Source organism: Agromyces bracchium (assembly GCF_009709675.1).
Lineage (GTDB): Bacteria > Actinomycetota > Actinomycetes > Actinomycetales > Microbacteriaceae > Agromyces > Agromyces bracchium.
The window spans coordinates 1-54914 of sequence record NZ_WMLB01000013.1 but is presented as its reverse complement, the minus strand read 5'-3'; the positions used below and the strand labels follow the sequence as shown (position 1 = coordinate 54914).

Sequence of the window (54914 nt, the reverse complement as noted above, 5' to 3'; positions counted from 1 at the left end):
GACGACGCCCGCGAGGATGCCGTCCATGGTGCCGGGCCGGTACAGGTGGAGGTAGTCCACGTAGAGGTAGAGGAACATGAAGCTCGTCCACGCGGCGGCGAGCTTGGCCTGCACCGGGATGGGCGGGGTGTCGAGCGGGTTCGGGGTGTTCGTTCGGTCGGTCATCGGTGCGTCCTTTCGAGATGAGCGGTCCGTCCGCCGGAGCGGCGGCGGGCCGGGCGTGCGAGCGAACGGGCCGCATGACTCCCGCTGGTTCGTACACCGTACGTCGTACGCTGTACTATCGCTCGTACGCTGTACGATTGTCAAGCCGTTCGAGCGAGGAGAGCCGTGTCTGCGAGGGAACATCGCCAGGTCGCCTCAGGCGCGGCCCTGAGCAAGCAGCTGGTGGTGATCGAGGCGATCCGGCTGGCCGACCGCGAGGGCGCCGAGGGGATGAGCATGCGCCAGCTCGCTCGCACGCTCGGCGCGGGGGCGATGTCGCTCTACCACTACGTGGCGAACAAGGAGGAGTTGCTGGACGCGATGGTCGACGTCGTGTTCGACGAGATCGAGCTCCCCCGCGAAGGGTCCGACTGGCAGTCGGAGATGCGACGCCGGGCGGCATCCGCTCGACAGGTGCTCGCACGCCATCCGTGGGCGATCGGCCTGATGGAGTCGCGGACCTCACCTGGACCCGCGAACCTCCGCCATCACGAAGCGGTCCTCGCCTGCCTGCGAACGGCCGGCTTCACGGTCTCGATGGCGACGCACGCCAACTGGTTGCTCGACAGCTACGTCTACGGTTTCGCCCTGCAGGAAGCCAGCCTGCCGTTCGACACCGTGGATGAGTTCGCGGACATCACTGAGGACGTCTACCTGCCCCAGCTCCCGCCTGAGGAGTTCCCCCACCTCAAGGAATCCGCCGGAGCGCTCGTCACGGCCGGCTTCGACCCGGCGGACGAGTTCATCTTCGGTCTCGACCTCATACTCGCCGCCCTCGAACCCCTCCGAGCCGCCGCGTAACGACGCGCACAGCGCGGGCCTCACGATGCGACGGCCCCGGTTCGGCTAAAGGCCTCGCCCGGCGAAGACGCGACCGGCAGCACCAGCTAGCGGCGCACCTCGATCGCGGTCACACCGCCGAAGTCGATCCACGCCCGCTCGCCCGTGTCGACGAGCACCGCGAGCACGTGGTCGCACGTCGAGCACCGCACGACCGTGCCCGCGCCGCTGATGTAGACCATCGCCCGGGCGAGCTCCGCGACCGTGCCGCATGCGCGACAACGGCCGGTCGCCATCGTGACATCGAACGAGAAGAAGTCGGCGAGCGGTCCGGCGATCGCGTTGCCGTCGACGTGGCCGGTCATCAGGTGCCTCCGAATCGCTCGGTGCGGATGTCTCGGGGGTCGTGCCCGAGCTCGATGAGCCATGAGGCGACCCGCTCGACGAAGCCCGTCGAGCCGCAGACGAACACGACGGGTCGATCGGCGGCCGGGATCACCGCCGCCTCGAGCTGCTCGCGCGTGATCCGGCCGGGTGGTGCCGACCAGCCGTCGGGCGCACGCCGGGAGTAGACGAAATCGAGCCGGAAGGGTGCCTGCGCCGCCGAGAGCGCCGCCAGTTCGTCGGCGAAGTACACGTCATCGGGCGTGCGCACCGCGTACAGCATCCGGAACGGCGTCGGATCGTCGGCATTCGCATGCGCCTGCGCCATCGCGAACAACGGCACGATGCCCGACCCGCCCGCGATGAGCTGCACCGGGCGCGCAGCGCCGCCGTTCGCCTCCGGCCGCCACACGAAGAACGCGCCGAGCGGCCCGTGCACCTCGAGCATGTCCCCGGCGCGCACCGCCTCGACGAGGAACGGCGACACCTCCCCGTCGGGCAGTTCGTCGACCGCGAGCACGACCCGCGAGCCGTCGCCCGACGACGCGATCGAGTACGACCGCGTCGCCGTGTAACCGTCCTCGGCGGTCAGCCGCACGTCGAGGTGCTGCCCGGCCGCGTTGCCGGGCCATCCGTCGACGTCGAGTTCGAGCCGGGCGGCGCTCGGCGTCTCGCGCCTGGTGCGAGAGACGGTCGCGACGTGCCAGCCCGCGCGCGGCACGGTCGGCGCCGTCGGCACGGCCGACGCCGTCGGCACGGTGGGCGAATCGCTCACCAGTACCGCTCCTCCTTCCACGGGTCGCCCCGCAGGTGGTACCCGTTCTGCTCCCAGAAGCCGGGCTCGTCGTCCTCCATCATCACGAGGCCGCGTACCCACTTCGCGCTCTTCCAGAAGTAGAGGTGCGGCACGAGCAGCCTGGCCGGGCCGCCGTGCTCGGGGTCGAGCGGTTCGCCGTCGAACTCGAACGCGATCCACGCCTTGCCGTCGAGCAGGTCGTCGAGCGGCACATTCGTCGTGTAGCCGCCGTAGCTGTGCGCCATCGTGTACGCGTAGTCGGTGTCGACGCCCTCGAACAGCGTGTCGAGGGCGACCCCGCGCCATCCGGTGCCCAGCTTCGACCAGTGCGTGACGCAGTGGATGTCGGTCGTGACGTCTTCGATCGGCAGGGCCATCAACTGGTCCCAGTTCCACGAGTGCTGCGCGCCCGACTCGGTGCGGATCGTGAACTCCCAGTCGGCGGTGTCGATGTCGGGTGTCGGGCCCGCCGACAGCACCGGGAAGTCGCCGACGAGCGTCTGTCCTGGCGGTAGTCGGTCGTCCCGTTCACGCCCGCGACCGGTGAATCCCCTGGTGATGAACGACATGGCGCCCCCTCCCCGACGGTCTCACGATAGTGAGGCGAGGGGCGGATGTCACCGGGTAGGCGGGTTCGTCACCTTCACGAAACGTCCCACCGGCCCCGCCCGCCGATCCGGTGCGTAGGGTTGGTGCATGGCTGCCATCGCGCTCGGCATCCCGGCCGTCCGCCGGGGCGGCGGCGTGCCGTCGATCGAGGGCAGGCCGGATGTCCCGGGGCTCGTCGACCGCTTCGGCCGGGTGGCGCACGACCTCCGCATCTCGATCACCTCGGCGTGCTCGCTGCGCTGCACGTACTGCATGCCGGCCGAGGGCCTGCCCGTCATCCCGCGCGACGAACTCCTCTCCGCCGACGAAATCGGCCGGCTCGTCGGCATCGCGGTGCGCGACCTCGGCGTCCGCGAGGTGCGCTTCACCGGCGGCGAGCCCCTCACGCGGGGCGACCTCGTCGAGATCATCCGCCGCAGTGCCGAGGCCGCACCCGGCACGCCGCTCGCGCTCACGACGAACGGCATCGGCCTCGACAAGCGCGCAGAGGCGCTCCGCGACGCGGGGCTCACGCGCGTCAACGTCTCGCTCGACACGCTCGACCGCGAGCACTTCGCCCGGCTGACCAGGCGCGACCGCCTCCCCGCCGTGCTGGCCGGGATCGCGGGCGCGCACCGCGCCGGCCTCGGGCCGCTGAAGGTCAACGCCGTGCTCATGCAGCAGACCCTGCATGATGCGCCCGAGCTGCTCGCCTGGGCGATCGAGCACGGGTGCCGACTTCGCTTCATCGAGCAGATGCCGCTCGACGCCGACGAGGCGTGGCGCCGCGAGAACATGGTCGACGCCGACGAACTGCTCGGCGTGCTCGGTGCGCGCTTCGCGCTGACGCCCGTCGGCCGCGAGGACCCGGCGGCGCCGGCCGAGGAGTGGCTCGTCGACGGCGGCCCGGCGACCGTCGGCATCATCGCGTCGGTGACGCGCCCGTTCTGCGGGGCGTGCGACCGGACCCGGCTCACAGCGGAGGGGTCCGTGCGCTCGTGCCTGTTCGGCGACGACGAGACCGACCTGCGCGGCCTGCTCCGCGGGGGCGCGGGCGACGACGAGATCGCCGACGTGTGGCGGGCGGCGATGTGGGCGAAGAAGGCCGGGCACGGGATCGACGACGTCGACTTCGTCCGCCCGCTCCGGACGATGGGAGGCATCGGTGGCTGAGACGGCGACGACGGCGACGACCGGCACGACGAGCACGACGACCGTGCTCGTGCGCTACTTCGCCGCGGCCGCCGAGGCCGCGGGGGCCGAGGAGGAGCGCCTGGAGCTGAACAGCGACGCGGCGACGGTCGGCACGCTCCGCGACCTGCTCGTCGACCGGTACGGCGCCCTGATGGCCCGCGTGGTCGCGAACGGCTCGTTCCTCGTCGACGGCGTCGTGCGTCGCGACCCCGAGACGCGCATCGGCGCGCAGGTCGACGTGCTCCCGCCGTTCGCCGGCGGCTGAGCCGCGACATCCGCCGCGGTCGCGCTCAGTGGACGTGCGAGAAGCGCGCCGACGTTCGTGCGTCGTCTCGCAGCCGGGCCGCCTCGAGCCGAAGCGCATGGAGTTCGGCCGCCGACGGTTGCGCGGCGCGGCGACGCTCGCGTCGCGCCGCAACCGCGGCGACCAGTCGGCGCAGGGTTCCGGCGAGCCCGGTGTGGATGGCCGGCGTAGCGCCGATCGCCGTGTTCATGGTGTCCCCCTCGGATCGGTTCCCGACGCTGCGGGAAGCTGATCCCAGTCCACCGCCCACCGCCGGCCCGGTCATCGGCGACGACTACCGATATCGGGACCGGTCGCTACCGATACCGAGGTCGGCTCGCACACCGATGCCGGCTCGCGCACCGATGCCGGCTCGCGCACCGGCGCCGGCTCGCGCCCGGCGTCACCGAGCCGAGTCGCCCGCTTCGACGTCGAGGATGCCGCGTTCCTCCGCCACCCGCGCTGCTTCCTGCCTCGTGGCCACGCCGAGCTTGCCGAGCACCGCCGCCACGTGACTGTCGACCGTGCGCACCGAGACGACGAGTCGCCCGGCGATCTCGGCGTTGGTCAGCCCCTCGACGAGGAGGCGCAGCACGTCGACCTGGCGATCGGTCAGGCCCTCCGGGTTGCTCCGCGTGCCGACGGATGGCCCGCGCGGGATGCTCCGCACGCCGCGCGCGCGCAGGTCGGCCCGGACCTGCCGGGCGAGCGGCTCGGCGCCGATCCGATCCAGGATCGTGAGCGACTCGAGGAGGTCCGACTCGTCCGGGCTCTCGGCGAGCGCACGGGCCTCGTGGTACGGGCAGCCCAACTCGCGCCAGAGGGCCGCGGACGCCCGGGGATCGCCGCGCGCCTGCAGGGCGAACGGATGCCGGTCCGCGGCGGGCACCGCGACCGGCCGCCCGGCGCGTCCGAGCAGGTACGCCAGCTCCATGTCGAGCCCGTGCGCCCGCCGCTCGATCGCCTCCGCGTACAGCTCCGAGGCGAGCGATCCGGCCGTGTCGAGGTCGCCTCGGAGGAGCGCCTGCTCGACCCGGGCGATCCCGACCGGGCCGCGCCGCTGGAACTCCCCGATGCGGTCGGCGATCGCCTGCGCCTCGGCGAGCGCCTCATCAGCTCCGTCGTCGCCACGACGCAGGTGCACGAGCCCGGCGACCGTCATCGCGGCGCAGCGCGCGTGCGGCAGGTCCACCGAGACGTCGACGGTCGCGAGGGCGGCGTCCCAGTGCGCCCTCGCGAGCTCGAGCCGCGACTGCTCGACCCGGTGATAGGCCGCGATCGCGATGAACTCCGAGCGCTCGGCGGCCTCGAGCGCGATCGGGAGCAACTCCTTGGCGCGGTCCAGCCGGTACTCGTCGAGGCTCACCCAGATGAGGTTCACGTAGGCCCGTGAGGCGTTCTCGACGTCGTCGACGGCCATCGCGATCTCCGCCGCCTCGGCGAGCTCCGCGAGTCCCGCGTCGTCGCCGAGTTGGGCGATCGCGGTGCCGTGGTTGTTCAGCGCATGCGAGAGCACGCCCGCGTCGCCGGTCTCGCGTGCGATGGCGATGGCCTTCGCGGAGAGGTCGCGTGCGCGATCCAGGTCGTGGACGAGCAGCGCGAGCTGCGCCTCGTTGCTCAGCGCGAACGCGAGCATCGTGCGGTCGCCCGCCTCGGCGAGCACCGCGGACGCCTCGGCGGCGGCGGCCTCGGCGCCCGCCCGGCGCCCGGTCAGCCAGTCGAACCGGGACTGCCAGCGCAGGCTCGCGCCCAGGGCGACCGGGTCGCCGAGTCGCCGCCGAAGCGCGATGGTCTCGACCTGGCGATCGGATGCCTCGGTGGTCGCGCCGATCGTGTACGACTCGATCGCGTACCGCTCCACGATCTCGACCAATCGGTCCGGCGGGAAGCGATCGGCGTGCTCGAGCGCCGAGCGCAGGTGCGCGACCGCCTGGCGATGCGCGCCGGATGCCACGGCCTCGGCCGCCGCCCGTGGCGCCCACTCCACGATCGCGTCGACGTCTCCGGCCTCGACCGCGTGGTGCGCGATCCGGGCGGCGTCGTCGACGCCCGCGTCGAGCAGCGCGGCCAGGGCGCGGGCCTCCAATTCGATCCGGCGCGATGCCGGGAGGCCGTCGACGATCGCCCGCCGAGTGAGCTCGTGGCGGAACTGGGCCCCCTCCGGCCTGACGCTGAGCAGGCCGGCTTCCTCCGCCGCGCGGAGGGCGCCGGGGCCGCCCGGGACGAGAGCCGTGAGCAGCGCGCCGTCCACGGCCGATGGGACGATCGCGAGCTGCTCGAGGTCGTCCTGGACGCGAGCGTCCAGCCGCCGCAGCCGGCCGAGGACCGCATCGACCACCGTCGGCGGGACCGACTCGGCGTCGGCCGAGGCGATGATCTCGCTCACGAAGTACGGATTGCCCCGGGTGAGCTCGAAGACCCGGTCGACCGGGATGTGCCGGCCGTCGGTCAGCGTCTCGACCGCGCCGACCGAGAGCCGTTCGAGCGCCAGTCGCTCGACGCGCTCGCCGTGCCCGAGGTCGCCGAGGAGCGTGCCGAGCGGATGACCCCGATCGAGTTCGTCGCGGTAGGTGAGCACCAGTGCGGCGGGCACGCGATCGATCCGGCGGCCGAGGAACCGGATGACGTCGAGCGTGGCCTCGTCGGCCCAGTGCACGTCCTCGAGCACGACCACGGTGCCCGGATGCGCGTCGAGCTCGTCCTGCAGGGCACCGAGCACCTCCTCGCGGTCGCCGCCCCGCAAGGCGGTCCGCAGCGCGTCTCCCACATCCGGCGCGAGGTCGCGCAGTGGGCCCAGCGTGCGCGGCGTGCTCATCGCATCGCACGCCCCGACGAGCACTCGGCTCCCCGCGGGCGGGTCCGCTCGCAGCGCCTCGACGAGGCTCGACTTGCCGATGCCGGCCTCGCCGTGCACGAGCACGATCCGGCCCCGACCCTCGCGCGCGTCGCGCGCGGCGGCGCGGAGACCTGCCATCTCCGGAGCGCGCTCGAGCAGGCCCGTCGCCATGCCCCGATCGTGCCCCGAGGCCGTCAGTGACGCAAGCGTCGGCCGCGAGGCGTCAGAGGTTCACCCATTCGCTCGTGCCCTCGGCGAGGTGCTGCCGCTTCCAGATCGGGGTGCGCTCCTTGATGCGGTCGACGAGCAGCGCGCACGCGGCGAACGCCTCGGCGCGGTGGGGGGCGGCGACGGATGCCACGAGGGCGACGTCGCCGATCGCGAGCGCGCCGACGCGGTGTGCCGCGGCGACCGCGAGGCCGGTCTCGCGGGCGACCTCGATGCACGTCTCGCGCAGGAACCGTTCCGCGTCGGGGTGAGCGGAGTAGTCGAGGGCCGAGACGGTCTCACCGTGGTCGTGGTCGCGGATCACGCCCTCGAAGGTGACCAGCGCGCCGTCTCGTCGCGAGAGCACGAAGGCCTCGACGGCAGCGCGATCGAGGGGCGCGTCGGTGACCATGGCGTAGACGTCCGGGTCCGCACCGCGGGCGACCCTTCCGGGATCAGGCATGCGGCGCTCCCCCGTGCTCCATGCGCTCCGACTCGCCGACGGGTTCGTCGCCGACGGCGCCGACCATCGGGCGCCCGGTGTGGTCGCCGCCGGCGACCTGGTCGACGAGGTGCGGCAGCAGTTCGTCGAGCACGGCGAGCCCGTCGGCGACGCCGCCGCGTGAGCCGGGCAGGTTGACCACGATCGTCCGGCCCGCCACCCCGGCGAGCGCCCGGCTGAGCGCCGCCGTCGGGGTCGCCGCGCGCCCGGCCGCACGGATCGCCTCGGCGACGCCGGGCAGCTCGCGATCCAGGACCGCGAGGGTCGCCTCCGGCGTCCGGTCGGTCGGGCTGACGCCCGTGCCGCCCGTGGTGAAGACCACGGCCGGCTGCTCGTCGACGGCGGCGCGGAGCGCCTCGGCGATGTCGGCGTCGGCGACCACGCGCGGCGCGGCCGCGTCGAATCCGCGCGAGCCGAGCCATCCGGCGATCACCGGACCGGTCGTGTCGTCGGCGGTCCCGGCGGCGGCGCGGGTCGAGGCGACGAGCACGATCGCGCGGCGCGCGCCCGCGGCATCCGTCGCCGACTGCTCGGTCTCGGGGCCCGCGGCCGATGCCTCGCCGCCGGCGCCATCCGCCCGCCACACGCCGCGCTTGCCACCGCGCTTCTCGACGAGACGGATGCCGCCGAGCACCGCCGCCGGGTCGACGGCCTTGACCATGTCGTGCAGCGTGAGCCCGGCGACGGCGACGGCCGTGAGGGCCTCCATCTCGACGCCCGTGCGGCCGGTGGTCGACGCCGTCGCGCGGATCGTGACGGCGGCCTCCTCGAAGCCGAAGTCGATCGAGACCGCGTCGAGCGGGACGATGTGGGCCAGCGGGATCAGCTCGCTCGTACGCTTGGCCGCCGAGATCCCGGCGATGCGCGCCGTCGGCAGCACGTCGGCCTTCTTCAGCCCGTCGGACTGGACGAGCCCGACGACCTGGGCGGTCGTGTCGAGCCGGCCCTCGGCGATCGCGACCCGACGCGTCACGGGCTTGCCGCCGACGTCGACCATCCGCGCGCGGCCGTCGTCGTCGAGGTGCGTGAGCTCGCTCATAGGACCACGGTATCGACCTCGTCGCCGGCCGCCAGCGCCGCGACGTCCTCGGGGATCACGATGAGCAGCTCGGATGCCGCGAGCGCGGCGACCAGGTGCGAGCCCGGCCCGCCGACGGGCAGGGCCCGGCCGGCGTCGGTCGCTCGGCCGCGCAGGAACTGCCGCTTCCCGGGAACGGACGAGATGCCCTCGGCGAGCGGCATCCGCTCGGTTCGCGCGGGCGGCAGGCCCGCGATCGCGCGGAGCGACGGCGCGACGAACAGAGCGAACGAGAGTTGGGCGCTGACCGGATTGCCGGGGAACCCGATGAGCGGCACGCCGCGGTAGACGCCCGTCGCCTGCGGCCCGCCGGGCTGCATCGCCACCGAGCCGACCCACGCGCCGAGCGGCTCGATGAACTCGCGGACGACCTCGTAGGCGCCCTTCGAGATGCCCCCGCTCGTGAGGATGAGCTCGGCGCCCGCGTCGACGGCCGCATCGAGTTCGGCGCGGAGCGCCGCCACGTCGTCGCGCACGCGCCCGCTGTGCACGACGGCGGCGCCGCACGCGTCGACGCCCGCACGCAGCGCGACCCCGTTCGCATCGGGCAACTCGCCGGGCCCGAGCGGCGTGCCCGGCTCGACGAGCTCGCTGCCCGTGCTCACCACGGCGACGCGCACGCGCTCGCGGACGAGCAGCTCGGTGAGTCCCGAGGCCGCGGCCGCGGCGAGGTGGCGCGGCGCGAGGCGGATGCCGGGCGGAAGCACGTCGTCGCCGGCCGCGAGGTCGGACCCGGCCTCGCGCACGAACTCGCCCGCGGCCCGCGCCCGGAGGACGCGGACCGACCCGCCGCCGTCGACCGGCTCCGTGTCCTCGACCGGAACGACCGCGTCGGCGCCGTCGGGCACCGGCGCGCCGGTCATGATCCGGACGACGGTGCCCGCGGCGAGCGGCGCGGGCGCACCGGGCGCCGCGGCGGACTCGCCGACGACGGGCAGCTCGACTGGAGCGGCCGCGACATCCGCCGCCCGCACCGCCAGCCCGTCCATCTGCGAGTTCCGGAACGGCGGCAGCGCGATCGGCGACTCGACCGGCGAGGCCGTGATGCGGCCGAGCGCCTCGCCCACCGCGACGCGCTCGGTCGGCCGGGCGCCGAGCGGGGCGAGCAGGGATCGCGCGAACCGGACGTGCTCGTCGAACGGGATCCGCGTCATCAGTACCTCGTCAGGTCGGGGTCCACGGCGACCGACCACGCGTCGATGCCGCCGATGAGGTTGCGCACGTCGGCGAACCCTGCGGCCGCGAGGTGCTCGGCCGCCAATCGCGACCGCACGCCGAGGTGGCAGTACACGACGACGGATACCGCGGGGTCGAGCTCGCCCGTCCGGGCGCCGAGCTCGTGCAACGGGATCAGCGTCGAACCCGCGATCCCGACCAGGTCGGCCTCCCACGGTTCGCGCACGTCGAGCAGGAGCGGCGGTCGGTCGGAGGCGAGTTCCGCCGCGAGCGCGACGGCGTCGACCTCGCCGACGACGGCGGATGCCGCGCGGCCGGGATGCGCCGACGCGGGAGCCGACACCGCAGCCGTCGCCGGCGCCGCAACCGGGGCCGATGCGGCGGACACCCGCGGTTCGGCCCGGACGGGCGCGCCCTCCGCCCGCGCGTACACGATCTCGCGCGTGCGCCCGGTGAGCGCGTCGTAGACGGCCGCGCGCCCGAGCATCGGTTCGCCGATGCCGGTGAGCAGCTTCAGCGCCTCGCCGGCCATGAGCCCGCCGGTCACGGTGCACACGGTGGGCAGGATGCCGTCGACCTCGCAACTGAGGCCCGCGTCGGCCGGGGGCTCTGGGAAGAGGTCGCGGTACGAGACGCCGCGCGCCTCCCACGACACCCCGACCTGGCCGGAGAACCGCGCCGCCGAGCCCCAGACGAGCGGGATCCCGGCGCGCGCGGCCGCGTCGTCGGCGACGTACCGGGTGAGGATGTCGTCGGTGCCGTCGACCACGAGGTCGGCGTCGGCGAGCAGGTCGTCGGCGTCGCCGGCGTCGAACCGCGCGCGCACCCCGTGCACGGTCGCGTCAGGTGCGAGGAGCAGGGCGGCATCCGTCGCGGAAGCGACCTTCGCCCGGCCCACGTCGGCGTCGTGGTGGAGCGTCTGGCGGTGCAGGTTCGTGGGTTCGATCACGTCGTCGTCGACGATCGTGAGGCGCCCGACGCCCGCTGCGGCGAGCGCCGGGATCACGGCGCTGCCGAGGCCACCCGCGCCGAGCACGACGACGTGGGCCTGGGCGAGTCGCCGCTGGCCGGCCGCGCCCATGCCGGGGAGCACGCGCTGTCGCGCGAACCGCGGCGAATAGGGATCGATGGGCATGGGTCGATTCTCGCAGCCGGGGTAGGCCATCGGGGCGGCACAGGCAATCCCTGTCGTCCTCACAGGATCGCCGCCTACCGTCGTATCCCGACCGTGCCGGCGGGGTGCCGCGGTCCCCCCCGTCGGCAGCCGACCCGATTCGGTCTTGCGCGGCGAGGACGAATGCGGGAGCGTGATGAGGGGGCCTCGATGAGCCGCACGACAGGAGCACCGCCCGGTGCCGGGCGAGACGGGTCGACCGACGTGGTGCGCCTGCTCCGAGACCTCGTCCCGCAGCGGCCGCGGTTCCTGCGCGGGCCGCGGATCCCGGACGGCGTGCGCTCACCCGTCATCGTCACCGAACGCCTCCGGCTGCGCCCGCATCGGTTGGCCGACGCCGACGCCTGGTACGAGCTGCAGTCCGACCCGGCCGTGGTCGAGCATCTCTCGTGGCCGCTGCGCACCCGCGCCGAGTCGTTCGTGCACCTCTTCCATCGCACGCACCACACCCGGCTCGAGCAGCGCGACGACTTCCTCGCCCTGGCCGTCCTGCTGGACGACCAGCTCATCGGCGACGCGTCGCTGCACCTGCGCACGCTCGAACCGGGCGCCCGACGGCTCGAGGTCGGCTGGGTCATCGGCCCGCGCTGGCAGGGCAAGGGGTATGCCGGCGAGGCGGGCCTGGCGATGCTCGGGTTGGCCTTCGACGACCTCAAGGGGTCGGTGGCCGAGGCGCACATGACGGTCGGCAACACCGCCTCGAAGGCGCTCGCCGAGCGGCTCGGCTTCGAGGAGACCCGCAACGACGGCACCACGCGCGTGATGGCCATCGATGCGGAGCGGTACCGGGCGCTGCACGGCCACTGAGTCGCGGCCGGGCGGAGTCGCGACGCCGACGGCGGCACTGGCTGGATCGCCTCCGCATCCGCGGGTATCCTCGCCATATGGCGACGCATCTGCGGGTGACACCATGAACTCGTTCCGCATCAGCGAGGCCGCCGCCCTGCTCGGCGTGAGCGACGACACGGTCCGGCGCTGGGCCGATGCCGGCCGCCTCGAACTCGAACGCGGTCCGAACGGCATGCGCATGGTCGCCGGCACCGAGCTCGTGCGGCTCCTCGGCGAGGAATCGGGCGGCGGCGCGCTCGCGCAGGCGTTCCCCCTCGCGCGGGCATCGACGCGCAACCGTTTCGTCGGCCTCGTCACCGCCGTGGAACGCGACGGCGTGATGGCCCAGGTCGAGCTGCGGGCGGGCCCCTTCCGCATCGTGTCGCTCATGAGCCGCGAGGCCGCGGACGAACTCGGGCTCGAGCCCGGCGTGCTCGCCGCGGCGAGCGCGAAGGCGACCGTCGTCTCGATCGAGCTGCCGAGCGGCGGCGACGCGTGAGCCGAGGCACCAGACGGGCCGGGCGGCGGATGCTCCGCCCGCGCGTCGCACAGGTCGCCGGCGTCGCACGGTTCGCGCTCGCCGTCGCGGGGATCGGCGTGCTCGCGGCGTGCGCGAGCGGCCAGGGCGGCGGCGCCGGTGGCGGCCCCGCTGACCCCGAAGCCGGCGGCACGGGTGCGCCGAGCGCCGACTCCCTCGAGTCCGGCACGGTCACGGTGTTCGCGGCCGCGTCGCTCACCGAGGCCTTCGAGGAGCTCGCCGGCCGATTCGAGGCCCGGCACCCCGAGGTCGACGTCGTGCTCAACTTGGGCGGCAGTGCCGCGCTCGCCGAGCAGGTCGTCGCCGGCGCCCCGGCCGACGTGTTCGCCGCCGCGGCCGAGGCACCGATGGCCACCGTCGTCGACGCCGGGCTCGCCGATGCCACCACGGTCTTCGCGACGAACACCCTCGAGCTCGTCGTCCCCGCCGGCAATCCCGCCGGGATCAGCGGGCTCGACGACCTGGCGCGCCCGGAACTCCGGATCGCCCTGTGCGACCCGACCGTGCCCTGCGGCGCCGCCGCCGCGACGCTGCTCGATGAGGCGGGGATCGAGGCCGCGCCCGACACGCTCGAATCCGACGTGAAGGCCGTGCTCACGAAGGTCTCGCTCGACGAGGTCGACGCGGGCCTCGTGTACCGGACCGACGTGCGATCGGCCGGCGACGCGGTCGAGGGCATCGAGGTGCCCGCCGCGGCATCCGTCGTCAACCGGTACCCGATCGCCGCGCTCGCGGACGCGCCGCACCCGCACGCGGCCGCCGCGTTCGCGGCGTTCGTCACGGGTGCGGAGGGGCGCCAGGTGCTCGACGGGCACGGGTTCGGCGCGCCGTGACCACGCGGCCGGCGTCGCCGAGCGCGCCCCGTCGCGGGCTCGGGCGCTCGCACGGCGGACTCGCGTGGCCGGTCGCCGTGCTCGCCGTCATCGCACTCGCGGTGCTCGTGCTGCCGCTCGTCGCGCTCGTCGTGCGCGCGCCGTGGGGCGAACTCGGCGACCTGCTCACGCGCCGGTCCGTGCTGGAGGCGCTCGTGCTCTCGCTCGGCACGGCGATCGTCGCCACGGGCGTGTGCCTCGTGCTCGGCGTGCCGCTCGCCGCCCTCCTCGCGCGCGCGGCCGCGTGGCCGAGCCCCGCGCGGCGGCTGCTCCGGGCGGCCGTGACCGTGCCGCTCGTGCTGCCGCCCGTCGTCGGCGGGATCGCGCTGCTGCTCCTGCTCGGCCGGCGCGGGCTCCTCGGCGGGCTGCTGGAGGACCTGTTCGGCATCACCGTGCCGTTCACGACCGGCGCCGTCGTCATCGCGCAGGTGTTCGTCGCGCTGCCGTTCCTCGTCTTCGCGGTCGAGGGCGCGCTGCGCTCGACCGACCGGCGCACCGAACTCGCGGCCGCGACCCTCGGCGCGTCGCGCTGGCAGGTGTTCCGTCACGTCACGCTCCCGCTCGTCGCGCCCGGCGTCGCCGCGGGGGCCGTGCTCTGCTTCACGCGCGCGCTCGGCGAGTTCGGCGCGACGATCACGTTCGCGGGCTCGCTGCCGGGCGTCACGCGGACGCTCCCGATCGCGAGCTACCTCGCGATGCAGACGGACCCCGACGAGGCGATCGCCCTCGCCCTGCTGCTGCTCGCGGTGTCCGTCGGGGTGCTGCTGCTCCTGCGGGACCGGTGGCTGCCGGGGGTGCGCGGATGACGCGCGCCGACCGGCCGTCGTCGGCAGAGCCACCCCCGGGAGCCCCGCAGCCCGAGCGGCGCGGGCGGCGCGAGCCCGCCGCGGACCGGCCCGCGCTGCACGCCGACGTGACGATCACGCGCGGCACGCACCGCGTCGAGGCGGCGTTCGACGCGGTGCCGGGGCATCCGCTCGCCGTCATCGGGCCGAACGGCGCCGGCAAGTCGACGCTGCTCGCCGCGATCGCCGGGCTCGTGCCGATCGACTCGGGCTCCGTGCGCATCGGCGACCGCGACGTCGACCGCCTCCCGCCCGAGCGGCGACGGATCGGGGTGCTGTTCCAGGACTACGTGCTCTTCCCGCACCTCACGGTCCGCGACAACGTCGCGTTCGCCGCGCGCATGCGCGGGTCTCGGCACGCGGCCCGCGCGGCCGCCGAACCGTGGCTCGAGCGCTACGGCCTCGTACCGCTCGCCGACCGGCTGCCCGCCGAGCTCTCGGGCGGGCAGGCGCAGCGCGTCGCGCTCGCCCGGGCGCTCGCCGCCGAGCCGGAGGTGCTCCTCCTCGACGAGCCGATGTCGGCGCTCGACGTCGAACTCCGGCACGAGATGCGTGCTGAGCTGGCCCGGCACGTGCGCGAGTTCGGGGGCGCGACGGTCGTGGTCACCCACAGCAGGGCGGATGCCGCGGCGCTCGCCGACCGCGTGCTCGTGCTCGAGGACGGCCGGGTGACGCAACGGGGCACGCTCGCCGAGCTCGGCGCGGCGCCCGCGACGGCGTACGTGCGGCGGATGCTCGCGACCCCGGACGACGACGAGCGCTGAGCGCTCGGGCCCCACCCGATCGCCGCGCGACAGGATCAGTGCGGCGTGTCGAGGTGCACCGCGACCGCGTCGGCGTCGGCGAGCTCCGACCACGACCACACCGCGAACCGGAACTCCGCGACGGCGCACGTCGGCATGTGCTCGATCTCGCCGGACAGGCGGTACGCGAGGTCGGACATGCCCGGATCGTGCGCCACGACCATGACGGTGCCGGCCTCCTCGCCGAGCTCGGCGACGACGTCGAGGATCGTGTCGGGTCCGGCGCCGTAGAGCCGCTCGTCGAGGAGCAGCGCCTCCGCGGGAAGGTCGAGCTCGGCCGCCATCGCCTCCGCCGTAGTCCGAGCGCGCACGGCCGTACTGGCCCGGATCGCGTCGGGTACGACCCCTCGCTCGCGGAGCCGCCTCGCCATCTCGGGGGCATCGCGCCGGCCGCGGTCGTTCAGCGGCCGGTCGTGGTCGGCGAGCGTCGGATCGCCCCACGCCGACTTCGCGTGGCGCACGAGCACGAGGGTCTTCATGGGGCCGAGTCTGCCACCGCGAGCGGGGCGCGGCGAGGGGGGCGCGGTCGCTCCTGTGGCGGCCGAGCGCGGTCGCAGCGCGAGGCGGGCCCGGCTACTCCGCGTCGACCACCACCGGCTCCGCGGGGCCGGGCACGAGTCGCGTCGCCACGCCCGCGGCGAACTCGAGCACGCAGAGCGCGGCGAGGCGCACGGTGCGTCCGTCGGCGGCGTCGGCGGTCGCGTCGATCTCGACGAGGTCGGCGCTGCGAACGCGGGGGTCGGATGCCGCGGCGCGGACGAGCGCGCGGAGCTCCCACGCCGCGAGTCCCCCGGGCACCGACGCGGGGCACGCGGGCACGACCGAGCGGTCGCACGCGTCGACGTCGACGTCGAGGTGGACGGGTCCGCCGGCGGCGCCCGCGATCTCGAGCGCCTCGGCCATGGCCAGGTGCGGGAGGCGGTGGTGCAACTCGTTCCGGTGGATCACGGTGATCCCGAGGTCGGCGGCGCGGCGCGCGTAGGCGGCCGAGTTCGCGAAGTCCTGGATGCCGATCTGCACGATGCGGCTCGGGTCGAGCCCGGCCTCGATGAGGCGGCGCACGGGCGAGCCGTTCGAGACGCCGTCGCGCAGGTCGTAGTGCGCGTCGATCGTGACGAGCCCGGCGGTCGCGAGGTCGGTGCCCCAGGCCCCGAGCGCGGTGGCGAACGTGACCGAGTTGTCGCCGCCGAGCGCGACGAGGGCCTCGGACGCGGCGAGCACCTCGCCGACGCGGGCACGCGTGCGCGCCTCGCCGGCCTCGCCGTCGGGCTCCTCGACGTCGCCCGCGTCGACGAGCGTCAGCTCGCCGAGATCCGTCCCACCCGCGAGCGGGAAGTTCAGCGGGTCCCGCGAGCGGTCGGGCACGAGTGCCGGGCTGTAGCGCCGCAGCGCGGCGCGGATCGCGGCGGGCGTCGCGTGCGCCGCCGTGGGAGACAGCGACGTGCGCCACGCGGGCACGCCGACGATCGCGAGCGCGGCGCGCGCGCCATCCGCCATCGTCTCGAACGCGGGCCAGTCGCCGGCTCGCGGCCAGAGCGGATCGTGCGAGAGTGCGGCTGCCTCGGTCATGCTGCAGACGATAGCGACGACGGATGCCGCCGGCCCACGGTTCAGCGTCGGCGGGTGTCTGCGATCCCGGACGCACGCGCCCCGGCGCTCGCGTCCGCCGACCCGGCACCGGAGTCGCGCGCCGCACGCCGACGCGCGACCGCGCGGATGCCGAGCTTGCGCAGTTCCTCCACCCACAGCACCGACGACGCCATCGCCACGCACACCGCCCAGTGCGCGGCATCGAGCGGTGCCGTGCCGAACGCGACCTGCAGCGGCGCCCACGACACGACCGCGACCTGGAGCACCACGGCGAGTGCGACCGCGCCCCACAGCCAGCGGTTCGCGAAGACCGCCCGGAACGCGCTCGAGGTCGCCGACCGAGCGTTGAACGCGGTGAAGAGCCCCGCGAACACGAGGGTCGTGAACCCGGCCGTGCGCGCGGTCTCGAACGTGTCGGTGCCGCCGGGGATCAGCCCGCCGGGCAGGAAGGCGTCCATCGTGAGCAGGGTCGCGATCGCGATCACGACGCCCGTCGTCGCGATGCCGACCCACATGCCGAGGTCGATCGCGCGGTCGTGCAGGCCGCGCGGCGGCCGCGCCATCACGTCGTCGACCTCGGGGTCGACGCCCATCGCGAGTGCGGGCCCCGAATCGGTGACGAGGTTGATCCAGAGGATCTGGGTCGCGAGGAGCGGCAGCACGACGGCCTCATCGGAGGCCCCGGCGAAGCCGAGCGCCCCCGCGAACACGACGCCGAGGAACACCGTGAGCACCTCGCCCATGTTCGAGTAGAGGAGGTAGCGCAGGAACTTCCGAATGTTGTCGAAGATCACCCGGCCCTCGCGGACGGCGTGCACGATGGTCGCGAAGTCGTCGTCGGCGAGCACCATCTTCGCCGCCTCCTTCGTGACCTCGGTGCCCGTGATGCCCATCGCGATGCCGATGTCGGCCGACTTCAGGGCGGGCGCGTCGTTCACGCCGTCGCCCGTCATCGCGACGATGAGCCCCTCGGCCTGCAACGCGTCGACGATGCGGAGCTTGTGCTCGGGCGCGACGCGCGCGAACACCGACACCGTCCGCACCGCGTCGCGGAGCTGCCGCTCGTCCATGCCGTCGAGGCGCGCGCCCGGGAGCGCGATGCCGTCCTCGCCGATGATCCCGAGGTCGCGCGCGATCCGTGCGGCCGTCGCCGGGTGGTCGCCGGTGATCATGACGACGCGGATGCCGGCGGCGCGCGCCTCGGCGATCGCGGGTCGCACCTCGGGGCGCGGCGGGTCGATGATGCCCACGACCCCCGCGTAGACGAGGTCCTCCTCGGCGATCTCGTCGGGCCCCGCGGCATCCGTCGGCACCGTGCCGGCCGGGAGCCCGACCGCGAGCTCGGGCGCCGGGCGATAGGCGACCGCGAGCGTGCGGAAGGCCTCCTCCGAGAGCGCCTCGATCTCGGCGAGCGCATGGGCGCGACGCACCGGGTCGAGCGGCACGATCCGGTCGCCGACCTGCAGGCGTGTGCAGTGCTGCAGGAGCACGTCGGGCGCGCCCTTGCTGAGCACGACGACGTCGCCGCCCTCGTGGCGGTGCGCGGTCGACATCATCTTGCGCTCCGAGCTGAACGGCACCTCGCCCACGCGGCCGTAGCGGGCCGCCTCCTCGGCCGTGCCCTCGACCTTCCGTGCGGCGACGAGGAACGCCGCCTCGGTCGGGTCGCCCTCGATCTCCCACACCCCGTCGTGCTCGGCGAGCTGGGCGTCGTTGACGAGCGACCCTGCGCCGAGCACGAGCTGCGCCTCGGTGCGGAGCGGCCCGTCGCCGAGCTCCCGCCCCTTCGAGGTCGCGGCGCCCACCGGGGCGTAGCCGACGCCCGCGAGGTCGACGACGCCCGAAGCCGTCACGACGCGCTGGATCGTCATCTGGTTCGTCGTCAGCGTGCCGGTCTTGTCGGTGCAGATGACGGATGCCGACCCGAGGGTCTCCACGCTCGAGAGCTGCTTGACCACGGCGTTGCGGCGCGCCATCCGCTGCACGCCGAGCGCGAGCACGAGCGACATGATCGCCGGGAGGCCCTCTGGCACGGCCGCCACCGCGAGCGAGACGCCGAGCAGCAGCACGGTCACGAACCCGGCGGCCGTGTCGACGCCCTGCACGATCGTCACCGTCAGCATCACGACGATCGCGATCGCGACGACGATGCGACCGAGCATGCGGCCGAGGTGCGCGACCTCGACCTGCAGCGGCGTGGGTTCCTCGACCGTCTCGTCGAGCATGGTCGCGATCGCGCCCATCTCGGTCGCCATGCCCGTCTCGGTCACGATCGCGCGCCCGGTGCCGCGGCTGACCGCGGTGCCCGCGAACACCATGTCGCGCCGGTCGCCGAGCGGCACGCGCTGCCCGAGCGTCGCCGGGTCCTTCTCGACGGGCACGCTCTCGCCCGTGAGGGATGCCTCGGCCACACGCAGCGCGTTCGCCCGCACGAGCCTCGCGTCGGCGCCGACCCGGTCGCCCTCGGCGAGCGCGAGCACGTCGCCGGGCACCAGGGCGTCGCTCGTCACGGTCCGGAGCTCGCCGTCGCGCAGCACCGTCGAATGGGCGCGCGTCATCACGGCGAGCGCCGCGACGGCCTTCTCGGCCCGCGACTCCTGCACCAGCCCGAGCACGGCGTTCAGCACGATGATCGCGACGATCACGAGCGCGTCGATCGGCCAGCCGTGCGCCCCCTCGACGATCCACGCGACGACCGACACGACGACCGCGGCGAGGAGGAGCAGGATGAGCGGGTCCGCGAGCTGCGCGACCGCCCGGCGCCACAGCGGCACCCGCCTGGCGGGCCTGAGCTCGTTGGGCCCATGGGTGCGGAGCCGCTCATCCGCCTCGGCCGCGTCGAGCCCGGTGTCGGGGTCGACGCTCAGCCGTCCCGCGACCTCGACCGGATCCTCGCAGGCCGGATCGAAGTCGCGGGGGGTCGCCATGGGTCCATCGTGCGCAGGCGCGCGGACGGGGCGCAACGGTCGAACGACCCGTGGGCCCGTCGACCCGTCGACCCGTCCGCCGGTCGCGCCGTCGCCCCGGCTGCCGCGATGCGAACCGGCTGCGCGGCCGACGGCGTAGGCTCGCGGCATGGAAGACGAGTCCATCGCCGTGCTCGTGACCGGAGCCGAACGCCGACTGCTCGAGCCCGAGACCCGGCGCGACCCCACGGCGCTGGAAGACCTGCTCCACGAGTCCTTTCGCGAGATCGGCCGCAGCGGGCGGCTGTGGACTCGGGACGAGCTCATCGACGTGATGACCGGGCCCGACGCGGTCGACGTGCAGTCGGCCGTCGTCACCGGCGAGCACGTCGAGCTGGTCGCACCCGATCTCGCACTGCTGACCTACACGCTCGACGCCGACGGCATGCGGAGCCGGCGCAGCTCGCTCTGGCGGATCGCCGGGGACCGGCCGCGGATGCTGTTCCACCAGGGCACGCCGCTCGGCCCCCACGTGGGCTAGGAGGACAGCCCGGGCTCAGCGCGCGGGGGCCGCAGGCACCGCGAGCGCGACGAGGTCGTTCACGTCGGAGAGGATCGCGTCGTGGTGCACCGACGCAAGCTCCGGCCGCCGCGCCGCACCGCTCAGGACCCCGACGACCCACCCGGCCCCGGCCGCCCGGCCCGCCTCGAGCATCGCGATCGAGTCGCCGGCCACGAGCACCTGCCGCACGTCGAGCGTGCCGGCGAGCTCCATCGCGTGATGCACGGCGAAGGGCGCGGGCGGGGCGGATGCCACGTCGTCGACGGCCACGACGGCGTCGACGGCGCGCGGCGCGCGCAGGTCGTCGGACACCGACCAGCCGAGGCCAGCGAGCCTGTCGACCGCGGTGCGGTGCGGCCCCTCGCACACGAGCACGACGCGCACGCCCCGGCGGCGCAGCTCGGCGAGCGTCGACTCGACACCCTTGACGAGCTGCGGCGGCGCCGCGGCATCCGTCGACCGCCGGACCACCGCACCCTCGAACGCCAGCACGGCCAGGGTGATCATCGCACCGCCTCGGTCGGGTGCGACCGGGTGAGCGGCGTGCGGCGGTCGACCTCGTTCTCGATGGTGAAGGTCGCGAGCTCGGGCCGATAGCGATCGTCGGCGTATGCGAGCGGACGGCGGGCCGAGTCGAACGTGATCCGACGCTCGCGGAGGAGCGGGCTGCCGGCGTCGACCTCGAGCACCTCGGAATCGAGCGGGTTGGCGGCGACTGCGTCGATCGTGTGCCGCGCTCGCCGCAGGTCGACCCCGCGCGCCACGAGGTGCGCGTGCAGCGACCCGCGATCGCCGTCGAGGTCGTCGAGCAGCGCGCCGATCTCGGGCGGGAACGAGCTGCGTTCGACCATCGTCGGCACGCCGTCGAGCAGGCGCACGCGCACGACCTGGGTGACCGTGGCGCCCTCGTCGAGCCCGAGGAACCCGGCGACGGTCGACGGCGCGGGTCGCGTGCCCGCCTCGAGCGTGCGCTGTCCGGGCTGCCGGCCGATCGCGCGCGCCCACTCGGTGAACGAGGTGAAGGTCGAGAACGGCTGCGTCGGCACGACGCGTCCGACGAGCGGCGGCCGGCCACGACCGCCGACGACGTAGCCCTCCTCGCGCAGTACGGCGAGCGCGCGGCGCACCGGACCGCGGCTCGTGCCGAACTCGCGGCACAGCGCCGCTTCGCTCGGCAGCCGCATGCCCGCGGACCAGTCGCCGCGGCCGATGCGCTCGCGCAGGGTGTCGTGCACCCGCTCGTGGAGCGGCACCTCGGTGGACATGCAACGACCGTACGGAGTCGGCCCATGCCTCGGGGTGGGCACGATGCGACGGGAGGGTGAAGCTTCGGTGAACCGCGGGCGAACCGCTCAGGCGACGGCTCGCGCTGCCGACCGCCACGCGTCTCAGCGCACGTCGGGCGTCAATTCCCGCGCCCTCCGGAGCACCCGGACGAACGCCTCGAGGTCGAGTCGATCGAGGCTCGGAACCCCGATCGCGGCGGACCCGACCTTCACCCGCCCGAGTTCGGACGCGTGACGCTGGACCAGGTAGGCGCCCTCCTCTGCGGCGTTCACGTAGATGCTCAGGTGCTTCGCCTGGTCGGCGAGCCCGACGAGGAACCAGTCGACCGCGCCGCCCTTCGGGCGAGGCTGGGTGATCGCGCCGTAGCCGATGATGGACTGCTCGGTGCCGCCCCAGAACACGCCCCGCCACAGCACGCGCTCGAGCCCGGCGAGTTCGGCGGAGATGACGCGGTCGAGCTCGCGCATCGCGTCGGCCCGGTCGCCCCCGAGTGCCGCCAGGAAGTCGTCGACGTCTCGATCGGTGCGTTCCATGCCCCGATCCTGCCACCCGCCGCCGACGCGCGGCCGAGCCGCCCGCTGCGGGGCGTGGCCGACCTCTGGTTCCGGTCCCGGGGATGTCGACCGCGGCAGCTGATCGCGCCGGCTCAATCCCGGTAGACGTTGTCCGAAGCACGATGGCATCCGGTAGACGCGATGAGGGATCGACTCCTGAAGGTGGGAGAAAGGTGGTCCCGTTCTCCTTTTCTCCCTCGTGCGTTGAGGGTTCGTGTGCCGGAACCACGGCCCCACGATGACGGTGCGAGATATCCGGTGACGACTCGGGCACCCAGGCGACGGGCGGACCATCCGTTGGAGGGTCGGCCCGGTCGTCACCCCGACCAGGGCAGGGGCAGCGCTTCGACGGATGCGCCCTCCGCGACGCCGCCCGGGGGGACGACGAGCACGACGTCGGCCATTGCCAGGCCGCGGAGCATCCCCGAGCCGAGGTGCGCGACCGGGGTCGCCGCCGCGCCGGCGACCGTCGCCGGCACGAGGCCGGTGGAGTGCGCGCGGCCGGGCAGGGCGCGAGCCGCGGCGACCGTGCGCGAGGCGGCCTCCGTCCCGGTCCACGCGGCGAGGAGCGGCGCGCCGAGCGCGACGAGGCCGAGCATCGCGGCGAGGGGGTTGCCCGGCAGGCCGAGCACGAGGCGACCGCCGGCGTCGGGAAGGCGCGCGAGCAGCGTCGGCCCACCGGGCCGCGTCGCGAGGCCGGGCACCACGAGGTCGGCGCCGTCTGCGGCGAGCGCGGTGCGGACGTGGTCGGCGCTCGAGCGGCCCGTGCCGCCGGTGGTCACGACGAGGTCGACGTCGTCGGCCACGAGGGCGACGCGGGTCGTGGGCTCGTCGTCGCCGACGCGGTGCACGGCCACGACCTCGGCCCCGAGCGCGTGCAGGGCGGCCGGGATGGCCACGCGGAAGCTGTCGCGCACCTGCCCCGACTCCGGCACTCCAGACTCGACGACCTCGTCGCCCGTGAGGATGAGCGCCACGCGCGGCCGGCGCCGCACGGCGAGGTCGTCGGCGCCGGTCCCAGCCGCGAGCGCGATGCGCGGTGGCGTCAGGACCGCGCCGGCCTCGAGCAGGCGATCGCCGATCGCCGCCTCGGCACCGGCCGGCCGGATGTGCCGCCGACCGTCGACGTCGTGCCGTCCGGTCTCGCCGACGGGTTCGAGGATGCCCTCGACGACCCGCCCGGCCTCGACGCGGAGCACGGCGTCGGCGCCCGGCGGCACCGGGGCGCCCGTCACGATCTCGACGGCCTCGCCGGCCTCGAGCCCCGCCGGCGACGCGGCGGCCGGGACGCCGGCGGCTGCCGGACCGGCGGCATCGTCACCGGTGTCCGCACGCAACCGCCACGGCGGCGGACCGCACACGGCCCAGCCGTCCATCGCGGCCGACGCGAAGTGCGGCAGTGGGATGGCGGTGACGAGCGGTTCGGCGAGCACGCGACCGAGCGCCTCCGCGAGCGGCACCCGTTCGGTCGCGGGCGCGGGCGCGGCCGACCGCGCGAGCGCGCGCGCCTCGCTGAACGCGACGGACCTGCTCACGAGCCGGCGAGCCGGCGTGCACGCTCCAGCGCGTCGGCCGCGGCGGCATCCGGATCGGCACCCGCGGCGGCAGCGAGGCCGGCGGCGTAGCCCGCGAGGTACGTCGTCACGGGGGCGGCAGGCCGGACCACCGCGTGCGCGGCCACGCCGGCGACGCCGAGCACGAGGTCGAGGTCGAGCGGGGCACCCGCGATGTCGAGTTCGGCACGCACGCGGTCCGCCCAGTCGGACAGCACCCGGTGCAGGTCGTCCTGGTCGCTCATGTCGATGCTCCTTCCGTCGTGGTGCCCGGCGCGGTGCCGATCGCGCTGCGCGACCGCTCATCCGTGCCGTCGGCCTCCCCCGCCGTCGCTCCGACGGCGCGCGCGTCGGCCCACGTGTCCACGTCCATCGTCGCGCGTCCGGGAAGCGCGACGTCGACGAGTCGCAACGCGGCGACCAATCGGCGCATCGATGCACCCTCAAGCGGGCCGGCCGCGGCGATCGCATCGTCGAGCGCGGCGCGCCGGACGACGGCGGTCAGGTACTGCGCTCGCCCGGCCTCGTCGACGGCCATCGCACCGTCGGCACCGGCGGCATCCGCCCCCTCGAACGCCGCGAGCAGCGGCGCGATCGCGTCGGCGACGAACGGGAGGTCACCCGCGAGCAGCAGCACGGCGTCGGCGGCGGCATCGTCGGCGGCGGCATCCTCCCCCTCGGCGCCGGCCCGCGACGGCAGCGCGGCCACGCCCGCCGCGACCGCGGCCGCGGGCCCCGAGAACGGCGGCTCCTCGCGCACCACGATCACGTCGACGGGCAGCGCTGAGGCGCCCACATCGCCGACGACCACGCGTTGCCGCGCCATCCCGGCGGCCGCCACGACCCGCTCGAGCAGCGTGCGCCCGTCGACGCGCAGGTCGCCCTTGGCGATGCCGCCGAGCCGCTCGGCGCGACCGCCCATGAGGATCACCGCATCGACCACGCCCACGGATTCACTGTAGATCGCGCGACCCCGCGCGGCTCGTGATAGGCAGGGAGCATGGGCAGGATCACCGCGAGGACGCGGGTCACACGGATCACGGTCGGCGGTTCGACCTCACGCCGCGACGACCACCTCGCGGTCGAGGAACCGCTCGAGATCCGGGTCGGCGGGCGACGGCTCGCCGTCACGATGCGCACCCCCGGGCACGATGTCGACCTCGCCACGGGCTTCCTCGTCTCCGAGGGCGTCGTCTCGCGCGGCGACCAGGTCGCCGCCGCCATCCACTGCGGCACGCCGGGCGAGAACACCTACAACGTGCTCGACGTGGGTCTCGCTCCGGGGGTACCGGCACCGGATGCCTCGACCGAGCGAAACTTCACCGTGACGAGTTCGTGCGGCGTCTGCGGCAAGGCCAGCATCGACGCCGTCCGGACGCGGTCGGCGTACGACGTCGCCGGCGACGACCTCCGCCTCGACCCGGCCCGGCTCGCCGGCTTCCCCGACCGGCTCCGCGCCGGGCAGGCGATCTTCGAGCGCACGGGCGGCCTGCACGCGGCTGCCCTCTTCGACGGCCGCACGGGCGAGCTGCTCGTGCTGCGCGAGGACGTGGGGCGCCACAACGCCGTCGACAAGGTGATCGGCTGGGCGGCACGCGAGGGGCTGCTGCCGCTCCGCGGCACCGTCCTCCAGGTCTCGGGTCGCGCGAGCTTCGAGCTCGCGCAGAAGGCGACGATGGCCGGCATCCCGGTGCTCGCGGCCGTGTCGGCACCGTCGTCGCTCGCGGTCGAGCACGCCGCGGCATCCGGCCTCACCCTCGTGGGGTTCCTGCGCGGCGACTCGATGGTCGTCTATGCAGGCGAGGAGCGCATCGCCGCGCCATACGATGCCCCCGCGGCATCCGATGCTGGGGCCTACGCGACCGCCGCACCGCAGCGGGCGGAGGCGAGCTGATGGCGGACCGTGCCGACGGTCGCACGACCGAGCCGTACCCCGACCTCGAGGTCGGGCATCCCAAGGACTGGGCCGTCGGCGTGCCCGGCATCCTGCACTCCATGGAGCCCGCGCTCGCGCGCATGGGCCTCTCGCGCACCGCACGGCTCGCGCTCGCCATCAACCAGCAGGACGGGTTCGACTGCATGAGCTGCGCGTGGCCCGACCCGAGCCACCGCAACGTGCTCGAGTTCTGCGAGAACGGCATGAAGGCGACGACCTGGGAGGCGACCCCGGTCACCGTGCCCCGCGAGTTCTGGCGCGAGCACTCGCTCACGTCGCTGCAGGGGCGTGACGAGTACTGGCTCGGCCAGCAGGGCCGGCTCGTCGAGCCCGTGCACAAGCCCGCCGGGTCCGACCACTACGAGCCGATCTCGTGGGACGACGCGTTCCGGATCATCGCCGACCGCCTCAACGCACTCGACTCCCCCGACCGCGCCGCGTTCTACACGAGCGGCCGCACGGCGAACGAGACCGCGTTCCTGTACCAGCTGTTCGTGCGCGCGCTCGGCACGAACAACCTCCCCGACTGCTCGAACATGTGCCACGAGTCGACCGGCACGGCCCTGCTCTCCACGATCGGCGTCGGCAAGTCGACGGTTCACTACGACGACTTCGCGAAGGCCGACCTCGTCATCGTCATGGGCCAGAACCCGGGCACGAACCATCCGCGCATGCTCACCGCGCTCGAGGAGACCAAGCGTGCGGGCGGGCGCGTGGTGAGCGTCAACGTGCTGCCCGAGGCCGGACTCATCCGCTACAAGAACCCGCAGAAGGTCCGCGGCCTCCTCGGGAAGGGCACGGCGATCGCCGACCGCTTCCTGCAGGTCCGCTCGGGCGGCGACATGGCGCTGCTGCAGGCGGTCTCGAGGCGCGTGCTCGACGCCGAGGACGCTGCGCCCGGCACGGTGCTCGACCACGACTTCCTCGATCGGCACACGATGGGGCTCGAGGCATTCCGGGCGCACCTCGCCGACCTCGACGAGGCGGCCGTCGCGGCGGCGACCGGGCTCGCGGTCGACGAGATCGACGCGCTGGCGGCCGACTACCTCGCCGCCGACCGCGTGATCATCACGTGGGCCATGGGCCTCACCCAGCAGCGGAAGGCCGTCGCGACCATCCGCGAGATCGTGAACCTCCTGCTGCTGCGCGGCAACATCGGGAAGCCGGGCGCGGGCGCGTCGCCCGTCCGCGGCCACAGCAACGTGCAGGGCGACCGCACGATGGGCATCTGGGAGATGATGCCCGAGCGGTTCCTCGCGGCGCTCGAGGCCGAGTTCGACTTCCCCGTGCCGCGCGAGCGCGGCGCCGACTCGCTGCAGACCGTGCTGGGCCTCCAGCGCGGCGACATCGACGTGTTCGTCGCGATGGGCGGCAACTTCGTCGGCGCGATCTCCGACACGGATGCCGCGGAGCGGGCCATGCGCGGCGCGAAGCTCACGGTGCAGGTCTCGACGAAGCTCAACCGATCGCACGTCGTCACGGGCGAGGAGGCGATCATCCTGCCGACCCTCGGCCGGACGGAGATCGACCTCCAGGACGGCCGGCCCCAGTTCGTGTCGGTCGAGGACAGCGTGTGCGCCGTGCACGCGAGCCACGGCGCCATCCCTCCCGTCGCCGACGGGCTGCTCTCGGAGGTCGCGATGGTCTGCCGGCTCGCCGAAGCGACGCTCGGCGACCGCCACGACATCCCGTGGCGTGCGTTCGAGCGCGACTACGACCTGATCCGCGACCGCATCGCGCGCGTCGTGCCCGGGTTCGAGTCGTTCAACGACGACGTGCGGCGGAAGGGCGGGTTCGTCCTGCCGAACGGCCCGCGCGACGAGCGCCGCTTCGACACCCCGACCGGCCGGGCGATGATCACCGTCAACGAGCTCGAGCACCTCGAGCGACCGGAGGGCCGGCTCATCCTGCAGACGCTCCGCTCGCACGACCAGTTCAACACGACGATCTACAGCCTGAACGACCGGTACCGCGGCATCCGCAAGGGGCGGGACGTGGTGTTCGTGCACCCCGACGACCTCGCCGAGCTCGGCCTCGCCGATGGCCAGCGCGTCGACGTCGTGAGCGAGTGGCCGGGCGAGCCCGACCGGCGCCTGCCGAACCAGCGCGTCGTCGCCTACCCGACGGCGCGCGGCTGCGCGGCCGCGTACTTCCCGGAGGCCAACGTGCTGGTGCCGCTCGCGAGCGCCGCCGAGGAGAGCAACACGCCCGTGTCGAAGGCGGTCATCGTGCGGCTCGAGCCGGCGACGCCGGACCGGCCCGTCAGCTGAGGGGCTTCTGGCCGGCGTCGGCGTCGGGGTCGTCGGCGTCGGGGTCGTCGTCGCGGCCCGCGCCCGGGTCGGAGTCGGAGTCGGAGTCCGTGACCGAGGAAGCGGTGCCGGTGTCCGAGCCGGCGCTGGCGTCCGAGCCGGTTTCGGCGTCCGTGTCCGACCCGGCGTCGACCTCCGAACCGGCGTCCGACCCGGCATCGACGTCCGGGCGGCTCTCCGCGTCGACCTCGGGCTCCGGCTCCGCGACGACCGCCGGTGCCGCCCCCGCCATCGCGGGCGCGAGGCCCGATTCCTCCGCCGCCGCACGTTTCGCGGCGCGCTTCTCGCGCCGACGCTCGCGCCCGCCCTCGACGAGGTCGTAGAGCGAGGGCAGCACGAGCAGCGTCAGCACGGTCGACGACAGGAGACCGCCGATCACGACGAGCGCGAGCGGCTGCGAGATGAATCCGCCGCTGCCCGTGATGCCGAGCGCGAGCGGCAGCAGCGCGAAGATCGTCGCGAGCGCCGTCATGAGGATCGGCCGGAGTCGGCGGGAGGCGCCGTGCAGCAGCGCATCGCGCACGGTCATGCCGCGGTCGCGGTACTGGTTCACGAGGTCGATGAGCACGATCGCGTTCGTGACGACGATGCCGACGAGCATGAGCACGCCGACGAGCGAGGCGACGCCGAGCGGGATCCCGGTGACGACCTGCAGCAGGATGGCGCCCGTCGCCGCGAACGGCACCGACACGAGCAGCAGCAGCGGCTGCAGCAGCGAGCGGAACGTGGCGACCATGACGACGTAGACGATGAGGATCGCGGCGAGGAGCGCGAGCCCGAGCTGCGAGAACGACTCCTGCTGGTCGGCGGTGACGCCGCCGAGCGAGGCCGACGTGCCCTCGGGCAGGTCGACGGCCGCGACCGCGGTCTGCACCTCGGCGCTCGCGGTGCCGAGGTCGTCACCGGCGGGCGTCGCGGCCACGGTCGCGCTGCGCAGGCCCTGCACGGTCGTGACGGATGACGGCCCCTCGACCTCTTCGACCGTGGCGAGTTCGTCGAGGCGCACCGTGCCGGTCGGCGTGGGCACCTCGAGCGCCCGCAGCCCGTCGAGCGAGGTCGGCGGCTCGTCGGAGGCGAGGTAGATCGTCAGGGTCTGCTCGTCGATCACGATCGATCCCGCCGACTGCGGCTGCATGGCCGCCGACACGACGGTGCCGAGCGCGACCTCGGAGTAGCCGGCCTCGGCGGCCGCGGCGCGGTCGACCTCGATCGCCACGTACGGCTGCGAGGACTCCAGGTTCGACGTGACCTGCGTCAGCGAGTCGAGGCCCGAGAGCTCCTCGACGACCGCGTCGGTCGCTGCGCGGAGGTCCTCATCGTTCGCCGCCGTGATGTCGACCTCGATGTCGTTCGAGGCGCCGAAGCCGCTCTGCGCGGCGAGCGTGATCTCGCCGGCGTCCTCGAGGTCGGCGAGCTCCGCCCGGACCTCCTCCTGGAGGGCGACCTGGTCGGCGTCGTCGTCGGTCGTGACGTTGTAGGCGACGGTGTTCCCGCCGCCGCCGAACGCGGCGAGCGCGCCGCCGCCGGTCGAGTTGCCGATCGAGGTCTGCACCGTCTCGACGCCCTCGACGCCGCGGATCGCCTCCTCGACGGGCTCGGATGCGGCCGCCATGTACTCGAGGCTCGAGCCCACGGGGAGCTCCTGCGTGACGCGGAACGTGTTCTGCCCGCTGTCGCCGAGGAAGTTCGTCTTCATGAACGGCGCCAGCGCGACGGTGCCGCCCAGGATGAGCACGGCGACGATGATCGTCACGGCGGAGTGCTTCAGGGTCCACGAGAGGATCGGCAGGAAGCCCTTCTGCAGTCGCGAGGGGTGCTCGAGCTCGTCCTGCGGCGGCGTGGAGCCGGTGGGAGGAGCGGACGGCGCCGCCGCGACGGCGACGGGCGCGGCGGGCGCGGCGGTCGCGGTCGCCGTCGACCCGAGCCCGGTCGACCCGTCCGCGTCGCGCAGCTCGGGCGCAAGCCAGACGTCGTCGCTCGAGAGCGTGGACGGCGCGGCGGCGACGGGCGCCGCGGGTGCGGCGGCGGCGCGCGCCGGTTCGGGCGCGACCTGCACCTCGTCGACGAAGGCGGCCTCGGCCGCGGCATCGGCCTCGGTCTGGCCCTTGCGCGGCTTCGCCGGCTTCAGGAACCAGTAGGCGAGCACCGGCACGATCGTGAGCGAGACGAGGAGCGACGCGAGCAGCGCGATCGTCACCGTCAGCGAGAACGGACGGAACAGCTCGCCCGTGACGCCCTCGACGAGCGCGATCGGCAGGAACACCGCGACCGTCGTGATCGTCGACGCCGTGATGGCGCCGGCGACCTCGCGCACGGCGTGCACGATCGTCGACGCCTTGTCGACGCCCGCGACGAGGTGCCGCTTGATGTTCTCGATGACGACGATCGAGTCGTCGACGACGCGTCCGATCGAGATCGTGAGCGCGCCGAGGGTCAGGATGTTCAGCGTGTAGTCGGCGGCCTGCAGCCCGATCAGCGTGATGAGCACCGACGTCGGGATCGAGATCGCGGTGACGAGCGTCGCGCGCACCGACATCAGGAACACCAGGATCACGAGCACGGCGAAGACGAGGCCGAGCATGCCCTCGACGGCGAGCGACTCGATCGACTTCTCGATGTACGGCGCCTGGTCGAAGACCACGGTGAACTCGGTGCCCGGGTTGGTCGTGTCGAGCGAGGCCTGCAGGTCGGGGAGCGCGGCGGCGACCGCGTTCGAGACCTCGACGGTGTTCGCCGACGGCAGCTTCGTGATGGAGATCGCGAGCGCGGGCTCGCCGTTCACGCGCGAGATGCTCGTCTCGGGGTTCTGGGTGAGCTCGACGGATGCCACGTCGCCGATCGTCAGCGCGACGGGCACGGCGACCGTGGCGGTCGTGCCGTCCGCTCCGGGGAGCGCGCCCGTGCCGTCGGTGCCCGTCTCGGTGCCGTCGGCGCCCGTGTCCGTCCCGGTCCCGTCGGGCAGCGTGCCGTCGGGGAGCGTGCCACCCGGCAGCGTGCCGTCCGGGAGCGTCCCGTCGGGCACCGGCTGCTGCTCGGTTCCGCCGATGAGCGGGAGTGCGCTGAGATCCTCGACGCTGCCGAGACGCGTCCCGGCCTGCACGGCGAACGTGGAGTCGCCTTCGGTGATCTGCCCGGCGGGCAGGAGCACGCCGTTCTGCTGCAGCGCGTCGCGGATCGCCTGGGTCGTCAAGCCGTAGGTCGCGAGCTCGGCGACATCCGGCGTGATCACGACCCGCTGGCCGCGGTCGCCCACGAGGGCGGCATCGCTGACGCCGTCGATGTCGCGCAGCTCGGGGAGCGTCGTGCGCCGGATCTCGTCGGAGAGCGTCGACACGTCCTCGGCGCCCGTCACGGCGACCGCCATCACGGGCAGGTCGTCGAAGCTGAACGCGACGACCTGCGGATCGACGTCCTCCGGCAGGGTCGGCGCGATGCGGTTCACCGACGACAGCAGCTTCTGCTCGGCGAAGGCGAGGTCGGTGCCGAACGTGAAGCTCGCGACGACGCGCGAGACGCCGGTCGAGCTCGTGGTCGACGTGGACTCGAGCCCGGTGATGCCCTGGATCGCCGTCTCGATCGGGGTCGAGACATCCGCATTGACGACATCGGGCGAGGCGCCCGGGTACGCGGTGATGATCGACAGCTGCGGCAGCTGGATCGACGGCGCCAGCTCCTGCTTCAGCCCGTTCAGCGCGATGCCGCCGAAGATCGCGACGACGACGGTGACGAGCGCGATGAGGGCGCGGTTGCGCATGCTGAGCCTGGCGAGGAGGGACATGGGTTCGATTCTCGCAGCGGACGGGGGCGTCCGGATAACGGGAACCTGTGAAGCGCGCCGGGCGAGGTGTGGACCCTTGACCCCCATCCGGGGTATGGTCCGAACCACGACGCCTGTCCGAGACGCCTGGGGGTGCGGATGCGAACGGCCGCGGTGGACCGCACGGTTCCGCTCGTGCGCGCCCTCCTGCTCGGCACCGGCCTCGCCGCCGCCTGGGTCGTCGTCAGCCTCGTCGCGTCGCCGTCGAGCGCCTCCGCCGACGAACGGCCGAACGGCCTGCTCGGCACCGTGGGCTCGGTCGTCGGCGTGGTCGACGAGACGGTCGACGGGGTCGTCGAGCAGGTGGTCGAGCCCGTGCTCGAGCCCGTCGTGGCGACGGTCGACACCGTGTCGAACAGCGTGACGGATGCCGCGCCGGCGCCGGTCGCGCCGGTCGTCGAGCAGGTGGCCGAGCCGGTCGAATCGCTCGTGCCCGCCGTCGGCGGCACGGTCGACGCCGTCGACGACACCGTCGTGGAGGTCGTGTCGGAGGCCGGTTCGCTCGTCTCGGACGCCGCGAGCGACGCCCCGGTCGGCACGATCACGACCCCGCTCGTCGACACGCTCGACGGCGTCGTCGGATCGCTGCCCCTGCTCGGCGCCGTCGTCGGCGACGACGCGCTGGGCGGCGTGCTCGGTCCGGTCGTCGGCACCGTCGACGACACGCTCGACGTGGTGGTCGGCGACCTCGGGCCGCTCCCCGACGACGGGCTCCTGCCGTCGCGGCCGCTTCCGGGCGACGCCGACGAGCCTGTGGTGGTCGCGCCACCCGGTGGACTCGGCGACCCGGCATCGGATGCCACGGCGGGGCAAGTCCCCGCCGAGGGCGGGCCACCCGGTTCAGCGTCGATCACGTCCGACGACGTGGGGGCAGCAGCATCCGTCACCGCCTTCGACGTCGGACCGCCCGCGGCCTCCGGCGGCACGCTCGCGCCCTCGAACGCTCCCCGCGGCGCCGAGGCGCCGCTCGGGTCGGGCGCGCCCGCAGGCGGCAGCAGCGCCTCAGGTTCCGGTTCCGGAACCGCCTCAGGCTCCGACGCGGGGCTCGGCGCCATCGAACTCGACGCGCTCGCGTCGCTCGTGCTCTCCGCGGTCGACGACGCACTGCCGTCGTCGCCGGTCTTCGAGACCGACACCACCCCTGACTGACGGGTGCCGCTCCGCCTCATCGCAGGCGGACACGGTCGCCGCTCGCGCCCGCGAGCGGAATCACACCCAATCAGTCAGGAGCATTCACCATGCAGAAGTACGTCTCGAGGGCGCTCACCGCGGCCCTCTTCACCGGGGGGCTCATGCTCCTCGGCGCCGGTGTAGCGCACGCCACCGAATCCTCCGGGGAGGACGGCCTCCTCTCCGGCACGCAGGTGGGGATCTCGATCGACCTGCCCGTCACGATCGCCGGCAACGCGCTGTCGGTCATCGGCGATTCCGAGTCGACGGATGCCACGACCGCGGTCGTGACGGACGACGAGGCCTCCTCGGAGCCCGTCGCCGTGACCTCGGGCGAGGACGGCATCGGCTCGGGGAGCCAGGCGATCGTCGACGTGTCGGCGCCCGTCACGATCGGCGGCAACGCCGTGTCGGTCATCGGCGGCTCCCACTCGGAGGACGCCACGACCGTGGTCACGACCGGGTCCGAATCGGATTCCGGCTCGGGCGACGCCTGGACGTCCGGCGAGGACTCCATCCTCGGCGGCACCCAGGGCATCGTCGACGTCGAGGCACCCGTCACCATCGGCGGCAACGCCGTCTCGGTGATCGGGGACTCCCACTCGGAGGACGCCACGACCGTGGTCACGACCGGGTCGGGCACGGATGACTCGGGCAGCGCCTGGACGTCCGGCGAGGACTCGATCCTCGGCGGCACGCAGGCGCTGATCGGCGTTGACGCGCCGATCACCATCGGCGGCAATGCCGTCTCCGTCATCGGCGACTCCCTCTCGGAGGACGCCACCACCGTGGTGACGACCGGCACCGGCTCGGGAACGGACGCCTGGACCACCGGCGAGGACTCGATCCTCGGCGGCACCCAGATCCTGCCCGACCTCTCCCTGCCGATCACGATCGGCGGCAACGCCGTCTCGGTCATCGGCGACTCCCACTCGGAGGGCTCGACCACGGTCGTGACGCCCGGCGGCCCGACGGACCCGACCGACCCGACCGACCCCGTCGACCCGACGGACCCGACGGACCCGACCGACCCGTCTGACCCGACCGACCCGACCGACCCGACCGACCCGACCACGCCGGGTGACGGCTCGGGCTCGGGCTCGAACGGCTCGGCCTCGACGGTCGCCGCGATGGGCACCACGGCCATCGCGAACGGCTCGGGCTCGCTCGCCTCGACGGGCGTCGACGCCGGGTTCTGGCAGCGGCTGGCGCTGTTCCTGCTGCTGACGGGCGGCGTGCTCGTCGGCGTGCGGCGGTTCGCGCTGCGCCGCTGATCCGGTGACGGCCCGGCGCCGCCCTACCGGCGCCGGGTCCACCGTCGGCGGCTCGGCCGCCCCTCGATCCCCCGTGCCGCACGATCGGGCCGCGGCACGGACGGTCGCGCCCGGGGGTCGCGACCCGACGGGGCGGTGGGACCTCGTCCCACCGCCCCGTCATCTCCTGCTGGGCGCCTGCCGCGCGTCGACTACGAGATCGCGTCGATCTCGTACAGCGTCGTGGTGCCCGAGACCTCGTTCGCGACCGCGAGCATCGGCGCACCGGTCGGACTCGTCTCGGCGGGGATGAAGGTCAGCCCCTCCGGGCCGAGGTCGCCGGCCTCCGAGAGCCGCTCGACGCCGTCGTCCTCCACCGAGACCGAGAAGTCGCGGTTGTTGAGGTAGGCCACGAACGTGGATGCCGCCGGGTCGGTGATGTCGTAGACGATGACGCCGCCGACGCGCTCGAAGCCGATGAACGCGTACGTGCGTCCGTCGACCTCGCCGATCGCGAGGCTCTCGGGCTCCGGTCCCTTGTCCTCGCTGCGACCCTCGAGGTTCGACTCGCCGTGGTTGGAGTTGAAGAACTCGGGAGCGGCCTCGTGCGTGATGCGCTCGAAGTCCTCGCCGGAGTCGAACACCTGCTCGCCGCCCGTCGTCCAGATCGAGAACGACCGCGAGCCGAACGCGTAGAGCTCCTCGTAGCAGGAACCGTCCGCGCTGAGTCCCATCGCGGTCGAGACGTTGAGGCGCCCGAGGTCGGCGTCACCCGTGAGCGCCGCGGCGGGGCTCGTCTCGCAGACGGGCGCGAGGCCGTCGTCGCCGAGGTCCTTCACTCGAGCCGGCTCGACGTAGTCGCCCCACTCGCGTGCGTCGCCCTCGTTCGCCGAGACCAGGTAGGTCTCGCCGGCCGCCTGGTACGCGACGAGGCCGTCGGGCAGGTACATGCCCTTCAGGCCCTCGAACGTGCGGACGGTGAACGTCGGCGCGTCCTGGGGATCGCGGTCCGACGCGTCGATGCCGTGTCCGGCTTCGGAGTGATCGACGAACCCGAGCGGCCGGATCTCCTCGACGGTGGCCGAGTCGAGGTCGACCACGGCGAACGCGTTCGCCTCCTGCAGGGCGACGTACGCGGTGTCGCCGTCGACGGCGACGTACTCGGGCTCGAGGTTGCGCGAGACCGGCAGGTCCGCTTCGGGGGCCGGGCCGAAGACGCGCACGTCCTCGGGCAGCGGCTTCGAGCCGCCCTCCTCGAACTCGTGGAAGTCCGCGGTGCGGACCTCGTCCTGGGTCGCGGCCGACACGGTGGCGGGCAGATCGATCACCGCGACCGAGCCCTCGGGGTCGGTCGAGAAGTCGTCGGTCGGCTCGCCCTCGTTCGCGACCACCGCGCGGGTGCCGTCCTCCGAGATCGCGACCATGTCGGGCAGGGAGCCGACCTCGACCGAGCCGAGCACGCGGGGCTTCTTCTTTGTGGCGTCGAAGAAGACGACGCGGCCCGGGGCCGTCTTGTCGTCGGCATCCTCGACCGCGACGACGCCGAGGCCGTCGGCGCGGATCGCGACCGAGTTGGCGATGCCGTCGCTCACCACTTCACCGAGCTTCTTCGGCTTCGACGGCTTCTTCACGTCGAGCACCTCGACGAGCCCCGCCTGGGCGTTCACGACGTAGAGCCGGCCGTCGTACGCGGCGACGATCTCGGCGGCCGACTCGTCGAACACCCCGGTCTCGTAGGTGCCGACGGGGGAGAGGGTGAGCGCCGCGTCGCCGGTGGCGACCTCGAGGGGCGCGTCGACGACGGCGGTGCGGACGGGCAGCGCGGTCGCAGGGGCCGCGGCGAGGCAGCCCGCGGCGATGGCGCCCACGAGGATCGGCGCTGCGGCGCGCCGGAGGCGGGGTCGGGTGGAGAGCATGGATCACCTTCGGTCTGGAGACACGGGACGCGGCTCACTCTGGACGCACCCGGCGAACCCCGTGTTGCCGAGGGGTGAACGTTCGCCCCGACCTACACGACCGCGGCGAGCACGCTCTGGTCGGGGACGGGCGTGCGGGCGAGCGAGCCCCACGCGCGCGCGAGCGCCTGCACCGCGGCATCCGTCGACTCGGCGTCGTAGCAGATGGGCAGGCGCAGGAAGCGTTCGAAGGCGCCGTCGATGCCGAAGCGCGGGCCGGCGGCGACGATGAGCCCCTGCGTGCGGGCCGCGAGCGCGAGCTGCGAGCTGACGGGTGCGCCGAGGCCGACCCACGTCGCGATGCCGCCGTCGACATGCGGCACGTGCCAGCCGGGGAAGGCGTCGGCGAGCCGTCGCTCGAGGTGGTCGCGGCCGGCGCGGAGCTGCTCCCGACGCAGGTCGAGGATGTCGTCCATGCGCGCGAGCAACCGCGCGACGATGAGCTGCTCGAGGATCGGCGTGCCGAGGTCGCCCGGCGAGCGGACCGCGAGCAGTCGGCGGATGAGGGGCCGATCGGCCCGGATCCAGCCGACGCGGATGCCGCCCCAGACGGTCTTGCCGACCGAGCCGACCATGACGGCCGGGCCGTACGCGGCGAGAGGGTGGAGCGCGAGCCCGCGATCGATGTCGAGCTCGGCGGTCGTCTCGTCGGCGATGACCACCGTGCCCTGGCGCGCGGCCGCGTCGAGTACGCGCTCGCGCGACTCGGCGCCGAGCGATCGCCCGGTCGGATTGTGGAAGTCGGGCATGAGGTAGGCCGCGACGGGGTTCGCGTGGCCCATCGCGCGCACGAGGTCGCCCGCCTCGTCGCCCGCGCCGAACCCGTCGGGGCCGCCGTCGCGCGGCGACGTCGCGACCGTGACGAGCCGAGCGCCCGCGGCGCGGAGCGCCTCGTACGCGTGCGGGTAGGTCGGTGCCTCGATGAGCGCGCGGTCGCCGCGACCGACGAGAGCGCGGGAGAGCAGCGCGATGGCGTGCTGCGCGCCGAGCGTGACCATGACCTGCTCGGGGTCGGTCGGCAGCCCGCGGGCGGTGTAGCGCTCGGCGATCGCCTCGCGCAGCTGCGGGATGCCGATCGGGTCGAAGCCGGAGTCGCCGAGGTGCGCGGGGAGGTCCTCGACCGCGTCGCGCGCGACGTCCGCCAGCCACGGCAGGGCCGGCAGCGCGGCCTTGGAGAAATCGATGTAGTCGGCCGCAGGCGGCACGGGGAGGACGGCGGGTGCGCCGGGCAGTCGGGCGACGCTCCCCGAACCGCGGATGCTGCGGAGCATCCGCTGCTCGCGCAGTTCGCGGTAGGCGGCTGTCACGGTCGTGCGACTGAGCCCGAGCCGCTCGGCGAGGTCGCGCTCGGCGGGCAGCCTGGTGTCGACGGGGATCCGGCCGTCGAGGATCAGGAGGCGGATGCGGTCGGCGAGCGCCCGGTAGGCGCTGCCGCCGTCGCCGCGCCAGGCGCCGAGCAGGGTCTCGAGGGCGCGGGCGCTGAGGTTGGCTTCCATGGTGCGGGCCACTTTAGGCGAATTGGCTTCTTGCCGAAAGGCCAATTGGAAGATTGGATTGCCATCATGCCGTTCCGACTCCCCCGCACCACCGACTCCGCGCCCGTGTTCGGGCGCCGCCTCGTGCAGCTCGTCGTCGGCCTGTACCTCTACGGGCTCGGCATCGCGCTCATCGTGCGCGGCGAGCTCGGCGTCGCCCCGTGGGACGTGCTCACGCAGGGCATCGCCAAGCAGACCGGCCTCGGCTTCGGCCTCATCACGGTCATCACGAGCGGTATCGTGCTGCTGCTGTGGATCCCGATCCGGCAGAAGCCCGGATTCGGCACCCTCATGAACGCCCTGCTCGTCGGCCCGTTCGCCGACCTCTCGCTCTGGATGATCCCGACCGGCCTCGACCTCTGGCTCCGGATCGTCATGCTCTTCGGCGGCATCGTCGTGCTCGCCGCGGCCACCGGCCTCTACATCGGCGCCCACTTCGGCCCCGGCCCGCGCGACGGGCTCATGACGGGCCTGCACCGCCGCACCGGCTGGAGGATCTGGATCGTCCGCACCGGCATCGAGCTGACCGTGCTCGTCACCGGGTTCCTCCTCGGCGGCAACGTCGGCGTCGGCACGCTCGCGTTCGCGCTGCTCATCGGCCCGCTCTGCGGGTGGACGATCCCGCTCTTCGCGGTTCGGCGTTCGGCCGCCGGCGCGGCGCGCGACGCACGTGCGGTCCGCCGCGGGGCGCGGGACCGGGACATCCCGCGCCCCGCCACGGGCGCCACGCCCGCGCAGGCCTGACGCGCCGTCCCGGGTCGCTCGCCCGCTCCAAGTGAGGTTTCGGCGCGTGAGCGAAGTCCGAGAACGGCCTCACGCGCAGAGACCTCACTTGGAGCACGAGCGCCGGGCGGGCGCGCGTGCGCCTACAGGTTCGCCTCGGCGAACACCGCCAGCGCATCCCGCACGAACGTCGCACCCCGCTCGCCGCCGTAGTTGGCCGCGAAGCGCGGGTCGGCGACGTACATCTCGCCGAGGCCCAGCACGTACGCCTTGACGTCGCCGCCGGGCGTGCCCGCCGGCGTGCCGGGGATGCCCGTCAGCCACTCGACGTGACGCTTCGCGAGCGCCTGCGCCTCCGCGGAGTCCGGCGCGACGCCCGACTCTGCGGCCGCGTTCCAGTCGCGACCGAGTGCAGCGCTGCGCTCCTTCCACGCGGCGCGCTCGTCGTCGCCCATGCCGCGCCACCAACGGTCGCCCGCGGCGTACGCGTCACGGCCCCAACGCTCCTCGACCTCCTCGCGGTACTGCGTGTGGTCGAAGCCGTCCAGCATGTCCTTCGCCATGATCTCCTCACCTCCCTCCAATGCCTCGATGGTCCGTTCGACCGATGCGACCTGGCGCGCCAGCCGGACCTGTTCGTGCCGGAGCCACGCGAGGTGCCCCTCGAGGGCGCGGGCCTCGACGGTCTGCCCGGCGAGCACGTCGGCGATCGCCGGCAGCCCGAGGCCGAGCTCGCGCAGCAGCAGGATGCGCTGCAGCCGCACGAGCGCCGCTCGGTCGTAGTAGCGGTAGCCGTTGCCGCCGATGCGGCTCGGCGGCAGCAGGCCGAGGTCGTCGTAGTGCCGCAGCGTGCGGCTCGTCGTGCCGGCGAGCTTCGCGATCTCCTGGATCGACCAGTCCATGCCATGCCTCCTCCCGTGAACGGCGGATCGTCGTGGCTCCACCGTAGAACTTGACGTAACGTCAAGGTCAAGCGGATGCCTCGCAGCCGACGCCGGACGACGAAACGCGATATATCTTGACTTGTCTCCAAACGCGATATATCGTGATCTCGAACCGTCCATCAGAAGGAGCACGCACATGGCCATCGAGAAGTGGGTCGTGAACCCCGGTGAGAGCCGGGTCATCGACCTCGAACTCGTCCGCAAGCTCAAGGTCAGCCTCATCGGCGGCAAGGTCGACGTCATCGCGCACGACGAACCCGGCGCGCGCGTCGAGGTATCGAACGTCACCGGAAAGGACCTGATGATCCGGATCGACGGCGACTCGCTCGAGATCGACCACCCGCAGCTGCGGTGGGACAACTTCCTCGAGGTCTTCAAGGGCTTCACGGGCAGCGCCAAGGCCGAGGTGTCGATCCTCGCGCCGCGGCACGTCGCGATGAAGCTCGGCGTCGTCTCGGGCGACGCGCTCGTGTCGGGCTTCGACAACGACGGCAAGTTCAGCGCGGTCTCGGGCGACCTCGTGATCGACAACCACGCGGGCGACGTCGAGTGCTCGAGCGTGTCGGGCGAGATCTCGGTCGGCGATCACACCGGCCGGGTCACCGCGCACACCGTCTCGGGCGACGTGACGGTCACCGGCGAGGTCGGCTCGTTCAACGTCGACACGGTCTCGGGCGACATGGTGCTCGACGCGAAGGGCACCCCGAGCCGGGTCGACACGAACAGCGTCTCGGGCGACCTCACCCTGCGCTTCGATCCCGGCAGCGGCGCCCGCTACCGCGTGAACACGGTGAGCGGCAAGCTGCTGCTCGACGACACGCAGATCAAGGGCACGCTGGGCAAGGGCTTCGAGCGCGTCACGGGCGAACTCGAGGGCACGTGGCTCGACCTCGGCGCAAACAGCGTGTCAGGCAGCATCTCGGTGATCCGGCGCCAGCCGGCGACGGCTCCCGCCGATTCCGGCGAGGCCTCGGCATGAACCCGCCGGTGTTCGCCCACGGCAACCTGCGCCTCTACCTGCTCGCCCTGCTCGACGAGCAGCCCCGTCACGGGTACGAGCTGATCCAGGCCCTGTCCGACCGATTCGGCGGCACGTACTCGCCGAGCGCCGGCACGATCTACCCGCGCCTCGCCAAGCTCGAGGAGGAGGGGCTCGTGACCAAGCGCACCGACGGCCGCAAGTCGGTGTACGAGATCACCGACGCGGGGCGCGCCGAGCTCGAGTCCCGTCGGCACGAGCTCGACGCCATCGAGGACGACATGACCGACTCGATCCGCCGCCTCGCCGACGGCGTCCGCGCCGAGGTCGACTCGGCCATGCGCACGCTCAGGGCCGAACTGGCGAGCGCCGCCCGCGACGCGCGCAAGGCCGCGACCACCGAGTCGGCGACCCCTCAGCCGAGCGCGGAGTCGACGCGCGCCATGCACGAGGCCGACCTGGCGATCACCGAGTTCCGCCAGCAGATCCGCCTCGAGCTGCGCAACCAGGCCAATCGCGGACGGGTGAACGCCGACACGGTGTCGCTGCTGCGCACTCGTCTCGCCGACGTGCGCGCCGAGGTCCTGCAGGAGCTCGCCCAGCGGTAGCCCCGGTGCACCTCGCCTCACCGACCCCGAGGTGCATGAGATTCCAGCCGACACCCCAGCGTGCGGCACCCTCGGGGGGATCCTCATGCACCGGGAGGCGCCGTGCGAGCGATGTCGCACCTGGCTCGAGTCGAACGTGTGGGTGCTGCCCGCCTCCCGCCCGACCACGGCGTAGCCTCGACTCAGTGTCAGGGTGACAGTGCCGCTTCGCGGTGGTTGGATCCTGATCACCTGGCGTCTGGCTCGTAGCCTCGTTGCCGCTTCGGGTTGGCGTGCACGCGTTTTGCCGACGTCGGGTGTGAAGGACCGGCCGGCGTGACTTGATAGGAGCGTGGCATCGCCCCCGACTGAGGTTTGTCCGCCGACCGGCCCAACCTGTGTTCCCTCAGCGTTGGAAGGAGACGATTTCCATGGTGATCGTCATCGGTGCGGATGTCCACAAGGCCACGCACACGTTCGTCGCGGTCGACGAGGTCGGCCGCAAGCTCGCCGAGCGCACGGTGAAGGCCACGACGGCCGGTCATGAGGCGGTGTTGCGGTGGGCGCGGGCCGAGTTCGATGATCGGCTGCGCTGGGGTGTGGAGGATTGCCGGCATCTGTCTGCCCGGCTGGAGCGTGACCTGCTCGCCGGTGGCCAGGAGGTGGTCCGGGTGCCGCCGAAGCTGATGGCGCAGACTCGATCCTCGGCACGGGAGCGGGGCAAGTCCGATCCGATCGATGCGCTCGCGGTGGCCCGCGCGGTGCTGCGTGAACCCGACCTTCCCGCGGCCGAACATGACGAGTCGACCCGGGAGTTGAAGCTGTTGGTGGATCGGCGTGAGGGTCTGGTGGGTGAGCGGACCAGGCAGATCAACCGGCTGCGGTGGCACCTGCATGAGCTGGACCCTGAGTTCGACGTCCCGGTGAAGGGGTTCGCGATCGCCAAGCAGCGTCGACGTGTCGCGGCTTGGTTGGCCGGCCGGGACAGTCTGGTTGCCGAGTTGGCTCGGGATATCCTGGCCGACATCGACACGGTCAGCGGCAAGATCGACACGCTCGAACGGCGGATCACGGCCAGGGTGGACGCCGACTACCCGCACCTGACCGCAGCGCCCGGCTGCGGACCGCTCAGCGCGGCGAAGATCGCCGGGGAGACCGCGAACGTATCCCGGTTCCGATCCGAGGCGTGCTTCGCGATGAACGCTGGAGTGGCCCCGTTGCCGGTCTGGTCCGGGAGCACTCGAGGCAGGGTCCGGATGAGCCGAACCGGGAACCGCCAGCTCAACGCAGCCCTGCACCGCATCGCCGTGACGCAGATCCGGCTCGACGGTCTCGGCCGCGCGTACTACCGGAAACGACTCGAGCAGGGCGACTCGACCGTCGAGGCCCTCCGCTGCCTGAAGCGTCGCCTCGCCCGCGTGGTCTTCCACGCCCTTCACGCTGACCAACAAGTCACCAGACCCACCACAGCGCTGCCCCTCGCAGCCTGAGACTTGACATAGGAGAAACGGGTGCCCCCCTCCCTCGCGGTCTTCGTCGGCGGTCTCCTCGGCACCGGCCTCCGCCTCGCGCTCGACACGGTGCTGCCGCACGCCGACGACGGCTTCCCGTGGTCGACGTTCATCGCGAACCTGCTCGGCACGTTCGTGCTCGGCTGGCTCGCGGGCGGGCTCTGGACGAGGCCCTCGACGCCACCGTGGTTGAAGGCGGGCATCGGCTCGGGGCTCATCGGCTCGTTCACCACCCTCTCGGCCGTGATGGGGGCGGTCGCGATCCTCGACCGCGAAGAGGCCACGGCCCTCGCCGCGCTCTACCTCGGCGTCTCCCTCGTCGCCGGCCTCGCGCTCGCCGCCGCCGGACTGAAGGTCGGGTCATCGCTGGCCCACCGGCCGATGCCGACCGAGGTCACCGACGACGGGGCGACGCTGTGAGCGCGCTCGTCATCGCGGCGGTGCTCGTCGCGGGCGCCGTCGGCGCGGTGATCCGCTACCTCCTCTCGAGGGCGTACCCGGTCCGCCCGGGGCACCTGCCGGGCGGCATCCTCGTCGTCAACGTCGTGGGGTCCGGCATCGCCGGCGCCGTCATCGGGCTCGCCGAGCGCGCCGCCGTCTCCGACGACCTCCGGCTCGTGCTCGTCACGGGCTTCTGCGGGGGGCTCACGACGTTCAGCACGTGGTGCGTCGAGACGATCGAGCTCGCCGACGGCGGGCGGTGGCGCGCCGCGATCCTCAACGTGCTCGTCACGCTCGCCCTCGGCATCGGCGCCGCGCTCGGCCTCTACCTGCTGGTGCGGTGAGCGCGCGCTAGATCATCGCCATGATCTGGCGCGCGATCATCCGGCCGGCGCGGCTCGCGCCGATGGTCGAGGCCTGCGGTCCGTAGCCGGCGAGGAAGATCCGCGGATCGTGCCAGGCCGCCCCCTGCCCGACGGTGACGCCGCCGGCCTTCTCGCGGAGCCTCAGCGGGGAGAGGTGACGCAGCTCGGGGCGGAAGCCCGTCGCCCAGATGATCGCATCGGCCTTCGCCGTGCTGCCGTCGGACCAGACCACGCGGTCGGCCTCGATGCGGTCGAACATCGGCTTGGCGACGAGCAGGCCCCGATCGATGCCGGCCGCGATGCGGCGGTTCTTCGGCACGCCCGTGCCGCTCACGACCGACGGGAGCGCGCGACCCGCGCGAGCCGCCTCGTCCTGCCTCGACACCGCGGCCGACGCGCCCTCGAGGTCGAGCTCCTGGCGATCGAGCCAGTCGATCGGCCGGCGCGACACCCAGGTGAGGCCGGATGCCACGCCCTCGAGCTCGAGCATGAAGCCGATGGCCGACGTGCCGCCGCCGACGACGACCACGTTCTCGTCGCGGAAGTCATCGGCCGACGCGAAGTCGGACGTGTGCACGTGGCGACCGCGGAACTCGCCCATGCCCGGGTAGTACGGCACGAACGGCGAGCCCCACGTGCCCGTCGCGTTGACGAGGAACTGGGCTCGCAGTTCGCCGCGCGGCACGGGCGGCGGCGGTGCCGCCTCGAACGTCTTCCGGCGACGGCCGAAGAACCCGCGGCTCTTCAGCTCCTCGACGGGCTGCGGGCTGAGGTCGTCGTACTCGATGCGCAGGTCGACGCCGTCGTTGGTGATGCGCCGGACGTCGACCGGGCGGTGCACGTTCAGCCGGTAGTGCTCCTCGAACCTGCCGTAGTAGTCCGCGACGACCTCCTTGGCCGGAAGCGTGCGGTCGGCGGTCTCGAAGCTGAGGCCGAGCTCCCCCATGCCCGGCAGGTCGTTCACCTTGTGCGCCGTGCCCAGGCGCAGGGACGACCAACGATGCTGCCACGCGCCACCCGGTCCGGGGGCGCGATCGAGCATGACGAAGTCCTCGTCGGCGACGAGTTCGAAGCGTCGCAGGTAAAAGGCGACAGACAGCCCCGCCTGTCCGGCACCGATCACCGCGACCTTCACGCGGTCGGGGATCGCATCCACCCCACCATCCCACCATGTCCGGAGGGGTGCTCCGGGCCACTTCGCGGCGTCCACAGGGCCTCCACAGCGCCGCCGTGGCATCCGATCGGCGCCCGAGGCGGTGGTAAACTACCAGCCGGGATTGTTCATATCAAAGAGCCGGGTGACGTCCATCCCATCCGGCCAGACGTCGTAAGGGGGTCACGCATGGGGCGCGGCCGTCAGAAAGCCAAGCACACCAAGGTCGCTCGGGAGCTGAAGTACTTCAGCCCGGCCACCGACTACAGCGCGCTCGAGCGCGAGCTCACGGCTTCGCATGACCACACCGACGAAGAGATGTCGAAGTGGGCGGAATACGCCGACGACGACTCCTACGTCCACGACGACGGGTCCCACCGCTCCTGATCATCCCCGGCTGAGCGGCAGATCCGAGAGGGTCGCCGCGCCGGGTTCTTCGCGTGCCCGCGCGATCGCACCGCGTCCCGGCGGTGCGGTCCGCGCGTCGGCGAGCGGTGGTCAGAGCGCGGTCACCCGCGCAGCATCCGCCTGAGCCCGAAGCCGGTCACGAGCGCCATCGTGACGGCCATCAGCACGCCGGATGCCGCGAAGAGGGCGAACACGACCGGTGCCGGCGTGCCCGCGTCGACGATCGGCGACGGCGCGAACGTGAACGGCAGGCCCGCGAGCCAGGCGGCCATGCCGAGCGGCACCCACCGCCACGCGCGCGGCACGCCGGCCGCGGCGAGCACGGGCCACTGCGCGAGCGGAATGCTCGCGAGCAGCACGAGCCCGCCGATCCCGACGAGCACCCAGGTCACCGGCAGCGCCCAGTCGATCGCGACGCCGAGGTCGGCGAGCGTCGAGGGCAGCATCCCGATGGCCCAGGCAGCGGATGCCGCGCCCGCCGTCGCCGCGACCCATCCGCCGACCGGCACGGCCGCCGATCCACCGCGCAGCGCGAGCGACTGGCCGAGGCCCAGCAGGGCGCCCTCGCCGGCGCCGAAGGCGACCAGCAGGAGCCAGGCGGACCAGCCCGAGAGCTCCGCGGCGTCGGCGAGCGCGAAGCCCGTCACCGGGACCAGGAAGCCGACGCTCTCGCCGAGCACGGTGCCGACGATCCAGCGGCCGAGCCGGAACGTGCGCGGCGCGGCGGGAGCCGCGGTCGGAGCCGGAGAGAGGTCGCTCACGCCGCCGACGCTAGCCCCTGCGGGGGCGCCGTCCCACGGCCGATGGTCCCCCGGCCCGGCCCGGCCGCCCGGGCTCGGACTGCGATCGGACCCGGACCCAGGACGAGCGGCTCAGCCGTCCGACTGCGCCGCGCGCCACTCGGCCGTGGTCTCCGCGAACCGCTCGAGCTCGTCGAGCGTGCCGCCCGCGGTGATCGCGCGGAGCACGACCTCGTCGACGACGCCGTCGTAGGCGTGCAAGGCGGACTCCCGGTTGATCGTGGCGTCGATCGGCTGGACTCCGAGGCGGGCGAAGTTGGCCGCGTACGACACGTACGAGCCGTACCGGTCCGCCTCCTTCTGCAGCGCCGCACGCGCCGCGCCGTCGGAGATGGTGCGAACGTAGAGCACGCCGCGCACCTCGCCGGAGCGGTCGCCCGCGTCGCGTCGCAGGTCGTCCATGGCGGCGGCCGCGGCGGCGGGCGTCAGCCAGTTCAGCACGACGGCGTCGGCGAGCTCGGCTGCGAGCCGCCGCATGCGCGGCCCGAGGGCGCCGACCGCGATGCGGGCGTCGGTGCGAACGCGGAGCTCCGCGACGGCGTCGGCCATCGCGCCGACGGGGTGGTGCGTGCCGCCCGAGCCGATGCCGAACGTCGTGCGCTCAGCCGGGATGCCGGCGAGGTCGAGCCTCGCGACCGGTCGACGGTCGATCGGGATCACGCCCGTCCCGAGCCGGAGGCGTTCGGTCGTCTCGGCGACCACGCGGAGGCCGGCGAGCGAGTCGCCGCCCGGCACGTCGTTCAGCCAGAGTCCGTCGAAGCCGAGGCGCTCGAGCCGCGGGGCGAGCGCCTGCAACGTTTCCGACGAGGTAGTGCCGGGGAGCCCGATCGAGACGGCGGCGCGCACGCGATCAGCTCGCGTAGCCGCCGACGAGGCGGACCGCGCCGCCGTCCACGCCCTTGGCGCCCTGCTCCCAGCCGGATGCCGCGGTGTCGCGTTCGCCGGTCGAGACCGTGCCGACCTGCCAGGCGGGCAGGCCGAGCGTGCCGAGCTCGGCGATGACGGATGCCGCGGCATCCGCTGCGACGACCGCGAAGAAGCCGATGCCGAGGTTCCAGGTGCCCTCGGTCGACTCGAGCGTCGTGCCCGCGAGGTCGTTCAGCACGCGGAACACGGGCTGCGGCGACCAGGTCGAGCGGTCGACCTCGACCCAGGAACCGCGCGGGAGGACGCGCGCGAGGTTCGCCGCGATGCCGCCGCCCGTGACGTGCGAGAGCGAGTGCACGGCCGGGCCGACGGTGTCGTGCGCGAGCAGCTTCACGAGCGGGCCGGAGTAGAGGCGCGTGGGCTCGAGCAGCGCCTCGCCCCACGTCGTGCCGAGGTCGGCCGAGGCATCCGTGTACGTCACGTTCGCGTTGGCGAGCACGTGGCGGACGAGGGAGTAGCCGTTCGAGTGCAGGCCCGACGATTCGATCGCGATGACGGCGTCGCCGCCCTGCACGCGCTCGGCGCCGAGCGCGCGATCGGCCTCGACGACGCCCACCGCGGCACCGGCGACGTCGTAGTCGTCGACGCCCATGAGGCCCGGGTGCTCGGCGGTCTCGCCGCCGACGAGCGCCGTGCCGGTCTCGGCGCACGCGCGCGCGATGCCGGTGACGATCGCGGCGATGCGGTCGGGCACGACCTTGCCGCACGCGATGTAGTCCGTCATGAAGAGCGGGGTCGCGCCGACCACGACGATGTCGTCGACGACCATGCCCACCAGGTCCTGGCCGATCGTGTCGTGGATGTCGAGCGCCTGCGCGATCGCGATCTTGGTGCCGACGCCGTCGGTCGAGGTCGCGAGGAGGGGGCGGGCGTAGTCCTTCGCGAACGAGAGGTCGTAGAGGCCGGCGAAGCCGCCGACGCCGCCGAGCACGTTCGGACCGTGCGTGTTCGCGACCGCTTCCTTCATCAGTTCGACGGCGAGGTCGCCGGCGGCGGTGTCGACTCCGGCAGCGGCATAGGACGAGTTCGCGCTCACCCGACAAGGGTACCCGCGCGGCGCGCGCCGCTCGGGCCCGCTGTCGGAGGCCGGCGGTAGAATCCGTGCATGCACGCGGGTGCCACGCCATCGTGGGTGATTCGCGAGAATGCGAGCACCGGAGCCCTCCTCGCCCTCTACCTGCGGGAGGTGCTCGGCGTCGCGTCGCCCGCCGAACTCCCGCGACTGCGTGATGTCGGGCGCATCGGCCCCGAGGGGTCGCGCGACGTCGACGCGCACGACACGCTCGAGAAGCAGTGGCGCGAGTGGTGGTCGATGACCATCGAGCCCGAGTCGCACCCGTCGCCCGTGCCGCTCGAACTCGTCGAGGGCTTCGGCACGGCGGTCGCGCTCCCCGTCACCGGGGCCGAGGCGCTCGCGGCCGCCATCCGCCCGCACGCCGAGGCCGGGCTGGCCTGGGCCGACTGGGCGCACGAGCGCTACCGCACGGCCTCCGCCGCCCGGTCGGGCGACACGTACCGCGCCTACGCGGGCTCGATCGCCGAGCACGAGCGCGAGGTCGGCCGGCGCGCGCACTCGTTCGAGCTGAACGTCGAGGTGCTGCCGCTCGCGGCATCCGGCATCTGGTGGATCGGCGAGAAGACCGTGGCCGTCACCGACACGCTGCGGTCCGATGCCGCGGCGTTCGACGACGCGATCCACCCGATCATCGCCGAGCTGGCCTGACGTCGCGCGCCTCCTCCGAACGCGGCGGGCGAGCGCGATCGAGCGCGACGGCGGCCGTGAGCAGCACGGTCCCCGCCACGGCGAGCGCCAGGTCGAGCCGCCTGAGGATCACCGCGAGGAGCGGAACGAGCGCGAGCACGGCGGCGAGCATGATCGCCGCGGCGGACGGGCGGCGGGATCCGGCCGGAGCGGCCCGGACGAATCGGTCGAATCGCGCGAGCGGGTACGAGATGAGCCACACGACGATGAGCACGACCGCCAGCACGACGGGGCGTCCGATCCACCACGCGGCATCCGTCGGCGCCGGAGCGAGGCCCGGCAGGAGGAGCGAGGTCCCCGCGATGACGACGATGACCGGCATGTGCCAGAGGTAGAGCGTCAGCGCCCTGCTCGCGACGAACGCGACGCCGGCGCGCACGGACCGGGAGCCCATCAGGCGCCCGAGCGCGGGGTGGAAGAGCGTCAGCAGGCTCATCTGCGCGACCCCGAGCAGCATGAGCGAGACGGTCGGCGGGTCGAGGTTGGTCAGCATGTTCGGCGCGTGCCATCCCGCGGCGACGCCGAGCCACGCCAGCGCGTAGGCCGCGACCGCGATGACCGCGAGCTGCACGCGCCGACGGCCGCCGAACCACCCGTCGGCGTACCAGAACCCGAGTTGCTGCACGAAGCCGCCGACGAAGACCAGGTCGATCAGCCCGACCTCCCGACTGCCCGTCGCGAACCGGGCGACGTCGACGATCGCTGCGGCACCGGCGAGCGCGATGAGCGTGCCGCGCGGCGCCCGCTCGTGCAGCGCGAGGAGCCACGGCACCAGGCACTGCACGAGGAGGTACGCGGCGAGGAACCAGAGCGGCACGCCGATGCCCGCCGCGATCGTGTCCCGCAGTACGGGGTCGGCGCGGGCGAGCGTCGCGATGACGAGCGCGGTCGCGACGACGGCGAATAGCGGAAGCGCAGGCGCCGCCAGCCGCAGCGTGCGGGAGCGGACGAAGTCGGCGGCGGTGTCGCCCAGCGCGCGGCGGCGGCGCCACGAGGTCGCCGCGGTGAAGCCGCCCAACGCGAAGAACAGCGGCATGACCTGCCCGACCCACGTCGCGGCGACGAACCACGGCTGTTCCTCAACGGGGCGGGACAGCACGATCCGACCGGATGGATCGAGGCCGACGCCGACCATGAGGAGGTGCGCCACGACGACCAGGAGGATGCAGGCGACCCTCGCGAGGTCGACGACCGGGTCGCGCAGCGCCGTCGACCCGGCCGCCACCGGACCGCGCACGGGCTCGTGCAGCGCTCGGGTGTCCTCGTCGTCGCCCACGGCACCATCATGGCCGCCCGGTCGCCGCAGGCGCAGCATCGGCGCGTGGCAGACTCGATCGCATGAGCATCTGGTTCGGCGAGCCCTCACTGGAGTGGGCGAACTCGCGCGGCGAGCACGCCCTGATCCGCGCCCTCGGCATCGAGATGACCGAGGTCACCGAGGGGTCGTTGAAGGGGCGGATGCCGGTGGACCACCGAACCCGCCAGCCGGCGGGTGTACTGCACGGCGGAGCATCCGTCGCCCTCGCCGAGACGCTCGCGAGCTGGGGCGCGTCGTTCACGGTCGACCCGGCGCAGTACTACTGCGTCGGCATGGAGATCAACGCGAACCACGTCCGCCCGGTGTCCGAGGGGTGGGTGTACGCGGAGGCGAGCCCCATCACGCGGGGCCGTACGACGCAGGTGTGGGACATCCGCATCACCGACGAGCAGGGCCGCCTCGTGTGCGTGTCGCGGTGCACCATGGCCGTGCTGCCCACGCCCTCGCAGTACTGACACGCGGCGAGCGCCGCGCGTATCGTGGGGCCGTGAAGCCGTTCGTGCTCCTCGCCACCCGCGCAGAGGACCAGCCCGCCGACGAGGAGTACGCCCTCTTCCTCCGCGGCACCGGACTCGACGAGCGCGACCTCATCCGCGTGCGACTCGAGGCCGAGCGGATGCCGCGGCTCGACCTCGACGCACTGTCGGGCATCTTCGTCGGCGGCGGGCCGTTCAACGCCTCCGACCCGCCCGAGCGGAAGTCGGCCGTGCAGGACCGGGTCGAGGCCGAGTTCGCGGCCCTGCTCGACGAGGTCGTCGCACGCGACTTCCCGTTCCTCGGCGCCTGCTACGGCGTCGGCACGCTCGGCGCGCACCAGGGCGCGGTGATCGACGACCACTTCGCCGAGAAGATCGGCGTGGTGCCCGTGACCCTCACGTCGGCCGGGGCGGCGGACCCGCTGCTCGCCGGCATGCCGGAGGCGTTCAACGCGTTCGTCGGGCACAAGGAGGCGATCCGCGCGCTGCCGCCGTCGGCGACGCTGCTCGGCTCCTCGCCGACGTGCCCGGTGCAGGTGTTCCGTGTCGGCTCCAACGTCTACGCCACGCAGTTCCACCCCGAGCTCGACCTCGAGGGCATCATCGTGCGCATCCGCGCCTACGCGAGCTACGGCTACTTCGCGGCCGACGAGCTCGAGCTCACGCTGGCCGCGGCCGCGCGCGCGGTCGTGTCGGAGCCGAGCCGGATGCTGCGGACCTTCGTCGAGCTGCACGCGCGGTAGCGGCGCGCGCTCCGCGCGACGCGCTCGGCTCGCGCGCGGCACTGCTCGCGCGCCGCACTGCTCGCGCATGAGAATCCGCTCCACGCTGCCTCCCAGCCGCCCGTCACCCGGATCCTCATGCGCGGACCCTTCACCCCCACGGCACACGACGAAGCGCCCCGCACCGGTCCCTCGGTGCGAGGCGCTTCGCGATCCGACGGCCGCGCTCAGCGGCCCCGACGTGCGATCAGGATGCTGCCGCCGTGGCGTACGTCGACTGGGCGACCGAGCCGTAGTACGGCCCGAACATCACGTTCGGGATGTTGTTGTAGCCGAAGCTGTTCACCGAGTTCTGCGAGCCGTTGCCGAGGAACCAGGGGCCGCCCGACGAACCGCCGGTCATGTCGCACGGGATGCCCTGCGACTGCGTCTGGCCATACGGGTCGGGGGTCGCGGTGCCGGCGCACGACTTCAGCGTCTGCCCGTTGAACGGTGCCGCCGCCGGGTACCCGAACGCCTCGTACGAGAGGCCGCGGGCCTGGTTGAATGAGATCGCGGTGCCGCCGACCGTGGCCTGCAGCGTCTTGCCGGCGACCGTGCCGACCGTGGCGAAGGCCGTGTCGTAGGTGATGTCGCCGCCCTTGGTCCACTGCTGCGGCGCGGCGAGCTTCGTCGCCACCCACTGCCCGTAGGGCGCGGCGCCGTTCTCGTAGGCCGGCACGAACGTCCAGTTCGTCGCGTACTTGCCCTTGCCGCCGTGCACGCAGTGCGCGGCCGTCGCGACGACGCTGCCGTTCGCCGAGCTGACCGAGTTGCCCGAGCACACGTAGTTGCGGCCGTTCAGCGTGAAGAACACCTTGCCGATGTTCGGCACGGGCGACTCGTTCGCGGCCATCGGCGTGATCTCGGGCGCCGGCGCGGGCTTGCCGTACGTGACGGGCGCACCGGCGGCGACATCGGCGGCCGGCGTCGAGGCCGACTTGCCGGCGAGCAGCACGTCGGCCGGCGCGGCGGAGCGCATGCGCTCGGCCGTCCAGTAGCCGGCGGCGGCGGCACGTTCGGCCGCAGGCACGGCGCGCTGGTCGACGCCCGGCGGCACCGCGGGCGGCGCGGCCGACGCGGCGGTCGGCACGGCGAGGAGGCCGCACGCGACGAGGGCGGCGCCGGCGAGCGCGGCGCGCACTGAGGTGAGCTTCATGGAGTGAGCCCTTTCTGAGCAGGCGGCGGCGGTCCCCCCAAAGGTCGCCGCGCCGCAGATATGCGAATGCGGGAGAGCGTGGCACACGTCCCCCGTTCGGGGGGAGAGCCGGAGGCATCCTTCGGGGAAATCGACAACTCGGCGGAGGGTTCCGAGGAAGTTCCGACAGTGCACCCTCCCGCGGGGTACGTTCATCGTTTGGCCGCGAACGGGTCGCCGCGCGACCCACCGGCACCGCCCCGCGCGCGCTCGCGGGCACCTCCGCGCGCACGTGAGCAGCGGCATCCGTTCAGCCGGCTCACACGCGCACATATGCGAGGATGTATCGTCCAGCTCGGACGCTTCACCACACCTCCCGAGGAGCCATCGCTCGCATGTGCGGCATCGTCGGCATCGTCTCCACCGAGCCCGTCAACCAGCAGATCTACGACAGCCTCCTCCTCCTGCAGCACCGCGGGCAGGACTCGACGGGCATCGCGACGGCCGACGGCCCCGTGTTCCACATCAACAAGGCGCGCGGTCAGGTGCGCGAGGCGTTCCGCACGCGCGACATGCGCTCGCTGCTCGGCAACATCGGCCTCGGCCACGTGCGCTACACGACCAAGGGCGCGGCCGAGCGCGAGGAGGAGGCGCAGCCGTTCTACGTGAACGCGCCGTACGGCATCGTCCTCGTGCACAACGGCAACCTCACGAACACCCGCGAGCTGTCCGAGGACCTCTTCCGCATCGACCGCCGCCACGTCAACTCGACGAGCGACACCGAGATGCTCCTCAACGTGCTCGCGACCGAGCTGCAGGGGCAGATCACCGGCCTCGACCTCGACCCCGACCAGGTCTTCCAGGCCGTCTCGCACGTGCACGAGCGCGTCGAGGGCTCCTACGCCGTCATCGCGATGATCGCCGGCTACGGCCTGCTCGCGTTCCGCGACCCGTTCGGCATCCGCCCGCTCATCCTCGGCAAGCGCACGACGGAGGCGGGCAAGGACGAGTGGATAGTGGCCTCCGAGTCGCTCGTGCTCGAGAACGGCGACTACGAGATCGTGCGCGACGTCGAGCCCGGCGAAGCCGTGTTCATCACGCTCGACGGAGAGATGATCTCGCGCCAGTGCGCCGCGAACCCGCGCCTCGTGCCGTGCTCGTTCGAGTACGTCTACCTCGCCCGACCCGACTCGATCATGAACGGCATCTCGGTCTACGAGGCGCGCCTGCGCATGGGCGACCGGCTGGCGAACACGATCGCCACCCACATGGACCACGGAGACATCGACGTCGTCATGCCGATTCCCGACTCCTCGCGCCCGGCCGCGATGCAGGTCGCGCAGAAGCTCGGCATCGAGTACCGCGAGGGCTTCTACAAGAACCGCTACGTCGGCCGCACGTTCATCATGCCCGGGCAGGCCGCGCGCAAGCGCTCGGTGCGGCAGAAGCTCAACGCCATGGGCACCGAGTTCAAGGGCAAGAACGTGCTCATCGTCGACGACTCGATCGTGCGCGGCACGACGTCGAAGCAGATCGTCGAGATGGCCCGCGCCGCGGGCGCGAACAAGGTCACCTTCACCTCGGCCGCGCCGCCCGTGCGCTACCCGCACGTCTACGGCATCAACATGCCGAGCCGCGCCGAGCTCGTCGCGCACGACCGGAAGATCCCCGAGATCGCCCGCGAGCTCGGTGCCGACCACATGATCTACCAGGAGGTCGAGGACCTCCAGGCCGCGATCACCGAGGGCACGTCGATCGATCGCCTCGACCTGTCGTGCTTCACGGGCGAGTACGTGACCGGGACGGTCACGCCCGAGTACCTCGACTGGGTCGAGCGCACGCAGCTCAGCTGACGTCCGGCGCGAGCCGCCTGCTCAGTTCGCGGGATCGTCGTCGACGTAGTGCGTCGACTCGTGCTCGGCGACCGCCGTGCCGCGGCGCTTGGCGAGGACGCGGTCGATGACGAGCGCGACGACGCCGCCGAGCGCGAGCCCCCCGGCGCCGCACCACAGCAGCAGGAAGCCGAACACCTGGCCGCGGTCGAACTGGTCGTTCTCGGGGAACGCGAAGGTGAGGATCAGGGCGACCAGCACGCCGAGCGCGGCGCCGAGCAGCAGGAAGCTGCCGTAGCGCGGCGACCGCCGCACCGTCACGGCGTCGCTCGTCACCTCGGTCTCGAGGTGCTCGCCCGCCTCGGGGTCGACGTCCATGCGCTCGACCTTCGGCGCGGGCTCGTCGCCTGCGGCGTCCCGTTCGACGGGCGCGACGGATGCCCCGGGGTCGACAGGCCCCGGCTCGGCGGGCTCGGCGGGCTCGGCGGGCTCGGGACGGTTGGCATCGCTCACCCGTCCATTCTCCCGCACATGAGAATCCGCATCACACCGCCGCTCAGCCGGGCAATGTCAAGTGGTCGTTGCAACTTCTCGGGTGAGGAGTTCGGTGAGGGCTTGGGCTGGGGTGCGGTAGTCGAGCGTGGGGCGGGGTCGCCGGTTCAGGGTGTCCTGGACTCGGCGAAGACCGGCGGCGTCCCAGGCGTGCAGGTCGGTGCCCTTGGTGAACCAGAACCGGAGCAACCGGTTGGTGTTCTCGTTCGAGCCGCGCTGCCAGGGCGAGTGCGGGTCGCAGAAGTACACCGGGGCCCGTAGGGCGAGCTGGATCCGTTCGTAGTCGGCCAGTTCGACGCCACGGTCCCACGTGATCGAGCGGCGCAGATGGTCGGGCAGTTCACTCATCCGGTCGATCATCGCGGTCGCGACCTCGTCCGCGGTGTGCCGGCCGGGCAGGTGCAGCAGGATCACGAACCGGGTCGAGCGTTCCACCAGCGTCCCGATCGCGGACCGGTTCCCGGCGCCCATGATCAGGTCGCCCTCCCAGTGCCCGGGCACGGCCCGGTCGGCTGCCTCGGCGGGCCGGTTGCTGATCGTGAACGCGTCCTCGTACCGGGTCCCGCGACGATCCTCGCTGCCACGCGGCTTGCGTCTGGTGCGGCCGGTGGACAGCTTGCGGGCCAGGTCCTGCCGCAGCAGCCCGCGGCCCTGGACGTGAGGGTGTCAGATCGTTTGTGTAAGGGGTGTCGGCTTCGTTCGAAGGGACGACACTGATGACC

At 73.3% G+C, this 54914-nt stretch carries 54 protein-coding genes and 1 pseudogene (1 of these 55 running past the window's edge); 24 read left to right on the top strand and 31 right to left on the bottom strand.

All coding sequences use genetic code 11. The features are described from left to right. On the bottom strand, positions 1–165 hold the 5' portion of the coding sequence (locus GJ743_RS04500) for a DUF6326 family protein (RefSeq protein ID WP_155050738.1). 327 nt of this gene lie to the left of the window's left edge; 165 of the gene's 492 nt are visible here — the first part of the coding sequence; it begins with the start codon at positions 163–165; its stop codon lies beyond the left edge, outside the window. 165 nt (positions 166–330) lie between these two features. On the opposite strand from GJ743_RS04500, the gene GJ743_RS04495 reads away from it, so the two are divergent. Beyond that, on the top strand, positions 331–1005 hold the full coding sequence (locus tag GJ743_RS04495) for a TetR/AcrR family transcriptional regulator (RefSeq protein WP_328288785.1): 675 nt from the start codon (positions 331–333) through the stop codon (positions 1003–1005). A gap of 86 nt (positions 1006–1091) precedes the next feature. Here GJ743_RS04495 and GJ743_RS04490 read toward each other — a convergent pair whose 3' ends face one another. From GJ743_RS04490 to GJ743_RS04480, 3 genes are read right to left on the bottom strand one after another with little or no spacing between them, the layout of a single operon-like run. Continuing rightward, positions 1092–1349, bottom strand: a complete 258-nt coding sequence (locus GJ743_RS04490) for a DUF6510 family protein (RefSeq protein WP_155050736.1) — start codon at positions 1347–1349, stop codon at positions 1092–1094. Next, positions 1349–2143: a ferredoxin reductase gene (locus GJ743_RS04485; RefSeq protein WP_328288784.1), complete on the bottom strand. Its 795-nt coding sequence runs from the start codon at positions 2141–2143 to the stop codon at positions 1349–1351. The genes GJ743_RS04490 and GJ743_RS04485 overlap by 1 nt, the downstream gene beginning before the upstream one ends. After that, positions 2140–2733 (bottom strand): sulfite oxidase-like oxidoreductase, encoded by a 594-nt coding sequence (locus GJ743_RS04480; protein ID WP_155050735.1) that lies wholly within the window; start codon positions 2731–2733, stop codon positions 2140–2142. Before GJ743_RS04480 ends, GJ743_RS04485 begins: the two co-directional genes overlap by 4 nt. Positions 2734–2860: 127 nt before the next feature. Here GJ743_RS04480 and moaA point away from each other — a divergent pair, with 127 nt between their 5' ends. Together moaA and GJ743_RS04470 are read left to right on the top strand one after the other, a co-directional pair. Next, positions 2861–3925 carry a GTP 3',8-cyclase MoaA gene (gene moaA, locus GJ743_RS04475; RefSeq protein WP_155050734.1) on the top strand — a complete coding sequence of 355 codons (1065 nt, stop codon included), beginning with the start codon at positions 2861–2863 and terminating at the stop codon, positions 3923–3925. Beyond that, positions 3918–4211, top strand: a complete 294-nt coding sequence (locus GJ743_RS04470) for a MoaD/ThiS family protein (RefSeq protein WP_328288783.1) — start codon at positions 3918–3920, stop codon at positions 4209–4211. The genes moaA and GJ743_RS04470 overlap by 8 nt, the downstream gene beginning before the upstream one ends. A 25-nt stretch (positions 4212–4236) precedes the next feature. Here the strand turns inward: GJ743_RS04470 and GJ743_RS04465 are convergent, their stop codons facing one another. From GJ743_RS04465 to GJ743_RS04440, 6 genes are all read right to left on the bottom strand, one after another. Continuing rightward, positions 4237–4440, bottom strand: a complete 204-nt coding sequence (locus tag GJ743_RS04465; RefSeq protein WP_155050733.1) for a hypothetical protein — start codon at positions 4438–4440, stop codon at positions 4237–4239. A gap of 192 nt (positions 4441–4632) precedes the next feature. Continuing rightward, positions 4633–7236, bottom strand: coding sequence for an ATP-binding protein (locus GJ743_RS04460; RefSeq protein WP_155050732.1), 2604 nt, complete (start codon positions 7234–7236; stop codon positions 4633–4635). Between the two features lie 52 nt (positions 7237–7288). After that, positions 7289–7735 (bottom strand): molybdenum cofactor biosynthesis protein MoaE, encoded by a 447-nt coding sequence (locus tag GJ743_RS04455; protein ID WP_155050731.1) that lies wholly within the window; start codon positions 7733–7735, stop codon positions 7289–7291. Next, complete coding sequence (moaCB, locus tag GJ743_RS04450; protein WP_155050730.1) at positions 7728–8813, bottom strand: bifunctional molybdenum cofactor biosynthesis protein MoaC/MoaB; 1086 nt, start codon at positions 8811–8813, stop codon at positions 7728–7730. The genes GJ743_RS04455 and moaCB overlap by 8 nt, the downstream gene beginning before the upstream one ends. Next, complete coding sequence (locus GJ743_RS04445; RefSeq protein ID WP_155050729.1) at positions 8810–10006, bottom strand: molybdopterin molybdotransferase MoeA; 1197 nt, start codon at positions 10004–10006, stop codon at positions 8810–8812. Before GJ743_RS04445 ends, moaCB begins: the two co-directional genes overlap by 4 nt. Next, positions 10006–11163, bottom strand: a complete 1158-nt coding sequence (locus GJ743_RS04440; protein ID WP_196216916.1) for a ThiF family adenylyltransferase — start codon at positions 11161–11163, stop codon at positions 10006–10008. Before GJ743_RS04440 ends, GJ743_RS04445 begins: the two co-directional genes overlap by 1 nt. A 189-nt stretch (positions 11164–11352) precedes the next feature. Between GJ743_RS04440 and GJ743_RS04435 the strand changes: the two genes are divergently transcribed. From GJ743_RS04435 to GJ743_RS04415, 5 genes are all read left to right on the top strand, one after another. Next, on the top strand, positions 11353–12009 hold the full coding sequence (locus GJ743_RS04435; protein WP_155050727.1) for a GNAT family N-acetyltransferase: 657 nt from the start codon (positions 11353–11355) through the stop codon (positions 12007–12009). Positions 12010–12112: 103 nt separating this feature from the next. Then, entirely contained in the window at positions 12113–12529 is a 417-nt protein-coding gene (locus tag GJ743_RS04430) for a TOBE domain-containing protein (RefSeq protein ID WP_155050726.1), read from the top strand. After that, the gene (gene modA / locus GJ743_RS04425) at positions 12526–13401 is read left to right on the top strand and encodes a molybdate ABC transporter substrate-binding protein (protein WP_328288782.1); all 876 of its coding nucleotides are present in this window, start codon (positions 12526–12528) and stop codon (positions 13399–13401) included. The genes GJ743_RS04430 and modA overlap by 4 nt, the downstream gene beginning before the upstream one ends. Beyond that, entirely contained in the window at positions 13398–14246 is an 849-nt protein-coding gene (locus tag GJ743_RS04420) for an ABC transporter permease (RefSeq protein WP_376861977.1), read from the top strand. The genes modA and GJ743_RS04420 overlap by 4 nt, the downstream gene beginning before the upstream one ends. Further along, positions 14243–15049: an ABC transporter ATP-binding protein gene (locus GJ743_RS04415; RefSeq protein WP_155050725.1), complete on the top strand. Its 807-nt coding sequence runs from the start codon at positions 14243–14245 to the stop codon at positions 15047–15049. Before GJ743_RS04420 ends, GJ743_RS04415 begins: the two co-directional genes overlap by 4 nt. A 35-nt stretch (positions 15050–15084) precedes the next feature. Here GJ743_RS04415 and GJ743_RS04410 read toward each other — a convergent pair whose 3' ends face one another. The 3 genes from GJ743_RS04410 to GJ743_RS04400 all read right to left on the bottom strand — a co-directional run bounded on the left by GJ743_RS04410 (position 15085) and on the right by GJ743_RS04400 (position 19605). Then, entirely contained in the window at positions 15085–15567 is a 483-nt protein-coding gene (locus GJ743_RS04410; RefSeq protein WP_155050724.1) for a SixA phosphatase family protein, read from the bottom strand. 94 nt (positions 15568–15661) lie between these two features. Beyond that, a complete protein-coding gene (locus GJ743_RS04405; protein WP_155050723.1) occupies positions 15662–16657 on the bottom strand; it encodes an arginase family protein in 996 nt (331 codons plus the stop codon). 41 nt (positions 16658–16698) lie between these two features. Continuing rightward, positions 16699–19605: a cation-translocating P-type ATPase gene (locus GJ743_RS04400; protein ID WP_155050722.1), complete on the bottom strand. Its 2907-nt coding sequence runs from the start codon at positions 19603–19605 to the stop codon at positions 16699–16701. 148 nt (positions 19606–19753) lie between these two features. Between GJ743_RS04400 and GJ743_RS04395 the strand changes: the two genes are divergently transcribed. Then, complete coding sequence (locus tag GJ743_RS04395) at positions 19754–20125, top strand: nuclear transport factor 2 family protein (RefSeq protein WP_155050721.1); 372 nt, start codon at positions 19754–19756, stop codon at positions 20123–20125. A 15-nt stretch (positions 20126–20140) separates the two neighbouring features. Here the strand turns inward: GJ743_RS04395 and GJ743_RS04390 are convergent, their stop codons facing one another. The 6 genes from GJ743_RS04390 to mobA all read right to left on the bottom strand — a co-directional run bounded on the left by GJ743_RS04390 (position 20141) and on the right by mobA (position 24489). Further along, on the bottom strand, positions 20141–20653 hold the full coding sequence (locus GJ743_RS04390; protein ID WP_155050720.1) for an HAD family hydrolase: 513 nt from the start codon (positions 20651–20653) through the stop codon (positions 20141–20143). Beyond that, on the bottom strand, positions 20650–21411 hold the full coding sequence (locus GJ743_RS04385) for a GntR family transcriptional regulator (protein ID WP_155050719.1): 762 nt from the start codon (positions 21409–21411) through the stop codon (positions 20650–20652). The genes GJ743_RS04390 and GJ743_RS04385 overlap by 4 nt, the downstream gene beginning before the upstream one ends. Positions 21412–21534: 123 nt before the next feature. After that, complete coding sequence (locus GJ743_RS04380; RefSeq protein WP_155050718.1) at positions 21535–21966, bottom strand: hypothetical protein; 432 nt, start codon at positions 21964–21966, stop codon at positions 21535–21537. A gap of 338 nt (positions 21967–22304) precedes the next feature. Beyond that, positions 22305–23522: a molybdopterin molybdotransferase MoeA gene (locus GJ743_RS19390; RefSeq protein WP_328288781.1), complete on the bottom strand. Its 1218-nt coding sequence runs from the start codon at positions 23520–23522 to the stop codon at positions 22305–22307. Next, positions 23519–23785 (bottom strand): DUF6457 domain-containing protein, encoded by a 267-nt coding sequence (locus tag GJ743_RS19385; protein WP_230386467.1) that lies wholly within the window; start codon positions 23783–23785, stop codon positions 23519–23521. Before GJ743_RS19385 ends, GJ743_RS19390 begins: the two co-directional genes overlap by 4 nt. Then, positions 23782–24489 carry a molybdenum cofactor guanylyltransferase gene (gene mobA, locus GJ743_RS04370; protein WP_328288780.1) on the bottom strand — a complete coding sequence of 236 codons (708 nt, stop codon included), beginning with the start codon at positions 24487–24489 and terminating at the stop codon, positions 23782–23784. The genes GJ743_RS19385 and mobA overlap by 4 nt, the downstream gene beginning before the upstream one ends. A gap of 51 nt (positions 24490–24540) precedes the next feature. Here mobA and fdhD point away from each other — a divergent pair, with 51 nt between their 5' ends. Further along, the gene (fdhD, locus tag GJ743_RS04365; protein WP_155050716.1) at positions 24541–25434 is read left to right on the top strand and encodes a formate dehydrogenase accessory sulfurtransferase FdhD; all 894 of its coding nucleotides are present in this window, start codon (positions 24541–24543) and stop codon (positions 25432–25434) included. Next, positions 25434–27746 carry an FdhF/YdeP family oxidoreductase gene (locus tag GJ743_RS04360; protein ID WP_155050715.1) on the top strand — a complete coding sequence of 771 codons (2313 nt, stop codon included), beginning with the start codon at positions 25434–25436 and terminating at the stop codon, positions 27744–27746. The genes fdhD and GJ743_RS04360 overlap by 1 nt, the downstream gene beginning before the upstream one ends. Here GJ743_RS04360 and GJ743_RS04355 read toward each other — a convergent pair. Next, the gene (locus GJ743_RS04355) at positions 27739–31563 is read right to left on the bottom strand and encodes an efflux RND transporter permease subunit (protein WP_196216915.1); all 3825 of its coding nucleotides are present in this window, start codon (positions 31561–31563) and stop codon (positions 27739–27741) included. The two genes, GJ743_RS04360 and GJ743_RS04355, sit on opposite strands and share 8 nt — an antisense overlap. Positions 31564–31695: 132 nt before the next feature. Between GJ743_RS04355 and GJ743_RS04350 the strand changes: the two genes are divergently transcribed. Both GJ743_RS04350 and GJ743_RS04345 read left to right on the top strand, forming a co-directional pair. After that, entirely contained in the window at positions 31696–32751 is a 1056-nt protein-coding gene (locus GJ743_RS04350; RefSeq protein ID WP_155050714.1) for a hypothetical protein, read from the top strand. A gap of 89 nt (positions 32752–32840) precedes the next feature. Then, positions 32841–34046: a chaplin family protein gene (locus GJ743_RS04345; protein WP_155050713.1), complete on the top strand. Its 1206-nt coding sequence runs from the start codon at positions 32841–32843 to the stop codon at positions 34044–34046. Between the two features lie 191 nt (positions 34047–34237). Here the strand turns inward: GJ743_RS04345 and GJ743_RS04340 are convergent, their stop codons facing one another. Next, positions 34238–35941 carry a choice-of-anchor I family protein gene (locus tag GJ743_RS04340; protein ID WP_155050712.1) on the bottom strand — a complete coding sequence of 568 codons (1704 nt, stop codon included), beginning with the start codon at positions 35939–35941 and terminating at the stop codon, positions 34238–34240. Positions 35942–36033: 92 nt separating this feature from the next. Then, positions 36034–37476, bottom strand: coding sequence for a MocR-like transcription factor YczR (gene yczR / locus GJ743_RS04335; protein WP_155050711.1), 1443 nt, complete (start codon positions 37474–37476; stop codon positions 36034–36036). Between the two features lie 66 nt (positions 37477–37542). Here yczR and yczE point away from each other — a divergent pair, with 66 nt between their 5' ends. Further along, positions 37543–38259 (top strand): membrane protein YczE, encoded by a 717-nt coding sequence (gene yczE / locus GJ743_RS04330; protein ID WP_230386466.1) that lies wholly within the window; start codon positions 37543–37545, stop codon positions 38257–38259. 122 nt (positions 38260–38381) lie between these two features. Here yczE and GJ743_RS04325 read toward each other — a convergent pair whose 3' ends face one another. Beyond that, on the bottom strand, positions 38382–39140 hold the full coding sequence (locus tag GJ743_RS04325) for a MerR family transcriptional regulator (RefSeq protein ID WP_155050710.1): 759 nt from the start codon (positions 39138–39140) through the stop codon (positions 38382–38384). Between the two features lie 178 nt (positions 39141–39318). On the opposite strand from GJ743_RS04325, the gene GJ743_RS04320 reads away from it, so the two are divergent. The 5 genes from GJ743_RS04320 to crcB all read left to right on the top strand — a co-directional run bounded on the left by GJ743_RS04320 (position 39319) and on the right by crcB (position 43044). Further along, positions 39319–40161, top strand: a complete 843-nt coding sequence (locus GJ743_RS04320) for a DUF4097 family beta strand repeat-containing protein (protein ID WP_155050709.1) — start codon at positions 39319–39321, stop codon at positions 40159–40161. After that, a complete protein-coding gene (locus GJ743_RS04315; protein WP_155050708.1) occupies positions 40158–40769 on the top strand; it encodes a PadR family transcriptional regulator in 612 nt (203 codons plus the stop codon). The genes GJ743_RS04320 and GJ743_RS04315 overlap by 4 nt, the downstream gene beginning before the upstream one ends. 410 nt (positions 40770–41179) lie before the next feature. Then, on the top strand, positions 41180–42238 hold the full coding sequence (locus GJ743_RS04310) for an IS110 family RNA-guided transposase (protein WP_155050707.1): 1059 nt from the start codon (positions 41180–41182) through the stop codon (positions 42236–42238). Between the two features lie 21 nt (positions 42239–42259). Next, complete coding sequence (locus GJ743_RS04305; RefSeq protein ID WP_328288779.1) at positions 42260–42679, top strand: FluC/FEX family fluoride channel; 420 nt, start codon at positions 42260–42262, stop codon at positions 42677–42679. Next, positions 42676–43044, top strand: coding sequence for a fluoride efflux transporter CrcB (gene crcB, locus GJ743_RS04300; protein ID WP_328288778.1), 369 nt, complete (start codon positions 42676–42678; stop codon positions 43042–43044). Before GJ743_RS04305 ends, crcB begins: the two co-directional genes overlap by 4 nt. Before the next feature lie 7 nt (positions 43045–43051). On the opposite strand, the gene GJ743_RS04295 is transcribed toward crcB, so the two are convergent. Continuing rightward, positions 43052–44221, bottom strand: coding sequence for an NAD(P)-binding domain-containing protein (locus GJ743_RS04295; RefSeq protein WP_328288777.1), 1170 nt, complete (start codon positions 44219–44221; stop codon positions 43052–43054). 186 nt (positions 44222–44407) lie between these two features. Between GJ743_RS04295 and GJ743_RS04290 the strand changes: the two genes are divergently transcribed. Then, complete coding sequence (locus tag GJ743_RS04290) at positions 44408–44605, top strand: DUF3073 domain-containing protein (RefSeq protein WP_155050705.1); 198 nt, start codon at positions 44408–44410, stop codon at positions 44603–44605. A 122-nt stretch (positions 44606–44727) separates the two neighbouring features. Here GJ743_RS04290 and GJ743_RS04285 read toward each other — a convergent pair whose 3' ends face one another. From GJ743_RS04285 to purM, 3 genes are all read right to left on the bottom strand, one after another. Then, complete coding sequence (locus tag GJ743_RS04285; protein ID WP_230386464.1) at positions 44728–45387, bottom strand: hypothetical protein; 660 nt, start codon at positions 45385–45387, stop codon at positions 44728–44730. Between the two features lie 111 nt (positions 45388–45498). Then, positions 45499–46221: an LLM class flavin-dependent oxidoreductase gene (locus GJ743_RS04280; protein WP_155050704.1), complete on the bottom strand. Its 723-nt coding sequence runs from the start codon at positions 46219–46221 to the stop codon at positions 45499–45501. A gap of 55 nt (positions 46222–46276) precedes the next feature. Then, on the bottom strand, positions 46277–47389 hold the full coding sequence (gene purM / locus GJ743_RS04275; protein ID WP_328288776.1) for a phosphoribosylformylglycinamidine cyclo-ligase: 1113 nt from the start codon (positions 47387–47389) through the stop codon (positions 46277–46279). Positions 47390–47458: 69 nt separating this feature from the next. Here purM and GJ743_RS04270 point away from each other — a divergent pair, with 69 nt between their 5' ends. Beyond that, positions 47459–48076 (top strand): zinc-binding alcohol dehydrogenase, encoded by a 618-nt coding sequence (locus GJ743_RS04270; RefSeq protein WP_155050703.1) that lies wholly within the window; start codon positions 47459–47461, stop codon positions 48074–48076. On the opposite strand, the gene GJ743_RS04265 is transcribed toward GJ743_RS04270, so the two are convergent. Next, a complete protein-coding gene (locus GJ743_RS04265; RefSeq protein WP_328288775.1) occupies positions 48057–49391 on the bottom strand; it encodes an acyltransferase family protein in 1335 nt (444 codons plus the stop codon). The genes GJ743_RS04270 and GJ743_RS04265 overlap by 20 nt on opposite strands. A 62-nt stretch (positions 49392–49453) precedes the next feature. Between GJ743_RS04265 and GJ743_RS04260 the strand changes: the two genes are divergently transcribed. Together GJ743_RS04260 and GJ743_RS04255 are read left to right on the top strand one after the other, a co-directional pair. Next, positions 49454–49888 (top strand): hotdog fold thioesterase, encoded by a 435-nt coding sequence (locus GJ743_RS04260; RefSeq protein ID WP_155050701.1) that lies wholly within the window; start codon positions 49454–49456, stop codon positions 49886–49888. A 32-nt stretch (positions 49889–49920) separates the two neighbouring features. Next, positions 49921–50652 (top strand): glutamine amidotransferase, encoded by a 732-nt coding sequence (locus GJ743_RS04255; RefSeq protein ID WP_328288774.1) that lies wholly within the window; start codon positions 49921–49923, stop codon positions 50650–50652. A gap of 226 nt (positions 50653–50878) precedes the next feature. On the opposite strand, the gene GJ743_RS04250 is transcribed toward GJ743_RS04255, so the two are convergent. After that, complete coding sequence (locus tag GJ743_RS04250; protein ID WP_155050700.1) at positions 50879–51829, bottom strand: trypsin-like serine peptidase; 951 nt, start codon at positions 51827–51829, stop codon at positions 50879–50881. Between the two features lie 374 nt (positions 51830–52203). On the opposite strand from GJ743_RS04250, the gene purF reads away from it, so the two are divergent. Continuing rightward, positions 52204–53661, top strand: coding sequence for an amidophosphoribosyltransferase (gene purF / locus GJ743_RS04245; RefSeq protein ID WP_155050699.1), 1458 nt, complete (start codon positions 52204–52206; stop codon positions 53659–53661). A gap of 21 nt (positions 53662–53682) precedes the next feature. Here the strand turns inward: purF and GJ743_RS04240 are convergent, their stop codons facing one another. Further along, positions 53683–54153: a hypothetical protein gene (locus tag GJ743_RS04240; protein ID WP_328288773.1), complete on the bottom strand. Its 471-nt coding sequence runs from the start codon at positions 54151–54153 to the stop codon at positions 53683–53685. Between the two features lie 57 nt (positions 54154–54210). Next, a pseudogene (locus GJ743_RS04235) lies at positions 54211–54852 on the bottom strand (IS30 family transposase); the annotation flags it as partial. Between the last annotated feature and the right edge of the window lie 62 nt (positions 54853–54914).

Bases quoted from the DNA above. Each gene is read 5' to 3' on its own strand.
- GJ743_RS04460 (WP_155050732.1), bottom strand. From the start codon at position 7,236: ATGGCGACGGGCCTGCTCGAGCGCGCTCCGGAGATGGCAGGTCTCCGC.
- moaCB (WP_155050730.1), bottom strand. From the start codon at position 8,813: ATGAGCGAGCTCACGCACCTCGACGACGACGGCCGCGCGCGGATGGTC.
- GJ743_RS04415 (WP_155050725.1), top strand. From the start codon at position 14,243: ATGACGCGCGCCGACCGGCCGTCGTCGGCAGAGCCACCCCCGGGAGCC.
- GJ743_RS04260 (WP_155050701.1), top strand. From the start codon at position 49,454: ATGAGCATCTGGTTCGGCGAGCCCTCACTGGAGTGGGCGAACTCGCGC.
- GJ743_RS04290 (WP_155050705.1), top strand. From the start codon at position 44,408: ATGGGGCGCGGCCGTCAGAAAGCCAAGCACACCAAGGTCGCTCGGGAG.
- GJ743_RS04340 (WP_155050712.1), bottom strand. From the start codon at position 35,941: ATGCTCTCCACCCGACCCCGCCTCCGGCGCGCCGCAGCGCCGATCCTC.
- GJ743_RS04430 (WP_155050726.1), top strand. From the start codon at position 12,113: ATGAACTCGTTCCGCATCAGCGAGGCCGCCGCCCTGCTCGGCGTGAGC.
- GJ743_RS04325 (WP_155050710.1), bottom strand. From the start codon at position 39,140: ATGGACTGGTCGATCCAGGAGATCGCGAAGCTCGCCGGCACGACGAGC.
- GJ743_RS04380 (WP_155050718.1), bottom strand. From the start codon at position 21,966: ATGGAACGCACCGATCGAGACGTCGACGACTTCCTGGCGGCACTCGGG.
- GJ743_RS04445 (WP_155050729.1), bottom strand. From the start codon at position 10,006: ATGACGCGGATCCCGTTCGACGAGCACGTCCGGTTCGCGCGATCCCTG.
- GJ743_RS04355 (WP_196216915.1), bottom strand. From the start codon at position 31,563: ATGTCCCTCCTCGCCAGGCTCAGCATGCGCAACCGCGCCCTCATCGCG.
- GJ743_RS04405 (WP_155050723.1), bottom strand. From the start codon at position 16,657: ATGACCGAGGCAGCCGCACTCTCGCACGATCCGCTCTGGCCGCGAGCC.
- GJ743_RS04315 (WP_155050708.1), top strand. From the start codon at position 40,158: ATGAACCCGCCGGTGTTCGCCCACGGCAACCTGCGCCTCTACCTGCTC.
- GJ743_RS04455 (WP_155050731.1), bottom strand. From the start codon at position 7,735: ATGCCTGATCCCGGAAGGGTCGCCCGCGGTGCGGACCCGGACGTCTAC.
- GJ743_RS04435 (WP_155050727.1), top strand. From the start codon at position 11,353: ATGAGCCGCACGACAGGAGCACCGCCCGGTGCCGGGCGAGACGGGTCG.
- GJ743_RS04465 (WP_155050733.1), bottom strand. From the start codon at position 4,440: ATGAACACGGCGATCGGCGCTACGCCGGCCATCCACACCGGGCTCGCC.
- GJ743_RS04385 (WP_155050719.1), bottom strand. From the start codon at position 21,411: ATGTCCACCGAGGTGCCGCTCCACGAGCGGGTGCACGACACCCTGCGC.
- yczE (WP_230386466.1), top strand. From the start codon at position 37,543: ATGCCGTTCCGACTCCCCCGCACCACCGACTCCGCGCCCGTGTTCGGG.
- fdhD (WP_155050716.1), top strand. From the start codon at position 24,541: ATGGGCAGGATCACCGCGAGGACGCGGGTCACACGGATCACGGTCGGC.
- GJ743_RS04250 (WP_155050700.1), bottom strand. From the start codon at position 51,829: ATGAAGCTCACCTCAGTGCGCGCCGCGCTCGCCGGCGCCGCCCTCGTC.
- GJ743_RS04480 (WP_155050735.1), bottom strand. From the start codon at position 2,733: ATGTCGTTCATCACCAGGGGATTCACCGGTCGCGGGCGTGAACGGGAC.
- moaA (WP_155050734.1), top strand. From the start codon at position 2,861: ATGGCTGCCATCGCGCTCGGCATCCCGGCCGTCCGCCGGGGCGGCGGC.
- GJ743_RS04320 (WP_155050709.1), top strand. From the start codon at position 39,319: ATGGCCATCGAGAAGTGGGTCGTGAACCCCGGTGAGAGCCGGGTCATC.
- GJ743_RS04400 (WP_155050722.1), bottom strand. From the start codon at position 19,605: ATGGCGACCCCCCGCGACTTCGATCCGGCCTGCGAGGATCCGGTCGAG.
- GJ743_RS04440 (WP_196216916.1), bottom strand. From the start codon at position 11,163: ATGCCCATCGATCCCTATTCGCCGCGGTTCGCGCGACAGCGCGTGCTC.
- yczR (WP_155050711.1), bottom strand. From the start codon at position 37,476: ATGGAAGCCAACCTCAGCGCCCGCGCCCTCGAGACCCTGCTCGGCGCC.
- GJ743_RS04310 (WP_155050707.1), top strand. From the start codon at position 41,180: ATGGTGATCGTCATCGGTGCGGATGTCCACAAGGCCACGCACACGTTC.
- GJ743_RS04490 (WP_155050736.1), bottom strand. From the start codon at position 1,349: ATGACCGGCCACGTCGACGGCAACGCGATCGCCGGACCGCTCGCCGAC.
- GJ743_RS19385 (WP_230386467.1), bottom strand. From the start codon at position 23,785: ATGAGCGACCAGGACGACCTGCACCGGGTGCTGTCCGACTGGGCGGAC.
- purF (WP_155050699.1), top strand. From the start codon at position 52,204: ATGTGCGGCATCGTCGGCATCGTCTCCACCGAGCCCGTCAACCAGCAG.
- GJ743_RS04390 (WP_155050720.1), bottom strand. From the start codon at position 20,653: ATGATCACCCTGGCCGTGCTGGCGTTCGAGGGTGCGGTGGTCCGGCGG.
- GJ743_RS04410 (WP_155050724.1), bottom strand. From the start codon at position 15,567: ATGAAGACCCTCGTGCTCGTGCGCCACGCGAAGTCGGCGTGGGGCGAT.
- GJ743_RS04270 (WP_155050703.1), top strand. From the start codon at position 47,459: ATGCACGCGGGTGCCACGCCATCGTGGGTGATTCGCGAGAATGCGAGC.
- GJ743_RS04345 (WP_155050713.1), top strand. From the start codon at position 32,841: ATGCAGAAGTACGTCTCGAGGGCGCTCACCGCGGCCCTCTTCACCGGG.
- GJ743_RS04360 (WP_155050715.1), top strand. From the start codon at position 25,434: ATGGCGGACCGTGCCGACGGTCGCACGACCGAGCCGTACCCCGACCTC.
- GJ743_RS04395 (WP_155050721.1), top strand. From the start codon at position 19,754: ATGGAAGACGAGTCCATCGCCGTGCTCGTGACCGGAGCCGAACGCCGA.